53 protein-coding genes, 2 riboswitches and 3 other annotated features (1 of these 58 running past the window's edge) are annotated in these 57,671 nt (G+C 41.4%); of the genes, 45 read left to right on the top strand and 8 right to left on the bottom strand.

Annotated elements, in window-relative coordinates; translation table 11 throughout:
* From R8925_RS09140 to R8925_RS09120, 5 genes are all read left to right on the top strand, one after another.
* Positions 1-386, top strand: the 3' portion of a protein-coding gene (locus R8925_RS09140; protein ID WP_430535583.1) for an MFS transporter. Its footprint begins 784 nt before the window's first position; only the last 386 of its 1,170 coding nucleotides appear in the window; its start codon lies off the left edge, out of view; its stop codon occupies positions 384-386.
* A gap of 82 nt (positions 387-468) precedes the next feature.
* A riboswitch (SAM riboswitch) is annotated at positions 469-574 on the top strand.
* A gap of 100 nt (positions 575-674) precedes the next feature.
* Positions 675-2,957: a 5-methyltetrahydropteroyltriglutamate--homocysteine S-methyltransferase gene (gene metE / locus R8925_RS09135; RefSeq protein ID WP_430535582.1), complete on the top strand. Its 2,283-nt coding sequence runs from the start codon at positions 675-677 to the stop codon at positions 2,955-2,957.
* A 72-nt stretch (positions 2,958-3,029) separates the two neighbouring features.
* On the top strand, positions 3,030-4,157 hold the full coding sequence (locus tag R8925_RS09130) for an aminotransferase class I/II-fold pyridoxal phosphate-dependent enzyme (protein ID WP_430535581.1): 1,128 nt from the start codon (positions 3,030-3,032) through the stop codon (positions 4,155-4,157).
* On the top strand, positions 4,150-5,319 hold the full coding sequence (metC, locus tag R8925_RS09125) for a cystathionine beta-lyase (protein WP_430535580.1): 1,170 nt from the start codon (positions 4,150-4,152) through the stop codon (positions 5,317-5,319). Before R8925_RS09130 ends, metC begins: the two co-directional genes overlap by 8 nt.
* A complete protein-coding gene (locus R8925_RS09120; RefSeq protein ID WP_430535579.1) occupies positions 5,319-7,175 on the top strand; it encodes a bifunctional homocysteine S-methyltransferase/methylenetetrahydrofolate reductase in 1,857 nt (618 codons plus the stop codon). Before metC ends, R8925_RS09120 begins: the two co-directional genes overlap by 1 nt.
* Before the next feature lie 47 nt (positions 7,176-7,222).
* Here the strand turns inward: R8925_RS09120 and R8925_RS09115 are convergent, their stop codons facing one another.
* The gene (locus R8925_RS09115) at positions 7,223-8,167 is read right to left on the bottom strand and encodes a 1,4-dihydroxy-2-naphthoate polyprenyltransferase (RefSeq protein ID WP_430535578.1); all 945 of its coding nucleotides are present in this window, start codon (positions 8,165-8,167) and stop codon (positions 7,223-7,225) included.
* A gap of 118 nt (positions 8,168-8,285) precedes the next feature.
* Here R8925_RS09115 and R8925_RS09110 point away from each other — a divergent pair, with 118 nt between their 5' ends.
* The 5 genes from R8925_RS09110 to R8925_RS09090 are packed head-to-tail and all read left to right on the top strand — an operon-like array spanning position 8,286 to position 14,579.
* Positions 8,286-9,755, top strand: coding sequence for an isochorismate synthase (locus tag R8925_RS09110; RefSeq protein ID WP_430535587.1), 1,470 nt, complete (start codon positions 8,286-8,288; stop codon positions 9,753-9,755).
* Complete coding sequence (menD, locus tag R8925_RS09105; RefSeq protein ID WP_430535577.1) at positions 9,742-11,484, top strand: 2-succinyl-5-enolpyruvyl-6-hydroxy-3-cyclohexene-1-carboxylic-acid synthase; 1,743 nt, start codon at positions 9,742-9,744, stop codon at positions 11,482-11,484. Before R8925_RS09110 ends, menD begins: the two co-directional genes overlap by 14 nt.
* Before the next feature lie 2 nt (positions 11,485-11,486).
* A complete protein-coding gene (gene menH / locus R8925_RS09100; protein ID WP_430535576.1) occupies positions 11,487-12,317 on the top strand; it encodes a 2-succinyl-6-hydroxy-2,4-cyclohexadiene-1-carboxylate synthase in 831 nt (276 codons plus the stop codon).
* Entirely contained in the window at positions 12,317-13,135 is an 819-nt protein-coding gene (gene menB / locus R8925_RS09095) for a 1,4-dihydroxy-2-naphthoyl-CoA synthase (RefSeq protein WP_430535575.1), read from the top strand. The genes menH and menB overlap by 1 nt, the downstream gene beginning before the upstream one ends.
* 16 nt (positions 13,136-13,151) lie before the next feature.
* Positions 13,152-14,579, top strand: coding sequence for an o-succinylbenzoate--CoA ligase (locus R8925_RS09090; protein WP_430535586.1), 1,428 nt, complete (start codon positions 13,152-13,154; stop codon positions 14,577-14,579).
* Positions 14,580-14,605: 26 nt separating this feature from the next.
* Here the strand turns inward: R8925_RS09090 and R8925_RS09085 are convergent, their stop codons facing one another.
* Together R8925_RS09085 and yidD are read right to left on the bottom strand one after the other, a co-directional pair.
* The gene (locus R8925_RS09085) at positions 14,606-15,553 is read right to left on the bottom strand and encodes a metal ABC transporter solute-binding protein, Zn/Mn family (RefSeq protein WP_430535574.1); all 948 of its coding nucleotides are present in this window, start codon (positions 15,551-15,553) and stop codon (positions 14,606-14,608) included.
* 202 nt (positions 15,554-15,755) lie between these two features.
* On the bottom strand, positions 15,756-16,013 hold the full coding sequence (yidD, locus tag R8925_RS09080) for a membrane protein insertion efficiency factor YidD (RefSeq protein ID WP_036073038.1): 258 nt from the start codon (positions 16,011-16,013) through the stop codon (positions 15,756-15,758).
* A 78-nt stretch (positions 16,014-16,091) separates the two neighbouring features.
* Here yidD and ytkD point away from each other — a divergent pair, with 78 nt between their 5' ends.
* Both ytkD and R8925_RS09070 read left to right on the top strand, forming a co-directional pair.
* The gene (ytkD, locus tag R8925_RS09075) at positions 16,092-16,568 is read left to right on the top strand and encodes an RNA deprotection pyrophosphohydrolase (RefSeq protein WP_430535573.1); all 477 of its coding nucleotides are present in this window, start codon (positions 16,092-16,094) and stop codon (positions 16,566-16,568) included.
* A gap of 5 nt (positions 16,569-16,573) precedes the next feature.
* The gene (locus R8925_RS09070; RefSeq protein WP_430535572.1) at positions 16,574-16,816 is read left to right on the top strand and encodes a DUF2584 domain-containing protein; all 243 of its coding nucleotides are present in this window, start codon (positions 16,574-16,576) and stop codon (positions 16,814-16,816) included.
* 54 nt (positions 16,817-16,870) lie between these two features.
* On the opposite strand, the gene R8925_RS09065 is transcribed toward R8925_RS09070, so the two are convergent.
* Complete coding sequence (locus tag R8925_RS09065; RefSeq protein ID WP_430535571.1) at positions 16,871-17,152, bottom strand: hypothetical protein; 282 nt, start codon at positions 17,150-17,152, stop codon at positions 16,871-16,873.
* A 125-nt stretch (positions 17,153-17,277) separates the two neighbouring features.
* Here R8925_RS09065 and R8925_RS09060 point away from each other — a divergent pair, with 125 nt between their 5' ends.
* The 8 genes from R8925_RS09060 (at position 17,278) to R8925_RS09025 (ending at position 27,646) form a co-directional block, all read left to right on the top strand.
* Positions 17,278-17,631, top strand: a complete 354-nt coding sequence (locus R8925_RS09060; protein WP_430535570.1) for a thiol-disulfide oxidoreductase DCC family protein — start codon at positions 17,278-17,280, stop codon at positions 17,629-17,631.
* A 62-nt stretch (positions 17,632-17,693) separates the two neighbouring features.
* A riboswitch (SAM riboswitch) is annotated at positions 17,694-17,798 on the top strand.
* Between the two features lie 187 nt (positions 17,799-17,985).
* The gene (gene metK / locus R8925_RS09055; protein WP_430535569.1) at positions 17,986-19,200 is read left to right on the top strand and encodes a methionine adenosyltransferase; all 1,215 of its coding nucleotides are present in this window, start codon (positions 17,986-17,988) and stop codon (positions 19,198-19,200) included.
* Positions 19,201-19,355: 155 nt separating this feature from the next.
* Positions 19,356-20,135 carry a carbonic anhydrase gene (locus R8925_RS09050; RefSeq protein ID WP_430535568.1) on the top strand — a complete coding sequence of 260 codons (780 nt, stop codon included), beginning with the start codon at positions 19,356-19,358 and terminating at the stop codon, positions 20,133-20,135.
* Between the two features lie 298 nt (positions 20,136-20,433).
* Positions 20,434-22,299, top strand: coding sequence for an asparagine synthase (glutamine-hydrolyzing) (asnB, locus tag R8925_RS09045; RefSeq protein WP_430535567.1), 1,866 nt, complete (start codon positions 20,434-20,436; stop codon positions 22,297-22,299).
* A gap of 725 nt (positions 22,300-23,024) precedes the next feature.
* A complete protein-coding gene (gene tagD / locus R8925_RS09040; RefSeq protein WP_430535566.1) occupies positions 23,025-23,423 on the top strand; it encodes a glycerol-3-phosphate cytidylyltransferase in 399 nt (132 codons plus the stop codon).
* A gap of 81 nt (positions 23,424-23,504) precedes the next feature.
* Positions 23,505-25,841, top strand: a complete 2,337-nt coding sequence (locus R8925_RS09035; RefSeq protein ID WP_430535565.1) for a CDP-glycerol glycerophosphotransferase family protein — start codon at positions 23,505-23,507, stop codon at positions 25,839-25,841.
* Positions 25,842-25,846: 5 nt separating this feature from the next.
* Complete coding sequence (locus tag R8925_RS09030) at positions 25,847-26,854, top strand: XcbB/CpsF family capsular polysaccharide biosynthesis protein (protein ID WP_430535564.1); 1,008 nt, start codon at positions 25,847-25,849, stop codon at positions 26,852-26,854.
* An 18-nt stretch (positions 26,855-26,872) separates the two neighbouring features.
* On the top strand, positions 26,873-27,646 hold the full coding sequence (locus R8925_RS09025; protein WP_430535585.1) for a DUF6270 domain-containing protein: 774 nt from the start codon (positions 26,873-26,875) through the stop codon (positions 27,644-27,646).
* Positions 27,647-27,898: 252 nt separating this feature from the next.
* On the opposite strand, the gene R8925_RS09020 is transcribed toward R8925_RS09025, so the two are convergent.
* The 3 genes from R8925_RS09020 to mnmL form a co-directional block, all read right to left on the bottom strand.
* A complete protein-coding gene (locus tag R8925_RS09020; RefSeq protein ID WP_430535563.1) occupies positions 27,899-28,960 on the bottom strand; it encodes a MupG family TIM beta-alpha barrel fold protein in 1,062 nt (353 codons plus the stop codon).
* Positions 28,961-29,043: 83 nt separating this feature from the next.
* A complete protein-coding gene (gene mnmM / locus R8925_RS09015) occupies positions 29,044-29,631 on the bottom strand; it encodes a tRNA 5-(aminomethyl)-2-thiouridylate-methyltransferase MnmM (protein WP_430535562.1) in 588 nt (195 codons plus the stop codon).
* Positions 29,628-30,590, bottom strand: coding sequence for a tRNA modification radical SAM protein MnmL/YtqA (gene mnmL, locus R8925_RS09010; protein ID WP_430535561.1), 963 nt, complete (start codon positions 30,588-30,590; stop codon positions 29,628-29,630). Before mnmL ends, mnmM begins: the two co-directional genes overlap by 4 nt.
* A 142-nt stretch (positions 30,591-30,732) precedes the next feature.
* On the opposite strand from mnmL, the gene R8925_RS09005 reads away from it, so the two are divergent.
* From R8925_RS09005 to R8925_RS08915, 19 genes are all read left to right on the top strand, one after another.
* Positions 30,733-32,139, top strand: a complete 1,407-nt coding sequence (locus tag R8925_RS09005) for an amino acid permease (RefSeq protein ID WP_430535560.1) — start codon at positions 30,733-30,735, stop codon at positions 32,137-32,139.
* An 80-nt stretch (positions 32,140-32,219) separates the two neighbouring features.
* Positions 32,220-32,852, top strand: coding sequence for a hypothetical protein (locus tag R8925_RS09000; protein ID WP_430535559.1), 633 nt, complete (start codon positions 32,220-32,222; stop codon positions 32,850-32,852).
* A 42-nt stretch (positions 32,853-32,894) separates the two neighbouring features.
* Positions 32,895-33,108 (top strand) — a binding site (T-box leader).
* A gap of 60 nt (positions 33,109-33,168) precedes the next feature.
* Complete coding sequence (gene leuS, locus R8925_RS08995) at positions 33,169-35,583, top strand: leucine--tRNA ligase (RefSeq protein WP_430535558.1); 2,415 nt, start codon at positions 33,169-33,171, stop codon at positions 35,581-35,583.
* 144 nt (positions 35,584-35,727) lie between these two features.
* Entirely contained in the window at positions 35,728-36,375 is a 648-nt protein-coding gene (locus R8925_RS08990; protein WP_430535557.1) for a response regulator transcription factor, read from the top strand.
* Positions 36,368-37,741, top strand: a complete 1,374-nt coding sequence (locus tag R8925_RS08985; protein WP_430535556.1) for a sensor histidine kinase — start codon at positions 36,368-36,370, stop codon at positions 37,739-37,741. Before R8925_RS08990 ends, R8925_RS08985 begins: the two co-directional genes overlap by 8 nt.
* A gap of 17 nt (positions 37,742-37,758) precedes the next feature.
* Positions 37,759-37,893, top strand: coding sequence for a hypothetical protein (locus R8925_RS08980; RefSeq protein WP_430535555.1), 135 nt, complete (start codon positions 37,759-37,761; stop codon positions 37,891-37,893).
* A gap of 4 nt (positions 37,894-37,897) precedes the next feature.
* Complete coding sequence (locus tag R8925_RS08975) at positions 37,898-38,410, top strand: transglycosylase SLT domain-containing protein (RefSeq protein WP_430535554.1); 513 nt, start codon at positions 37,898-37,900, stop codon at positions 38,408-38,410.
* 135 nt (positions 38,411-38,545) lie between these two features.
* Positions 38,546-39,433 carry an N-acetylmuramic acid 6-phosphate etherase gene (gene murQ, locus R8925_RS08970; RefSeq protein ID WP_430535553.1) on the top strand — a complete coding sequence of 296 codons (888 nt, stop codon included), beginning with the start codon at positions 38,546-38,548 and terminating at the stop codon, positions 39,431-39,433.
* Between the two features lie 15 nt (positions 39,434-39,448).
* Entirely contained in the window at positions 39,449-40,912 is a 1,464-nt protein-coding gene (locus R8925_RS08965) for a PTS transporter subunit EIIC (protein ID WP_430535552.1), read from the top strand.
* A gap of 199 nt (positions 40,913-41,111) precedes the next feature.
* Positions 41,112-41,960, top strand: coding sequence for a MurR/RpiR family transcriptional regulator (locus tag R8925_RS08960; protein WP_430535551.1), 849 nt, complete (start codon positions 41,112-41,114; stop codon positions 41,958-41,960).
* 79 nt (positions 41,961-42,039) lie between these two features.
* Positions 42,040-42,282 (top strand) — a binding site (T-box leader).
* Between the two features lie 210 nt (positions 42,283-42,492).
* Positions 42,493-42,711: a binding site (T-box leader), on the top strand.
* 69 nt (positions 42,712-42,780) lie between these two features.
* Positions 42,781-44,148 (top strand): anthranilate synthase component I, encoded by a 1,368-nt coding sequence (gene trpE, locus R8925_RS08955; RefSeq protein WP_430535550.1) that lies wholly within the window; start codon positions 42,781-42,783, stop codon positions 44,146-44,148.
* Entirely contained in the window at positions 44,145-44,756 is a 612-nt protein-coding gene (locus R8925_RS08950) for an anthranilate synthase component II (RefSeq protein ID WP_430535549.1), read from the top strand. The genes trpE and R8925_RS08950 overlap by 4 nt, the downstream gene beginning before the upstream one ends.
* Positions 44,728-45,747, top strand: a complete 1,020-nt coding sequence (trpD, locus tag R8925_RS08945) for an anthranilate phosphoribosyltransferase (protein ID WP_430535584.1) — start codon at positions 44,728-44,730, stop codon at positions 45,745-45,747. The genes R8925_RS08950 and trpD overlap by 29 nt, the downstream gene beginning before the upstream one ends.
* Entirely contained in the window at positions 45,744-46,508 is a 765-nt protein-coding gene (gene trpC, locus R8925_RS08940) for an indole-3-glycerol phosphate synthase TrpC (protein WP_430535548.1), read from the top strand. Before trpD ends, trpC begins: the two co-directional genes overlap by 4 nt.
* Positions 46,505-47,101, top strand: a complete 597-nt coding sequence (locus R8925_RS08935; RefSeq protein ID WP_430535547.1) for a phosphoribosylanthranilate isomerase — start codon at positions 46,505-46,507, stop codon at positions 47,099-47,101. The genes trpC and R8925_RS08935 overlap by 4 nt, the downstream gene beginning before the upstream one ends.
* Positions 47,102-47,103: 2 nt before the next feature.
* On the top strand, positions 47,104-48,306 hold the full coding sequence (gene trpB / locus R8925_RS08930) for a tryptophan synthase subunit beta (protein WP_430535546.1): 1,203 nt from the start codon (positions 47,104-47,106) through the stop codon (positions 48,304-48,306).
* Positions 48,303-49,058, top strand: a complete 756-nt coding sequence (trpA, locus tag R8925_RS08925; RefSeq protein WP_430535545.1) for a tryptophan synthase subunit alpha — start codon at positions 48,303-48,305, stop codon at positions 49,056-49,058. Before trpB ends, trpA begins: the two co-directional genes overlap by 4 nt.
* Before the next feature lie 185 nt (positions 49,059-49,243).
* Positions 49,244-50,866, top strand: coding sequence for a putative polysaccharide biosynthesis protein (locus tag R8925_RS08920; protein WP_430535544.1), 1,623 nt, complete (start codon positions 49,244-49,246; stop codon positions 50,864-50,866).
* Between the two features lie 17 nt (positions 50,867-50,883).
* Positions 50,884-51,084, top strand: coding sequence for a hypothetical protein (locus tag R8925_RS08915; RefSeq protein WP_430535543.1), 201 nt, complete (start codon positions 50,884-50,886; stop codon positions 51,082-51,084).
* A 138-nt stretch (positions 51,085-51,222) separates the two neighbouring features.
* On the opposite strand, the gene R8925_RS08910 is transcribed toward R8925_RS08915, so the two are convergent.
* The gene (locus R8925_RS08910; RefSeq protein WP_430535542.1) at positions 51,223-52,065 is read right to left on the bottom strand and encodes an NAD(P)H-hydrate dehydratase; all 843 of its coding nucleotides are present in this window, start codon (positions 52,063-52,065) and stop codon (positions 51,223-51,225) included.
* A 114-nt stretch (positions 52,066-52,179) separates the two neighbouring features.
* Here R8925_RS08910 and R8925_RS08905 point away from each other — a divergent pair, with 114 nt between their 5' ends.
* The 6 genes from R8925_RS08905 (at position 52,180) to mdrM (ending at position 57,556) form a co-directional block, all read left to right on the top strand.
* On the top strand, positions 52,180-52,587 hold the full coding sequence (locus R8925_RS08905) for an NUDIX hydrolase (RefSeq protein ID WP_430535541.1): 408 nt from the start codon (positions 52,180-52,182) through the stop codon (positions 52,585-52,587).
* Positions 52,588-52,669: 82 nt separating this feature from the next.
* On the top strand, positions 52,670-54,082 hold the full coding sequence (gene pepV / locus R8925_RS08900) for a dipeptidase PepV (protein ID WP_430535540.1): 1,413 nt from the start codon (positions 52,670-52,672) through the stop codon (positions 54,080-54,082).
* Positions 54,083-54,214: 132 nt separating this feature from the next.
* Entirely contained in the window at positions 54,215-55,078 is an 864-nt protein-coding gene (gene dat / locus R8925_RS08895) for a D-amino-acid transaminase (protein ID WP_430535539.1), read from the top strand.
* 68 nt (positions 55,079-55,146) lie between these two features.
* On the top strand, positions 55,147-55,497 hold the full coding sequence (locus tag R8925_RS08890; protein WP_430535538.1) for a nuclear transport factor 2 family protein: 351 nt from the start codon (positions 55,147-55,149) through the stop codon (positions 55,495-55,497).
* A gap of 143 nt (positions 55,498-55,640) precedes the next feature.
* The gene (locus R8925_RS08885) at positions 55,641-56,081 is read left to right on the top strand and encodes a MarR family winged helix-turn-helix transcriptional regulator (protein ID WP_430535537.1); all 441 of its coding nucleotides are present in this window, start codon (positions 55,641-55,643) and stop codon (positions 56,079-56,081) included.
* Positions 56,081-57,556: a multidrug efflux MFS transporter MdrM gene (mdrM, locus tag R8925_RS08880; RefSeq protein ID WP_430535536.1), complete on the top strand. Its 1,476-nt coding sequence runs from the start codon at positions 56,081-56,083 to the stop codon at positions 57,554-57,556. The genes R8925_RS08885 and mdrM overlap by 1 nt, the downstream gene beginning before the upstream one ends.
* Positions 57,557-57,671: the final 115 nt, after the last annotated feature.

Below are 57,671 nucleotides of genomic sequence, written 5' to 3'. Positions count from 1 at the left end.
GGATTTTGAGTGATAGGATTGGTAGGGCTAAGGTTTTACCGATTTTTGTAGGAGTGGGGGCTGCATTATTTTTTGTGACGGCTTTTGTTTCTAATAGTATTTTATTGATTGCGATGTTTTTTGTTATGGGGATTTTTCTTGGGTCGATGTATTCACTTGGATTGTCTTATATGACGGATCTGACGCCGCTTGAGCTGTTACCTGCTGGAAATATTTTAGTAGGGATGAGCTTTAGTTTGGGAAGTATTATTGGCCCTTCTGCGACAGGAATCATGATTGGTTTATTCGGGAACGATGTGTTTTATTTTGTGATTACTGGGCTATTGGTTGTGGCTTTTCTGGCCTTGTTTTTTGGGAATGCTCGAAAAAGTTCGACAATAGTGTGATTTTTTAGTTGACAGGAATTTCATGGGATGGTAATATAAATTCAATACATCAGAACTGGATGTAATTAATTTCATATGATAACTCTTATTGTGAGTGGTAGAGGGACTGGCCCTGTGAAACCCGGCAACCTTTCAGTTTTTGAAAAGGTGCTAAATCCTGCGAAACATCATGTTTCGAAAGATAAGAGAGTGAATACGGATTTGTATTTTTAGATATTCGTAGCCTCTCTGGTCTTTGCTGGAGGGGCTTTTTATATGAAAAAAATAATGAAGGATTGGTGATGCGAAATGGCGAAAGTTCAAAGTTCAAATTTGGGGTATCCGCGTTTAGGTGAGAAACGTGAGTGGAAGAAGGCGCTTGAAAATTATTGGAATGCTAAGATTTCTGAAGAGCAATTACTTTCTGAAACTAAAGAATTGCGTTTACAATCTTTGAAAAAACAACAGGATAAGGGGATTGATTTGATTCCAGTAGGAGATTTTTCTTTCTATGATCACATTTTAGATACGAGTATCACGTTTGGAATTGTGCCAAAACGGTTTGGCTATGAGGCTGGGAAAGTGGATCTTGATACATATTTCGAGGTTGCGCGTGGGAATGATGGTGCCGTGGCTTCGGAAATGACGAAGTGGTTTAATACGAATTATCACTATATTGTGCCTGAGCTTGTGGATGCGAAGCCGCAGTTGACGGAGAATCGGGCATTGTTTTACTATGAGGAAGCGAAAAAAGAACTTGGTATCGATGGAAAACCAGTTATTGTTGGACCGATTACTTATTTGAAATTGGCAAAAGGGAATGCTGATTTTAAAGGGTTATTGAATCAGTTAGTTCCGCTTTATGGTCAAATTTTGAAGGAGTTGCAGGATGCTGGTGCGAAATGGGTGCAGATTGATGAGCCTTACTTGGCCACTAGTTTTGACAAGGAAGAGCTGGCTTTGTTTGAGGAAGTTTATGCTTCGTTTAAGGATGTTGCGCCTGAATTGAAGATTGAATTGCAAACCTATTTTGAAAGTCTTGATTATTTTGAAGAGGTTGTTAAACTGCCTGTGGATGCGATTGGTGTAGATTTTGTTCATGATCACGGGGAGTCGATTGAAGCGCTTGAGAAATTTGGTTTTCCTGAGGATAAAACATTGGCAGCTGGGGTGATTGATGGACGTAATGTATGGCGCGCAGATTTGGATGCGAAGTTAGCATTATTGGAGCGAATTGCAAAAGTTGTATCGAAAGATCGCTTGATTGTACAGCCTTCTAGTTCATTGCTACACGTACCTGTAACAAAAGCGAGTGAGTCTGATTTAGATGACGTGCTACTTGGAGGCTTGTCATTTGCGGATGAGAAGTTGGTAGAGTTAGTAGCGCTTACGGGGGCACTGAACGGGGATGCGGTTGCGACGGAATTTGCAGAGGCGAAAGAAGCATTATCAGCAATTAATGGATCGCATCACCGAAATAATGCGGAGGTTCAGGAAGCGATTCGCAATTTAGAGAATGTAGATGTTAAACGTGAATTACCTTTTGCTCAGCGGATTAAGTTGCAGCATGAGTGGTTACAGTTGCCCTTATTGCCGACAACGACGATTGGTAGTTTCCCGCAGTCGCCTGAGGTCAGGAAGAAACGCTCGGATTGGTTAAAAAATGTGATTACGGATGCGGAGTATGAGAAATTCATTGAGGTGGAGACGGAGCGCTGGATTCGGATTCAAGAGGATTTGGATTTGGATGTGCTCGTACACGGTGAGTTTGAAAGAACGGATATGGTGGAGTATTTTGGTCAGAAGCTAGATGGATTCCAAGCGACAAAATTTGGTTGGGTGCAGTCATATGGTTCGCGTGCGGTGCGTCCGCCATTGGTTTATGGAGATGTTGCGTTTACGGAGGCAATCACGGTGAAGGAAAGTGTTTATGCACAATCATTGACGGATCGTCCTGTGAAGGGAATGTTGACGGCGCCTGTTACGATTATCAACTGGTCGTTTGTGCGTGATGATGTGCCAGATTATGTGGTGGCGAATCAGGTTGGTTTGGCGCTACGTAAAGAGGTGGAGGCACTTGAGGAAGCTGGTATTCGTGTAATTCAAGTGGATGAACCGGCGCTTCGTGAAGGTTTACCACTGAAACGTTCGAGATGGCAGAAGTACTTGGATGATGCGGTATATTCATTCAAGTTAACGACAACTTCGGTTAAGAATGATACACAAATTCATACGCATATGTGTTATGCGGAGTTTGAAGATATAATCGATACGATTAGCGCACTTGATGCAGATGTAATTTCAATTGAGACTTCACGTAGTCACGGTGAAATTATTGAGACTTTTGAGAGAGTTGGATATGATAAGGAAATTGGTCTTGGTGTATATGATATTCATAGCCCGCGTGTTCCGACTACGGGTGAGATTCAGGAAAATATTCATCGAGCTCTAAAAGTGATTGATGCGCGTCAGTTCTGGGTGAATCCGGATTGCGGTCTAAAAACGCGTAAGGAGAAAGAAACGATTGCAGCATTGCAGGACATGGTGCGTGCGACGAAAGAGATTCGTGAAACGTACAAAGTTATAAAATAATAGGAAATGAGGCGCTAGGAACGGCATGATGTTGCTACTCTTAGCGCTTTTAAATTGATGGAGGGGATTGGATTGACAAAACTAAAAAAAGAAACAATTGTAGCACAAATTGGAAATCGAAAAAGCGGGGCGACCGGTGCTGTGAACATGCCTATTTATTTGTCAACTGCATATCGTCATGAAGATCTTGGTGTTTCAACGGGGTATGACTATACGAGAACAGGGAATCCGACGCGAGAGGTTTTGGAGGAAGCGCTAGCGACGTTAGAAAATGGGACAGCTGGTTTTGCGACAAGCTCGGGAATGAGTGCGATTCAGCTGATTTTTACATTGTTTTCGAGTGGCGATCATATTATTTCTTCGCGGGATCTATATGGTGGTACATATCGTTATTTTGAATTGATTGCGAAAAAGTATGGCGTAGATTTTTCTTATTGGGAAACGACGGATATTGATGATTTAGAAAGTTTGATAACGCCTGGAACGAAGGCTGTATTTATCGAAACGCCGACGAATCCTTTGATGGTGGAGACTGATCTTACCGCTGTTGTGGCTTTTGCGAAGAAACATGATCTATTGGTAATTGTAGATAATACATTTTTAACGCCAATTTTGCAGCAACCGCTTGATTTGGACGCAGATATTGTTTTTCATAGTGCAACGAAATATCTCGGCGGGCATAATGATGTGTTGGCAGGTGCAGTGATTGTGAAAAGTGAGGATTTAGCGTTGCAATTGCGTGATTTTCATAATTCTATTGGCGCGGTGCTTTCGCCGTTTGATAGTTGGTTGTTGATGCGCGGACTAAAAACGCTTGTTTTGAGGGTGGAGCAGCATCAGAAAAATGCGCGGAAAGTGGCGGAATTTTTAGATGGTCATGAAGCTGTAACGAAAGTACTCTATCCTGGAAAAGGTGGCATGGTGAGTTTCTTGATTAAGGATGCTACACTTGTTTCACCATTGTTGCGGAGTTTGAAATTATTTACATTTGCGGAGAGTTTAGGTGGTGTGGAGAGTTTGATTACGTATCCAGTGACGCAAACGCATGCAGATGTGCCGCGCAAGCTTCGGGAATCTTATGGTTTAACGGATGAATTGTTACGTATTTCTGTTGGCATTGAGAGCAGTGATGACTTAATTGCTGATTTGGATCAAGCTTTGGCGTTGGTTTTGAAGGAAGAGGTGGGTATAAATGAGTGATGACTTTTCATTTGATACGAAAGTGGTGCATGCAAGTCTTGGAATTGATGAGGCAACTGGTGCACTGAACACGCCGCTTCACTTGTCATCAACGTTTCATCAGCCGGATTTTGATAATTACCACGTGTTTGATTATGCGAGATCTGGGAACCCGACGCGTCAGGCTGTGGAGGAAGCAATTGCTAAACTGGAGAACGGAACGCATGGTTTTGCATTTGCAACTGGCATGGCTGCAATTTCAGCGGCGCTGTTAACTTTGTCGCAGGGGGATCATTTTATTATTTCTGGTGATGTTTATGGCGGGACATTTCGGTTAACGGAGCAGGTTTTACCGCGGTTTGGTATTGCTCATACGTTTGTGGATATGGGTGATTTGGATGCTATTGCTGCGGCTTTTCAGGAAAATACGAAGTTGGTTTATGTGGAGACGCCTTCGAATCCATTAATGCGAGTGACGGATATTGCAGCGGTGGCAAGGCTCGCGAAGCAACATAACTGCTATACATTTGTGGATAATACATTTTTAACGCCAGCTTTGCAACGACCACTTGATTTGGGCGCGGATTTGGTGGTACACAGTGCAACGAAATTTATTGGTGGACATAGTGATATTTTGGCGGGGCTTGTGGTTACTAATAATGAGGAGTTAGCTAAACAGGTCTATTTTATACAAAATTCAACAGGTGGCGTGCTTGGTGTGCAGGATTGTTGGTTGTTGTTACGCGGGCTAAAAACGCTTGCTGTTCGAATGAGCGTGGGTACAGCATCGACGCAGAAACTGGCAGAATTTTTGCAAATGGAAGAACGGGTGGAGGAAGTTTTTTATCCTGGGCTTGTGAGTCATCCGGATTATGCAATTCAACAGCAACAGGCAGATTCTGCGGGGGCAGTCTTGTCGTTTGACCTCGGTAGTGAAGAGGCGGCGCGACAATTTGTGAATCATGTGAAATTGCCAGTATTTTCGGTGAGTCTTGGTGCGGTGGAGAGCATTTTATCGTATCCGGCTCGGATGTCACATGCGGCAATTCCGGAGGCTGAACGGTTAAAACTTGGTATTACGCCAGGATTATTACGTTTTTCGGCGGGGCTTGAGGATGTGGATGACATTATCGCAGACTTCCAGCAGGCGCTTGCTTATACAGTGGAAAGGAGTGCTCGTTGATGAATTTACGCCGCGATTTAAGTGAAAAAGTGTTAATTGCTGATGGTGCAATGGGTACGTTGCTTTATTCTTACGGAGTTGACCGTTCCTTTGAAGAGTTGAATTTATCACATCCAGATGATATCGTTGCAATCCATCGGGCTTATATCGAGGCTGGAGCGGATATTATCCAAACGAACACGTATAGCGCCAATTATATTAAGTTGTCGCGGTATGGGTTGGAAGATGATATAAAAAAAATAAATCAGGCGGCGGTGCGGCATGCGAAAGAGGCGGCGCGCGGTACTGGTGTGTATATTTTTGGTACAATTGGCGGTATAAATGGGGCTAATGATGCGCGAATTGCGGCTCCAAGCCTGGAAGAGATTAAGCGGAGTTTTCGCGAGCAGCTTTATTGTTTGTTGCTAGAAGGTGTTGATGCCATTTTACTTGAGACTTATTATGACTTAGATGAGTTGAAAGCAGTGTTAAAAATTACGCGTGAAACAACAGACTTACCAATTGTAGCTAATGTTTCGATGCATGAACCAGGACTTTTGCAAAATGGGCAAACATTGGCATCGGCGTTGCGGGAGCTGGCGGAGTTGGGAGCGGACGTTGTTGGTGCAAATTGCCGACTTGGTCCATATCATATGTCTAAAGCGCTTGAGACGGTGCCACTTCTTGAGAATGCTTATTTAGCTGCTTATCCGAATGCGAGTTTACCGCAGATGGATGAAGGGAAAGTGGTTTACCAAACGGAAACAGATTATTTTGAGCAGTATGGGGAGATTTTCAGACAAGAAGGAGTGCGTTTGATAGGTGGGTGTTGTGGCACAACGCCGGATCATATTCGTGCGCTACGTCGTGGTTTGAAGTCTCTAGAACCGGTGACGTCCAAAGTAGTACATCCAATTTTGGAATTGGCGGAGTTGGACGTGGCAGAGGATACGGGTGTGCGTCTGACGGATAAGGTGAAGGAACAATATACAGTGTTAGTGGAGCTTGATCCGCCACGGACTTTTGATACGGCGAAGTTTTTCGAAGGGGCGCAGGAGCTTGATGAAGCAGGTGTGGACGCAATTACGATTTCTGATAATTCGCTTGCGACACCAAGGATTAGTAACATGGCATTGGCGGCAATTTTGAAGCATGAGTACGATATTAGACCTCTCATTCATTTGACGACGCGAGATCATAATTTGATTGGGATGCACTCGCATATCATGGGTTTTCATAAGTTGGGAATTCAGGATGTGCTCGCGGTGACGGGGGATCCGAGTAAAGTTGGTGATTTTCCAGGCGCATCATCGGTTTTTGATTTGCGATCGGTGGAGCTTGTGCAACTGATTAAAAAATTCAATGATGGGATTTCATATACTGGAAAGTCGCTGAAGGAGAAGGCGCGATTCCAAGTTGCGGCGGCTTTTAATCCCAATGTGCTGAAGCTGGATAAGGCGGTTCGTTTGATTGAACGCAAGGTAGAATATGGCGCAGATTATATTATCACGCAACCAATTTATGATACGGAAAAAGCGGTTCAATTGAAAGCGGCGCTAGTTGAGGCTGGAATTACGGTTCCTGTGTTTGTTGGTGTAATGCCACTTTTGTCAAGTCGCAATGCTGAGTTTCTGCATAATGAGGTTCCTGGGATTCGCTTAACAGATGAAGTTAGAGAGCGGATGCGGGAAGCGGATAAGGCCGATGCTGGTTGCGAGGAAGGAATGGCGATTGCTAAAGAGATTTTGGATTCGATTTGTGCGCATTTTAACGGCGTTTATATCATCACACCATTTTTGAGATATGATTTGTCGATTGAATTGACGAAATATGTGCAGAGTAAAGAACAAGTAGTTGAAATTAGCTCGCAAAATTAAAAAGTACCAGCAAACCTATTAAAACGGCTTGCTGGTACTTTTTAATTTCAAAAATCAACCATGTTCGCGCTTAGTAAACTAATCAAAAATGCGATAGCTAGTAATAATCCGAAAAATGTTAAGGCCTTACTCGTCGCTTTCATCGCAGGAACCATCGTTATTGGTACGCTTTTTCCAATGAAACGACGAACAGCTTTAATGGCTTCGGGAACGCTGAGTAGGATAATTAGAATCCATGGTGTTGCTTCAACCGTGAAGATTAGTGCAATTTCCCATACGTATGCGAAAATGAAAGCCAACGTGAAAAGGATGAGGGCGCCTTTACGACCCAATAAGATAGCAAGTGTGAGGCGCCCGTTTGCTTTGTCTGGTTCCAAATCACGAATACTGTTGGCTAGAAGAAGATTTCCAACTAGCACCATCACTGGGATGGAAACGTAGACGATAAAGGAACCGATAAACCCGGCTTGAATATAGAAGGAAATGAATGTGATAATACCGCCCATAAAAAAACCTGCCATAATTTCGCCAAAAGGTGTGTAGGCGATTGGATATGGTCCGCCGGTGTACAAATAGCCAACAAGCATCGAAATAATACCGAGTAAGCCAATCCACCAATTATTGACGTCCATGCATAAGTAAACGCCACCTAGAATGGCTAATACATATAGAAAAATGGCTAGGAATAAAATAAAACCTGGTTTCATTCCGTTTCTAACAATTGCGCCACCGTTCCCCACTGTGTGTTCATCGTCTTGCCCTTTTTTGAAGTCATAATATTCATTAAAGAGGTTAGCAGATGTCTGAATGAGGAAACAGGATATTAGCATGACTAAAAAGCGTGTAAAATGAAAACTTTCGTAGCTCATTGCGACCGTGGTTCCTAAAAATACTGGGACAAAGGATGCAACCAGTGTGTGTGGACGCAATAACATCCACCATTTATGGAATCCGGAATGTCTAACAATAGCTGATTTTGTGCCGTGTGCCATTTGTTTCTCTCCTTTTATAAAAGCTTTATACTTGTACAATTTTAGGCAATGTTTGTCTAATAGTCAATGGATATAGCTGATTTCTTTTTTCTTTGGCTTACGGGGCTGATTTTTGAAAGTGTCGAGAGGTGTAAAAACGAATTTCTTTTGTTATAATGGTGTGGTGAGTGAAGGCAATGAAGGAGAGATGAGTAATATGGGTTTAACATTGCCAATAGAGCTGTTTCAGCAGGCAAAGCGAATGGTTTCGCAACAGGAGAATGTGTTATTAAGCTGGGTTTGTGAGCTTCCTGATGGTGCGGCAAAACGTGTTTTTGATCAAGGGAATGGGGCTTTTAAAGGTGAGCGTTTTTTCTGGCAAAATAAAGAGCGGACATTGCGGCTTGCAGGGCTTGGTGCGACTGATCAGTTACATGTGGAGCAGGGACAAGACCGTTTTTTGGCGCTACATACGCGAAAAGAGCAGGTGCTTAGACAAACGGTAACGAATAGTGAGGAAACTGCTTGCGGGGCCGTTTATTTTGGCGGTTTTAGTTTTGATGATCAGCATGATACGTCGCCAGAATGGGAAAGATTTGGGGAAGGATTTTTTTATTTGCCACTTTTTTTGGTGACGGAAAAGGAGGATTGTTGTTATTTATCGGTGAACGTGTGGCTTTCGGAGCATGATGATTATGCGAAGGTTGAGGCTGTGATGGCGCAATGGGATAAGTTGATTTCATCACCGATTATGAGTCATCCAGATGTGGCATGTATCTCAGAAGAACGCTTGGATGAGGATGCTTGGTTGCTTGCGGCAGAGGATGTTGTGGCATTGTTGCAAGAGGTCACTAGCATGCAAAAAGTGGTGCTTGCTCGGCGAATGCGACTGGGGTTTGACGGGTTTATTTCGAGTAGTCGCATTATTGCACATATGGAAGAGCAACAGGCGAATAGTTACTGTTTCTTGCTAGAAAATGGGACGAGTACTTTTTTTGGGGCAACACCAGAGCGGCTGTTATTAGCAGATGTGGATCATTTGGAATCAGCATGTGTGGCGGGTTCGATTGCGCGAGGTGAGACGGCTAGTGAGGATGCGGTGCTTGGTGAGACGCTACTTAGTGATGCAAAAAACTTGGCGGAACACCATTTTGTTGTTGAGATGATTGAGGCTACGCTGGCTCGGTTTTGTAAGGACGTGCAAGTTTCAGCGAGTCCGATATTGCTGAAGAATCGAGATATACAGCATTTGTATATGACGGTCTCAGGACAACGAGATGAGACGAAAATGTTAGATGTTTTGCGAGAGCTTCATCCAACGCCGGCGCTTGGTGGTTGGCCACAGGCGGAAGCGATGACAGTGATTCGTTTGAAAGAAGAGATGACTCGCGGGTTTTACGGTGCACCGATTGGTTGGATTGACCCGCTTGATCGTGGTGAGTTTGCAGTCGCAATTCGTTCGGCACTTGTTACGGATACGAACGCATTATTATATGCTGGTTGTGGCATTGTGGCAGATTCAGTACCAGCAGAGGAACTTGCGGAGACGGCGATTAAATTTCAGCCGATGTTGCGGGTATTAGGAGGTAGAGTTCATGAGCGATCATAGACAGGTGATGACGGAATACTTGGCGGCTTTTGTGGAAGAATTGGTGCAGGCTGGTGTGAAAGAGGCGGTTATTAGCCCAGGTTCGCGCTCAACGCCAATTGCTTTATTGATGGCAGAACATCCGACGTTAAAAATGTATGTGGATGTGGATGAACGTTCAGCAGGATTTTTTGCGCTTGGAATTGCGAAGGCGTCGAAAAGACCGGTAGTGCTTTTATGTACGTCGGGAACGGCTGCCGCGAATTATTTTCCAGCGGTTGCGGAGGCCAATTTATCGCAGGTGCCATTGCTTGTTTTGACGGCGGATCGGCCGCATGAGTTGCGCAATGTTGGTGCGCCGCAAGCGATGGATCAGGTGCGCATGTTCGGATCGCATGTGAAGGATTTTACGGATATGGCTTTACCTGAAAATTCAACGGAGATGTTGCGTTTTGCGAAATGGCACGGCTCAAAAGCAGTGGATATTGCGATGAATGCGCCGCGTGGACCGGTTCATTTGAATTTTCCTTTGCGCGAGCCATTGATGCCAGTTTTGGAGCCATCGCCGTTCGCGGTTACGGAGAAAAAACGTCGCCATGTGCATATTTATTATACGCATGAGGTTTTGGAAGACGCAGTAATTGGACAGATTATTGAGGCTTGTGCTGGGAAAAGAGGCGTTTTTGTAGCAGGACCTTTGGATAAAAAGGCTTTTTCACCGAAATTGGTGGCGCTGGCAAAACAGGTTGGCTGGCCGATTTTGGCGGACCCGTTGTCGCAGTTGCGGAGTTATGGGGCGCTGAGCGATGTAGTGATTGACCAGTATGATGCGATTTTACAGGAAGAAGTGGCGCGTGAGGCGTTGCGCCCAGAGGTTGTCGTTCGATTTGGAGCGATGCCGGTTTCGAAGCCACTGATGAAATGGCTGGAGGCATTGGAGGACGTGATGTTTTATGTTGTTGATCCTGGTGCGGCTTGGAAAGATCCGATTAAAGCAGTGACAAATATGATTCACTGCGATGAGCATTTCTTGGTGGGTGCGTTGACGGACGGCTGGCAGGAGAAAACTACAGCTGACTGGATGGTAATGTGGCAGCGATTGAATGCAAAGGTGAAGACGGTGGTTGCGGCACATATGGAAATACTGGACAGGTTAGATGAGGGCAAGCTTGTATATGAGATGCGTACGTGGATTCCGGAGCGGGCTGGTCTTTTCATTGGGAATAGCATGCCGATTCGTGATGTCGATACGTACTTTGCGCAAACGAACAAGCAGGTTAGGATGCTTGCCAATCGTGGTGCAAATGGGATTGATGGCGTTGTTTCTTCGGCGCTTGGAGCAAGCTTGACGGAACAGCCGATGTATTTACTGATTGGTGATTTGTCGTTTTATCACGATATGAACGGACTTTTGATGGCGAAAAAATATGGATTAAATTTGACGATTATTGTTGTGAATAATAATGGTGGCGGGATATTCTCGTTCTTACCACAAGCGTCTGAGCCGAAGTATTTTGAGACGTTGTTTGGGACCGGTGCTGATCTTGATTTCCGATATACGGCGGCACTTTATGAAGGTGATTTTCATGAGGCGACGGATTGGGATGAGTTCCATGATGCATTGGATAAGGCTCATTTCCATAAAGGGTTGGATATTATTGAAGTCAAGACGAATCGGTATGAAAACGTGGATGCGCATCAGGAGTTATGGGATGCGATTAAAACAGCGGTTCGCTCGGAGTTGGCATAAAGATGCGGATTCGTGGCGTAGACTATCATGTTGTGGAAACGAAAGCAAAATCTAATACAAGAAGGGAAACCTTGTTACTACTTCATGGCTTTACGGGATCGCATGCGACATATGATACGATTTTGCCGATTTTGGCGCAGGATTGGCATTGTGTGACGGTAGATTTGTTAGGGCATAGTAAGACGGATGCGCCGGAAGGCTTGGAGCGATATCGGTTGGAGGAGCAAGCGGCGGATTTGATAGCTATCTTGGATCAGCTTAGGGTGCAACGAGCTTCTGTTCTTGGATATTCGATGGGAGGGCGCTTGGCACTTGGGCTTGCAACACTATATCCTGAGAGAATTGGTGCGCTTATGTTGCAAAGTGCTTCGCCTGGCTTGGTATCTCGGCAAGAACGCGAGGCACGAATTTTGAAAGATATGGCGCTTGCTGATAAAATTAAAACGCAAGGTGTGGCAAGTTTTGTCGCAGAATGGGAGCGATTACCGCTTTTTGCAACGCAGCTAGAGTTATCGCAAAATGTACAGGAAAAAGTGCGCAAAGAACGGATGAACCAACGAATGATAGGCTTGGTTGGAAGTCTTGGTGGCATGGGAACGGGTGCGCAGCCTTCTTTTTGGGGAGAATTGCCAAACGTGCGCATACCGACTTTACTTTTGGCTGGGCAAGAGGATCAGAAATTTTGCGGGATTGCGCTGGCGATGAAAAAGGCGCTTCCTGATGCAAAATATATTACGTTTTCAAATGCGGGGCATACGATACATGTCGAGCAACCAGAAGCTTTTGGTTACGCGGTCCGCAACTGGTTACGAATTAGAGGAGGAATAAAATAATGGGTTTTGAGTGGAAGAAAGAGAAGGATTATACGGAGATTAAGTATGAAACATACGAAGGAATAGCGAAAATTACGATTGATCGCCCGCATGTGCACAATGCCTTCACGCCAAAAACAGTGATTGAAATGATTGATGCTTTTACGATTGCACGTGATGATTCGAAAGTTGGCGTGATTATCTTGACAGGTGAAGGCGGCAAAGCGTTTTGTTCTGGTGGGGATCAGAAGGTGCGTGGAAATGGTGGTTATGTTGGTGATGATAACATTCCTCGTTTGAATGTGCTTGATTTGCAACGTTTGATTCGCGTGATTCCGAAACCAGTTATTGCAATGGTTGCTGGTTGGTCGATTGGCGGTGGGAATGTGTTGCAACTCGTGTGTGACTTGACGATTGCGGCGGATAATGCAAAATTTGGTCAAACAGGACCGAATGTTGGTAGTTTTGATGCTGGCTATGGTTCAGGCTATTTGGCGCGTGTAATTGGTCATAAGAAAGCGAAGGAAGTTTGGTTCATGTGCCGCCAATATACGGCGGATGAAGCACTTGAGATGGGCTGGATTAATACGGTTGTGCCATTGGCCGATTTGGAAACAGAGACGGTTGCTTGGGCGAAGGAAATGTTGAAGAAAAGTCCTACAGCGCTTCGTTTTATTAAGGCGGCATTTAATGCGGATACGGATGGCTTGGCTGGTATTCAGCAGCTTGCTGGTGATGCTACACTTCTTTATTACACAACGGATGAGGCGAAAGAAGGACGTGATGCGTTCAAAGAAAAACGTGACCCTGACTTTGATCAATTCCCAAAATTCCCTTGATGGTTGGTGGAAAATGATGGAACTAACCAATTGGTTGGAAAAACGAGTGTGGCTTTCTCCTGAGAGGACTGCGCTCGTTTTTCAGGATAGAAAGGAAACATTTTTAGAAATTTATGATGCGGCGTGCGAGTTGGCGGGGAAATTGGCATCATTCGGTGTTCGGGATGGAATGAGTGTCGCTTTGCTCGGCCGAAATGATCGTGATACTTTTTTGATGATTCATGCGTTGCAACAATTAGGTGCGCAGACGGTGTTATTGAATAATCGTCTGACGGCGACAGAAGTTTTGTTTCAAATGCGAGATGCACATGTGGAATGGTGCTTTTATGCGGATGTGTTTCGTGACAAGGTTGGGGATATCGCGAGTGCTTCTTTTAAGGATGTGATGGAGGCGCGGGTTTCGGAAGTATCGCTCGTTTCTCATTTTGCAATGGAGCGTGTTGCTTCCGTTATGTATACGTCCGGAACAACTGGCCAGCCCAAGGGCGTGATGCAGACGTTCGGAAATCATTGGTGGAGTGCAACAGGCTCGATGTTGAATCTTGGTTTACAGGCAAATGATAGTTGGCTATGCGTGGTACCAATTTTCCATATTAGTGGTTTGTCGATTTTAATGCGCTCAGTGATTTACGGGATTCCAGTTTATTTGGAGGAGCATTTTGATGCGACACGTGTGGATCAGTTTTTGCGAAGTGGTGAGGTGACGTTGATTTCGGTGGTAACAACGATGGCACAACGTTTACTTGATGTTTTTACGACGAGATATCATTCAGATTTTAGATGTATGTTGCTTGGAGGAGGGCCGGCGAGTAGGGAAATGCTCGAGGCTTGCTTTTTAAATGGGATTCCATTGGTGCAATCGTTTGGCATGACAGAAACGGCTTCACAAATTGTGACATTGCCGCCCGAAGAAGCTTTTTTGAAAATTGGTTCTGCGGGGAAACCGTTATTTCCAGCAGAAGTTAGAATTGGTGAGCGGGATGAAATTTTGCTAAAAGGTCCTTCCATCATGTTGGGTTATTTACACAATAAAGCAGCGACGGACAATGCATTTGATGAAGATGGTTGGTTTCGGACGGGGGATGTCGGTTATTTAGATGACAATGGTTTTTTATTTGTTTTGGATAGGCGTTCTGATTTGATTATTTCTGGTGGTGAAAATATTTATCCGACAGAAGTCGAACATGTTTTGTTGGAATATCCTGCAATCAAAGAAGTCGCAGTAGTGGCTAAGTCTGACGAACACTGGGGCGAGGTACCGATAGCTTTTATTGTAGCAAATAACAGGATTGATACAGCAGATTTATTTGAATTTTGCCAGGAAAAACTAGCTAAATATAAAGTGCCACGACAATTTCATTTCTTAGAGGCGTTACCTAAAACGGCATCACAAAAAATTCAACGCCATCGTTTAAGAGAAATCGCGAAAAAACCGAGCAAATAGGCTATGCTCGGTTTTTTTCATCTATATTAATAATTTAATGCTTTACCTAATGCCGCTAAATTATCTTTCATAATCGACATATAATCACGTTTAGCATCGATATCTTTCTGTGTTAAAGTCTCCAAATTATGCAGTTTCATTGTTTTTGTGTTCGTTTCTTTTTGAATGACATCAGCAATTTTGGAATTTGTATTTTGTTCCAATAAAATGTATGGAATCTTATCTTTTTTAATTGTATTCACAATTGATGTTAGCTTTTTCTGAGAAGGCTCATCGCTTGTTGAAATGCCAGCAATCGGAATTTGTGTCAAACCGTATTCATTTTCCCAATAGCCATAAGCAGCATGTGCTGTCACGAATTCCTTATGTTTTGCGTTTGTTGCTGTTGTTTTATAATCATCATTCAACGCTTTTAACTGTGACACAACACTTTCATAGTTTTTTTCAAAAATATTTTTTTGAGCAGGAAGTTCTTTGCTCAGATTATCGCGCACAATGCCTGCCATCGTCACCATATAGTTCGGATCAAGCCAAACATGCGGGTTGACATCACCGTGATCATGATCATCTTCGTCGTCCACATGATCATGTTCTTCTTCATGCGCAACGGTCGGTAGCTTTAAGCCGTCTGTGGTCTCGACAAATTTCACGTTCTCACTTTTGAGCGATTGTTTCGCCTTATCAACAAAGCCTTCCATACCTAGGCCAATATAGAAAAACAAATCACTGTCAGCAATATTCATCATGTCTTTTTGTGAGGGATCAAAGCTGTGGGCATCTGAACCAGCAGGGTATATCGAATGAGCATCGACGTACTTGCCACCAATCTGTGCTGCTAAGTATTGTAGTGGATAAACAGTTGTGTAAACCGTTAACTTGTCCGAATGCTTAGTCTTTGCGTCACTATTACCACAACCGACCATAAAAATAGAAACAAGCAACAGGGTACTAAGTAAAATTGCTATTTTCTTCATGAAAATGGGACCTCCTAAATCGAAATGATTCTTATTTGATGTGTAAAAAATAATAAATCGTAGTGATTACGATTTAACATCAGAAATTTATAATAACCCATATAGTAAGAAAAGGCAAGGATTTTGTTAATAAAGGAGCGGTGAAAAAATAAACTTTGAAAAAGCTACGAAATATCGACGCGCCGAATCCTTGCACTGGACTCTATTTTTCACTATAATGATGGTGATGATGGTCTTTGTGATCGCATTTTGTAGGTACTAAATCCACACCACCTTTATGGAAGGGATGGCATTTAGAAATTCGCTTAATCGTTAACCAACCGCCTTTTAAAGCACCGTGCTCCGTTATAGCCTCCATACCATATTGCGAACAAGTGGGATAAAATCTACACGTTCCAGGTTTAAGTGGTGAAATATATTTGCGATAAAGACGAATACCGCCTAACATTATTTTCTTCATTTTGCAACTCACCTTCACCTTTAGAATTTTTAACACTTTTATCGTACCACAAATCTGGGAAAAAGAAAGGGAATAAGCATGTATACGTATCAAGATTTGCTTGGGAATGATGTATCTATTTCATTTGATGTACTAGAAGAAGCAGATGACGTACTCGTAATTGCAAAATTTCACGATGCTTGGCTGTTTACAACGCATAAAGCCCGCGGTATTGAATTTCCTGGCGGTAAAGGCGAGTCAGGAGAGTCAAACGAGGAAACTGCAAGACGCGAAACAATGGAAGAAACCGGTGCGAAACTAGATAGCTTACATATTGTAGCGCAATATGAAGTAAAGACCGCAGAAAGAACTTTTAGCAAACGAGTTTACTTAGCGAATGTCACCGATTTTGTGAACCAAGTCGATTATATGGAAACATTTGGTCCGACCTTGATAGCTGGGGATTTAGCGAATATCGTTCAGCAAAAACAGTTCAGTTTTTTTATGCAGGATGAAGGGATGCAAGTCGTGATTCAAGAAGCGATGCGCCAACTAAAAATGAATAATTGGAGGTAATAAGCATGGGAATGCCATTAGAAGTCAATACAATGATTGTAACAAAGGGAAAGGAAAAGCGGGTTTCAGATAATTTTTTCGAGTTGGAAAAGGCTGGATACCGGATTTATCCGATTGATGTTCCAGTAGAAGTTCGGACGACAAAAGAAAGTGAGACAAACGGTATTGCTGTGCCCCTAAAACTAATTTGGGAGGACAATAAGACGATTATTACATACGAGCTAATATCCTTGAATTCCAGTAATTAAACGACAAAAAAGTTGAGCCTAAGCGGTGCAAGGCTCAACTTTTTTAATAGTTACTTAGGCATTTGTTTTATTTGACATCCGACGAATCCAAGCGACAATGCTAATAATCAAGGAGAAAATATACTCTCCAAGTGTAGCGATAAAAATAGCAATCGCAATCTCAGCCTGTGCAACCCCGCCACTGTAAAAACTAATAAAGAATATAACTGCGCTTGCAATCAAGCCTATTGTTGCTAAAAAGTACTTGAACCAGCGCCATTTTAAAATAAATTCAAAAATGCACACAGCGATAATAAAAATCGCAAAAATAATCAAAGTTAACGTTGAAAATATCATAGTTTCTTCTCCTTTGGTGAACCAAGCATTCATACAATGTGGGAAATCCCAATGTATAAAGTTCATTTTAACATAGTTTAGGGAGAATGGTAAACAGGAAACATAATCTAAGGAGCTGAAATAGGATGAAGGATATTGTTCTATACGATCAAAACTGCCGATTCTGTAAGGCGACAAAACGACTCTTTGAAAAGCTGGATTGGATGCATGTCATTGAATGGAAACCGCTTCAAGAATCAGAGAACACTGGGTTTACGCAAGAGGAACTAATGCGCGAAATTCATCTCATTACCCCGAATGGTGATGCGAAAAAAGGTTTTTTTGCGATTCGTAGGATGCTATTGCGTTTTCCACTAACCGGCTTGATTGGACTCATCATGTATTTACCATTTCTAAAACCAGCAGGCCGTTTTGGATATAGTGTTGTTGCAGACAATAGAACATGTGATATTCGAAAAAAGAAGCAGGAGCAAACATGAAAAATTTTTGTGCGTGACAATAAAGCTGAAATATGTTACAATAACGTGAAAACTAAATTAAACTCTTATCCAGAGCGGTAGAGGGACTGGCCCTTTGAAACCCGGCAACCTACAAATATTGTAAGGTGCTAACCTGTGGCAGGAAGTGAATTCCTGATCGATGAGAGCGAAGGTATTGTAAATAATAACCTTCTCTCTATTCCGCGTGCAATTGGCAAATAGGGAGAAGGTTTTTTGTTGACATGGCATGAGTCATGTCATATAAAGCGTGAACGAGACTAGAAGGAAACAGACGATAAGTTCGCATTTTTGCAAACCACTTCGCGATGGAGAAGAAAAAGGAGGAAATAAAGAATGGCAAGAAACCGTCATTTATTTACGTCAGAATCTGTTTCTGATGGACATCCAGATAAAATTGCAGATCAAATATCAGATGCAATTTTGGATGCAATATTAACGAAAGATGCTGATGCTCGTGTTGCTTGTGAAACGACTGTAACGACTGGGCTAGTACTTGTAGCAGGAGAAATAACAACATCGACTTACGTGGACATTCCAAAAATTGTGCGTGATACAATTAAGGAAATAGGGTACACACGTGCAAAATATGGTTTTGATGCAGAAACATGTGCTGTTTTAACGGCAATCGATGAGCAGTCACCAGATATCGCGCAAGGTGTTGATGTCGCTTTAGAATCACGCGATGGTTCGGAAGACGCAGCGATTGATGCTATTGGAGCGGGGGACCAAGGCTTAATGTTCGGCTTTGCAACAGATGAGACAGAGGAATTAATGCCACTTCCAATCTCGCTAGCACATGCACTTTCACGTAAAATTGCGGAATTACGGAAGAATAATATACTCACTTACCTACGCCCAGATGCTAAAACACAAGTAACCGTGGAATATGATGATAATAACCAACCAATTCGTATCGATACGATAGTTATTTCTACACAGCATCATCCAGATATTTCACAGGAACAAATTGCATCAGATTTGCATAAACTAGTCATTGAAGAAGTCATTGATTCGCGACTTCTCGATGCAGAAACGAAGTACTTCATTAATCCAACAGGTCGCTTCGTCATCGGTGGACCTCAAGGAGATGCAGGTTTAACAGGTCGCAAAATCATTGTAGACACATATGGTGGTTATGCTCGTCACGGTGGAGGTGCATTTTCAGGTAAAGACCCAACAAAAGTAGACCGTTCAGGAGCGTATGCTGCCCGCTACGTTGCTAAAAATATCGTTGCAGCTGGTCTTGCTAAAAAGGTAGAGGTACAGTTGGCCTATGCTATCGGAGTTGCTCATCCAGTATCGATTTCTATAGACACATATGGAACGAGTCAATACAGTGAGCAAGATCTAATTGATGCTGTAAATAAATTCTTTGATTTACGTCCAGCCGGAATCATCAAGATGCTTGACTTACGTCGCCCGATTTATCGTCAAACAGCGGCATTCGGCCATTTTGGAAGATTGGATTTAGATTTACCATGGGAAAAAATAGATAAAGCACCACATATGAAAGAATTTCTATTAGAAACTGCAAATATAAATTCATAAACAGAAGCCTAGCTTTGGAGCCAATCCAGCTAGGTTTTTTACATATTTGATGCTTTCTTGTATAAAAAGGCCTATTTTTGTCACAAAAACTACACACACTTATGAATCATTATATAATATAATAATTAAGTTACTTAATGAAAGGGGTTTTCAACATGAAAACAAAACTATTAGCAGCTTCAGCAATCGCGGCATCACTTATCCTCGTAGCAGGTTGTGGTAATAGCGATGCGAGCAACGATACTAAAAAAGAAGAAAAAACAGCAAAAACAGAATCAGCAGCAAAACATGAAGATCATCTAGACTATCATGATCAAAAAGCGTGGCAATTTGAAGCGGGAGATACACAATCCCCAATCAATATTGAAACAGCAAAAACAGAACCAATGAAAGATGCAGGTACAATCGAATTAAATTATAATCAAAAAGTAACAGATGAAGTAGATAATGGCCATAGCATCCAAGTCGATGATGGTGGGCAAGCAACAATTAACGGTCGTAAATTTGAATTGAACCAATTTCATTTCCACGCAGAAAGTGAGCATACAGTTGATGGTAAACATTATCCAATCGAAGCTCACTTTGTAAATGAACATCAAGATAGTCGTTTAGCAGTTATTGGAGTTTTCTTTAAAGAAGGAAAAGCAAATCCGGCATTCCAAAGCATTTTAAACAATGTTAAAAAAGGGGAAAAAACAACAGTTAGCGAACCGATTGATGTAGCAGCTTTACTACCAACAAACAAATCATACTATCACTACCTAGGATCACTGACAACACCACCACTTTCAGAAAACGTGGAATGGTACGTCATGTCAACTCCGGTAGAAGTTTCCAAAGAACAAATTGAAGAATTTAACAAATACTACGACGGCAACAACCGTAAAATTCAACCGTTGCACGATCGTCCAGTATTAAAACACACAGACAACTAAAAAGGCACAGTGGGCCGCACAATACTCATCTCCGTCGTTAAAAGCTGTGTTCCGATGCTCACGTACAAATCGTACGCTCCGCTTCGGTACTCGCTTTTGCCTAGGATCTGAGCATTGTGCGGCCCGCTGTAGTTTGGCGGCTATTCATTTTCAATAAAAGGTCTGGAAAGTTCATGTTACATGATTTTTCTAGGTCTTTTTTTGCTGGATGCTGTTCAAACAAACCCAATTTATGATATGATAGACGTTGTTGAAAAAATGGACATAACTAGTTTAAAAATAGAGGAGAAATGTGACGATGTGTGGATTTATTGGATGCGTACATGACCGCATTGCTGAAATTACTGGCGAAGAGAAGGAAACGTTTAAGCAAATGAACGACATGATTACCCACCGTGGCCCTGATGATGAGGGTTATTTTACGGATGAGCATGTTCAGTTTGGCTTCCGTCGCCTCAGCATTATTGATGTGGAGAACGGTCATCAACCGCTGACGTATGAGAATGAGCGGTATTGGATAATTTTTAATGGTGAGATTTATAATTATGTGGAACTGCGTGAGAACTTGGTAAAAGAAGGTATGACATTTGATACGAGCAGTGATACAGAAGTTATTATTGCTACATATGCCAAATATAAAGAGAAGACAGCGGAACAATTGCGCGGTATGTTTGGCTTTGTTATTTGGGATAAGCAAGAACAAAGAATTTACGGCGCGCGCGATCCATTCGGTATTAAGCCGTTTTTCTATGCAGAAGAAGATGGTAAGTTGTATATGGGCTCTGAGAAAAAATCGATTTTGCATGCAATGAAATCGACAAAGCTAGATGAAGTATCATTGCAAAATTATATGACATTCCAGTTTGTCCCAGAGCCGGATTCGCTGACGCAAGGCATTAAACGTTTAGAACCAGGCCATTACTTTACGAAAAATATTGGGGAGTCCATGCAGATTAGCCAATATTGGAAAGCGAAATTCCAGCCAGTAGCCAAATCCGAAGATACATTTATTAAAGAAATTCGTGATGTGATGTATGATTCTGTGAAAATGCACATGCGTAGTGACGTGCCAGTTGGTTCGTTCTTGTCTGGTGGAATTGATTCCTCGATCATCGCGGCCATTGCGAAAGAATACCATCCTGCAATTAAAACATTCTCTGTTGGTTTTGAACGCGATGGCTTTAGTGAAGTCGATGTTGCCAAGGAAACTGCTGAGAAGCTAGGTGTGGAGAATATCAGCTACATCATTACACCGCAAGAATACATGGACGAATTGCCGAAAATTGTTTGGCATATGGATGATCCATTGGCTGACCCTGCTGCTATTCCATTGTATTTCCTATCACGTGAAGCACGAAAACACGTAACGGTTGCTCTATCAGGGGAGGGAGCAGATGAACTTTTCGGAGGCTATAATATTTATAATGAACCAAATTCGCTTTCGATGTTCAACAAAATGCCAGGCGCTTTGAAGTCAATGTTACGAGGCGTAGCTAATGTGATGCCTGAAGGAATGCGTGGTAAGAGTTTCTTAGAACGCGGAACAACACCGATGGAAGAACGTTATATCGGTAACGCAAAAATGTTTACAGAAGCTGAGAAAAAGATTTTATTACCAAAATATCAAACAGGTCATGACTACACAGAAATTACTAATCCACTATACGCAGAAACAGTAGGTTACAATCCTGTTGAACGGATGCAATACATTGATATTCATACGTGGATGCGTGGTGACATTTTACTAAAAGCTGACCGTATGACAATGGCAAATTCACTAGAAGTTCGTGTACCGTTTTTGGATAAAGAAGTTTTCCGAGTTGCTCAAGACATTCCTGCCTCGCTTAAGACAACGAATGGCACAACGAAATATGTCTTACGCAAAGCGGCAGAGGCTTTCGTACCAGATCATGTGCTGAATCGCCGAAAACTAGGATTTCCTGTACCGATTCGCCATTGGTTAAAAGATGAGATGAATCAGTGGGTGAAAGATACTATCCGCGATTCACAAACCGAGCACCTAATCAATAAAAAATACGTGCTACAATTACTAGAGGATCATTGTGCTGGGAAACAAGACTATAGCCGTAAAATTTGGACGGTCGTTATTTTCATGATTTGGTATGATGTGTATATAGAGAATAAGTATGATTTCGGTAAATGATGTAATGCTAATGAAAGCACCAAGCCTTTTCAGGTGAGGTGTTTTTTGCTATTTTGGTGCAAAAGTATTCTTTTTTTAAGAAAAATCATGTGAAAAAAAGCTAATAATCCATTTATAACGTACCTTTGTGAACATATGGTGAATCTTTTTAGGAAAGCTTGAATACCTAGGATTACGGTTGTATAATCAATAAGGGAATAGAAACCGTTACATTTTTAATATAAACAGATTAATAATTACTATTTTCAGAATAAATAATAGAATGTTCTGTTTTTTTTAAATGTAAGGAATAATTTGTTAAAAAAAGAGTAGTTTATTTTAAAATTAATAATTTTAATTTTAAAGGCGCATCAATGCTAAAAAAGTGAACGAATCTGTTTCGCAAAAATGGCATAGGTTACACAAAAACAATCAAAATATGTATAAAAAGTGAAATGTTTTGGAATCTATTGTATATACGAAGTTTCGTATGTATAATGATGAAAGTACATCGTTGCGATTAATAAAAAAGTGGAATACAGGCGTATGGTTTTTTAGATTAAGAAGGATAAATCATAGATCGTTTAACTTATTCGATTGCACTATTTAGAATTTTACAAAAGTTAAAATTGAATCTTTCGGGAATGATGCTTCCTCTTGATAGCTAATTACTTTTTTATTTCATACGGTTTTCAGTGTTAGGAGACATAAATTTTTTACCACAAGTAGGAGAGGGAGTCATTACGATGAAAAAAGTTATCACATACGGGACATTTGATTTGTTGCATTGGGGACATATTCGATTACTAGAACGTGCCAAAGGATTAGGGGATCACTTGACGGTAGTTCTATCTACAGATGAATTTAATCAATTAAAAGATAAGAAAGCATTTCATAATTATGAGCAACGCAAGTATCTGTTGGAGGCTATCAAACATGTTGATCAAGTGATTCCAGAGATTACTTGGGATCAAAAAGTGACAGATATAGGGAACAATCAAATTGATATTTTTGTAATGGGCGATGATTGGAAAGGGAAGTTTGATTTTTTGAGTGATTATTGTGAGGTCTGTTATTTGGAGCGGACAAAAGATATCTCGACAACTTATATCAAGCAGCAACTTGCAGGCAGTGTTCAAACGTAATGCCACGGTGTTCCTCTTCTTAAAAAAGCAGATTGTGCTTTTGTGAAGAGAGATTTTTTTTGAAATTGAGGAGTCAGCGAGATGAAGGTTGCTATTATAGGATTTAATGTTTTTTCGCCAGGGGGTACGAGTCGTAGTAATCTGAACTTGACCAAGGAGTTTAATCAAGAAGGAATTGCGGTAGTATTGTATAATGCACGTCCTTTTTCGCCAACAGATATTTTAAGTCTTCGTCACCAGGAAGGGTTAAGCTCACAGGTTAGTTTCCAGTCGCTATTAGATTTAGGGAAAGATACTACGATTGATATGTATATTATCACACGGGAAACGTTCTTCCCCTTGGCGCAAATCATTAAGTTTTATTGTCCTAATGCGATGACAATAGGGGAAATACATGCACCATTAAGCATCCTTCCTGAAGATTTGGCTGCAAATTTACACGCAATTGATTATGTGAGGGTAGCTACAGAGTCTATTAAAAGAGAATTCCAAATGACTTATCAATATGATGCAATACTTGTTCATCATGTTAGTACACATCATGTCACATTACCAGAAAATGATAGTCAAAAGCCAACGAGTAATCTATATGTGCTTTCTCGTTTTGAAGATGATGTAAAGGATATTTCTTATGCGATTCGGTTGTTAGACTATCTTGTTCACTATCATAAAGCAACGCACATTAAGTTATATATTGAAGGATATGGGCCTTCTGAAATGTTATATCGAAATTTAATTAATAACTATTCATTGCATGCCAATGTGTTTTTTAATCAAGGAACACCAGTGGACTACATTTATTTTTCAACGTCGCGCTATGAAACGTTTGGTTATTCCATCTTAGAAGCGCTAGCAGAAGGGAAACGGGCAATTTTATTCCCAGGAGAAGATAGAGTATTACGAGAAGTCTATGGGAATCCTAGTAATATTCAATGGATTTCAAAAGATGTACAAATAGATGCAACACGCGTGCTGAATTTTCTTGCTTCTGTAAAGAAAATCAACTATAGGCAGGCACTCCCAGTTATTGCGACGCCAAGAAATTATGTATCTCTCTATGTGGAGTGTTACGGCGTGTTTAAATCGCAAAAACCGAGAAAATTGGTGTTGGTTAAAAGTGTGGAAGAAATCTGGTCAGATGTGATGGCAAGTCAGGTAGACCAGCTTCCAATCATCTATCGCATGTATGGCTACTTAAAAGATAAGCCATTTATTGGGAAGGTTTTGACAAGTCATTCCGTGAAAACGAGGCTGTACAATTTACTTGATCGAATAAATGCTCGAAAAGAAAGGCAACAACAAATGACAGTAATAAATGAAAATATGTATTTTATTGAATCATTTCATGGAAAATCCTTTTCTGGTGATCCAAAATATATTGCACTTTGGATTAAAAAAAATATACCGAATGCTAAGGTGTTTGTTAGCTCTGTCAACCAGTTGGTAGATATGGAAATTCGACACTTTGGCTTTGAGGCAGTTCGTCTAGGTAGCGCAATTTATCAACAAAAATTTCATATGTGTAAGTACATCATTGTAAATGGAAATCCATTGGACAAGGTTGGAAAAGCGCCAAATCAAGTTATTATTCAGACATGGCATGGTCTTCCTTTGAAAAAAATGGTGGCTGATTTAGAGGATCCAAAGCATCGTCAACAAGAGCTTAGCGCCTTTTTACCACGTATGAAAAAATGGGATTACTTGTTGACATCTTCGTCATTTAACACGATGCTGTTTCGTTCGGCGTTTGCTTTGGATGAAAACCCACAATTAAATATATTGGAGATGGGGGCGCCGCGGAATGCTTATTTGATAGAAAATAGCAGTAAGCATGGTGAAAAATCCCGTATTCATTTGAAATACTTTAATCGACCGTTAGATATGAATAAGAAATATATTCTTTTTTGTCCAACTTGGAGAAAGCAGGAAAGGGAAGAAGTGACGGCAATCGATTTAAAAGCCTTGATTGAGAGTTTGCCGCCTGGATACGAAATTATTGTGAAGTTGCATCCACTTGAGACGTCGCTTCGTCGATTGTATAAATCACTAGACCCTCGAATTCACTGTTTCTTTAATGAACTTGTGGATATTCAGGAATTGTTTTTACTAGTGGATGTTCTGATTTCAGACTATTCTTCGGCAATTTTTGATTTTGCGCATTTGAATAAGAAAATCATTATTTTACAAGAGGATTCGGAAAATTATCAGAAAAAAGTTGGTTGGTATTTTGATATGAAGGAAACTTGTTTGTTGGAAGGCAAGTCTTATACAACACAGAGTATGGCCGAAGCAATTTTGGAAGACGATCCGAATGTTTTTCAGTATTGTCACGCCATCCAGAAAAAATTGCTGAATTTAGATAATGTTTTTATGAACGATAAATTAATGCACGTTTTATTTTCAAAAGGGAGGCCATGAGATAAATGACAACAAATAAAGATATGGAATTTACAGATATTTATAGTTTTAAATGTGAGTACGATAAGATGAAGGTCATTGTGAAGACTTTTTCCAGCAAAAATATTTTGGAGTTAGCACGGGAGACACACCCCATTTTAGAGATGTATAAAGAGATTTTGGCACATGATTATATTCTATACATGCACTCAGGTCAGTCTTCGTATTTTATTCGACGCCAAGATGTACACACAATCTGGCAACGAAAAGATTTGATTCAGCATGGAGATTTATTTTATTCATTGAATCAAATACCTGCTGAAAAGGAGAATAAATTGGCACCAAAGCGTTTAGTTGTTATTTTTTCTCCAATGCCAGCCAAAGAACATTATCATAGCGCGAACATAGCGCATCGTTGTTTCACAACTTCTTTTGCTAGTATGCAGAAACATTTAGTAAAGAATACAATTATTATGCGAATCATGGATTTGAATCTATCTTATGGCAGTCATTACATTAATACATTTAATTATATGGAAATGGAGTCGGATATTCAGAGTGCCATTCGATTTGTGATGGATTCGAACCATATTGCAAAAGATGATGTCGTTTTATATGGCGGTTCAAAAGGTGGAACAGGCGCTTTGTATCATAGTTTGCTTGGTGATTACAATTCTGTTACAGTGGATCCAATCATCAGCATTGAGCAATATAATCAAGAAAACGATTTACATTTTTTACGAGATTTTCGTAAGCGAAGTATTTTAAATGACTTAGCAAAACTAGCAAATCAAGAGACGACTAAAAAACGAATTATTTTTGGCTACCCGCTTATTTCATTTAACTACAATTTATATTCGCAGATTCCCTCAAAATCCGTTGAAATTCATAATGTGTTTGATTCATCGGTTCATAAACATGCGGATATTTCAAAGAATACCATTATTGAACAAATTACGTGTATTAACGAGCTTTTACTTTCTTCAGGGAATCTGCATCAAATTGTAGAGCAAATCAGCGCATTAACGGAATAATAGAAGGGAACGAGTACGATTATACCTAAAAAAATCGCCATTGTAGGCTCCTGTTTAATCAGAGATAATTTTAATACAATGTTTAATCCCGATTATAAGGATTTTTTTGAATGTGTGCTACATCAGCATCAATGCAGCATCTTAAGTATCATGTCACCATCTTTTCCTGTAGTGGAAGATGAAGAGGTGGCAAAAATGAATGCATTTACTAGTTGGCACTATAGAACCGAACATACGAAAGAGTTTTTGAGTTTAGTTCAAGTGAGGCAGCCTGAATATCTACTTTTAGATATGTATGCAGATATTTATTTAGGCGTTGTAGAAGTTATAGAGGGGTATTTCACATACAATCCTAAATTTAAAGATGTTTCTCCGATGAAAGAGGCAGAAGTGGTATGGAGATTAACTTCACATTTTGAGCCTTATTTTAAAGTCTGGATGCAGCATATAGATGCGTTTTTTCAATTTCTACACGAAAAAATACCTCAATGTAGACTTATTTTGGTGAAGGCTCGATTTGTGGATCAATTTGCGGATGGGGGCTCGTTAAATGAATGGCGAGCTGAGCGAAAATACCCAACGGTAGATGTGGAACGATTAAATGGTATTTGGGATATGTTGGATGCGTACATGGAGAACCGTTTTGATATTCAAGTGTTAGACATGACTCAGAAGGACTACAAGCTTGATAGGGAGCATCCATGGGGTGGCTTTTATGTGCATTATACAAAAGATTTTTATCATGATTTTTTACAGAAATTGACAGGGTTTACGCATGGCGATGACATATAATGACGATGAAAAAAGCAGCTGTTTGGCTTGCTTTTTTTGTTTATACTCAGCTAGTAGTATCTTAATGGCATTTTTTATGATTTCTAAGACAAAGAACGTCACGTGAGTAACTTGGCTATTTTAGTTTGTTTTATCTGCTATGCGATTTAATGGCCCCTTTTGGTAACATTGCGTGTAGATACCTGGGGAAACATTAAAATATATAACTAAAGAATGGTTTGTTTATTTTTAACCAGAGAAGCAGATATATCTTTAGTTAATAGCTCTTAATCGAAGTACTTGTCCAGGCTTTATGAACGGGAGTATAGCAATGGAGTCTGGGGTTAGTTGTCCGATAGTATTTGACTTTGGTTCATTAGGTAAATCGCAAGTAGCAATTGTAATTTCGCCTTGGTAACGCCCAAATAATTGGTTATCGATGAGGATGCTACCGATTGGACGAGTATTTGTAGGTATAGGCGCAATATCGATTTTTCCTAAAGCTGGGCGTGATTTCTCTAGGCGAATGAGATCGCGCGCTGGGTCCATGCGGTTGTTGTCTGGTTTTAAAAGGTGCTGTTGAATACGAGAGTCTAAGCCATTTGACAGCTCACAATCAAGTAGGATTGTTTGTTCTTTTGCAAAAGCCGCGAATTGTTCCGTTGTTTTTGTTTGTAATGATGGATCACCAATATAAACATGGTCAATACCAAGTGTTTCTAATTCGAGTGCTGCAGCAAATGGATGTGTGTGTCGATGTTTTTCCAATGTTGGTAACCCTTCAAATAATGGTTGGCGTTTTTCCTTGTCACCTGGGACGAAAGCGGCGATTTTTAGACCGTAGCTGTGTAGAAATCCATTTGTTTGCTTGAAAAAAGGAATGTCAAGGCCTGTATGTGGTTTTGGATAATAGTTGTGGAATGCTTCTACTTGTGAGATATCAATGCCAGCCTGTAAAAGCGATTTTAAAAACGATTCGTCAATCGTGCTAGCATTAAGATAGACTTTGATTTTCGTAGCGAGTTTTGCGATTTCGTCTATAGTTAAGCCGTAATCCACGCGTAAGCCTGTGACGCCAAGTTCAGTCAGCTGCTCTGCATTGCCGATATTGAGACCGATTTGTGCTAAAGATTCAGCGGAAATATCAAGAATTAGTTGCATATTATCTTTTTTTGCAGCAGCGCCAAGCCTTGTTAGTAGTTGGTGATAATTTGCGGGATTTTCTTCTGGGATATGTAGCGAACTAAAAATAAGGGAAAAACCGTTTTTAGATGCCTGCTGGATTGTTGCTTCAAAATCATTGTCTTTTGATAGATAAATGGAGATACCGAACATGGAGAATCACCGTGCTTTCTTATTGTTTTAGTCTTATTATATATTTAGTGAAATTTTATTTCAAACAAAAACCAGCTCCCATATCATTTCTGGGAAACTGGTTTTATTTTGCGTTTTTCAATAGCGATGACGAAAGGTGGATTGTTGCGTTGATTGATGAAACGATATTCTAACACATGAAACTGTTCTTGCGGAAGGGACTCGGTATAATTTAGTACCGCTGATTTTTCTGTCTGCCCCTCAGGATGGCCATGGTAAATAACTAGAATCGTAATGCCACCAACTTCAAGTAGGGATAGTGCAGCATCGATTGCTTGTATGGTTGATTCAGCCAGTGTTGTAATGGTTTTATTGCCACCAGGTAAATAACCAAGGTTGAAAATAGCGGCTTTGATTGTTTGCTCAGAGAGAAGCTCAGTCATTTTTGCGTGACTCTCATGTAAGAGTGTGACCTGATTGTTCAATTGCTTTTCTGTGAGCAACTGTGTGGTTGCATCGATAGCTTCTTGCTGGATATCAAAGCCGAATACACGACCGTTCACGCCAACTAAATCCGCTAAGAAAGCTGTGTCATGACCGTTTCCAATTGTAGCATCAACGACTGTATCGCCAGGTAAAATGATTCGGTTGAGTAGGTCGTGGCTAAAAGGAAGAATGCCTTTTAAATTCATGCGCTATCCCCGACTTTCAAAGATTTGTAAAACTTTCCTTGCCAGCTATCACGTCTAACAAGCTCGGCATCAATCGAATTGAGAACTTCCCACTTGTTCAAACTCCAAATCGGGCCAATTAAATCTTCAATGGCACCATCACCCGTAATGCGATGGATGACCATCTCTGGGGGCAGGATTTCCAACTGATCACAAACAAGGCTGACATAATCGTCTTTTGTTAAAAATTTCAGATCACCGTTTTTGTATTGCTGAACCATTGGTGTTCCTTTTAGCAAGTGTAATAAATGGATTTTAATACCTGCAACGCCACTTTCCACAACTTTTTGTACAGTTTGCATCATCATTTCCGGTGTTTCGCGCGGGAGCCCATTGATAATATGCGTACAAACACGAATACCACGAGCGTGTAGTTTTTCAACGCCTTCCACGTAACAATCGTAATCATGCGCCCGGTTTATCAGCACGCCAGTCTCGTTATGAGCGCTTTGTAGGCCAAGTTCGACCCATAGGTAAATTCGGTCATTTAATTCGGCTAGATAGTCCACAACGTCATCAGGAAGGCAATCAGGGCGTGTTGCAATGGAAAGCCCCACAACACCAGGCTCATTTAGCACTGACTCGTATTTTTTGCGTAATTCAGCAACAGGGGCATGCGTATTCGTAAACGCTTGGAAATAGGCCATATACTTACCATCTTTCCATTTCGTATGCATCCGTTCCTTAATTGCATGAAACTGGGTTTGTAAATCGTCGACTCGGTCTCCAGCGAAATCTCCAGATCCCGCCACACTACAAAAAGTACAACCGCCATGCGCCACCGTACCATCACGATTCGGGCAATCGAAGCCGCCATCTAATGCTACTTTAAAAACTTTATAACCAAAATGTTCACGCAAACAGTAATTCCATGTGTGGTACCGTTTATTATCATTCGTATATGGAAATGGATTCATCATTTGTCAAACTCCTTCAAATTGGAATTAATCATCTCCTCTATTTTATCATATTTTCAAGGGGTTGCGGAGAGGTTGTCATGTGTGATATCATATAAAAATACTTTAACTTGGTAATGTGTTAAAACGACTTGGAGGAAGAAACATGAACAAAACAAACAAGAAAATGGGTTATCTCGTATTGACATCGTTAGTAGTAGGGAACATGATTGGATCAGGAATCTTCATGTTACCGCGTCAAATGGCTTCAGTAGCAAGCCCGCTCGGTATTATGCTGGCATGGGTTTTAACAGGGGCAGGTGTTTTAATGATTGCACTTGTATTCGGGAATTTAGCTGTGCGGCGACCAGACTTAACAAGTGGTGCGCAAAGCCACGCGTATGAATTATTCGGTAGTCCAAAATTAAAAAGACTTGCCGGTTTCATTGCTGTCTGGAGTTACTGGGTCGCTAACTGGGCTGGGAATGTGTCTATTATCACCTCTTTTGCCGGTTACTTATCTGTGTTTTTCCCAATACTTAACAGCAAAGAAATTGTTTTGACAATAGGTTCCTATCAGTTAGGGCTCGGCCAATTGCTCACGTTTATCACCTGCTCGCTACTTTTATGGGGTGTTTGCCTGATTATTATTCAAGGTGTTAGTGGTGCTGGCAGGATTAATTTCATCGCTACTGCTGCAAAAATCATTGGCTTTTTCTTGTTCATCGTTGTTGGTTTATTCGCCTTCCAATCCTCAGTAATGGGTGAGTGGTATCATCCAGTTGTTGATACGAGTGGACTAGAGCATGGTTTGTTATCACAGGTGAACAGTGCGGCGATTGTGACTTTATGGGCCTTCATTGGTATCGAGTCAGCGATGATGTTTGCTGGACGCGCCAAATCTGGAAAAACTGTGCGCGCTGCAACGATTTCGGGTCTGGTAATCTCTGTTTGTCTCTACACAACGATCACAATCTTAGCATTAGGTCTCATCCCGAAATCCAAATTGCTCCATTCTGCAAGTCCATTGGCAGACGCCCTAAATGTTGTCACAGGAAGTGGAGGCTCAGCAGTTATGGCATTGCTTGCGCTAGTTTGCCTTTTCGGCTCGGCAATTGGTTGGATTATGATGAGCTCCGAAGCACCGTATCAAGCTGCTAAAAATGGGCTCTTCCTTCCATTTTTAGCAAAAACAAATAAAAACGGTACACCAGTTCTTGTCCTTATTTTGACATGTTCTGCATCCCAACTATTCATCTTTTCAACGCTCTCAGGAAATATCGCAGCAGCCTACGATTTTGTGGTTAAAGTATCAACGCTTGCATTTCTTGTCCAATATTTCATCTCGCCGTTATTCCAGCTGAAATTAACGCTGACCGGCGCAACATATGAATCAAACTCGCTAGGAAAACGTTGCTTCGATGGCTTTATTGCAGCACTTGCGTTAACATATGCCTGTTGGATTATCAAAAGCGGGACAGAAGATTGGCGTGTGTTCGTGCTTAGTATCGGCCTATTTCTCCTAGGGTTCCTATTATATCCACTAATGAAATATAAGTCGCTGACAAAATAACAATCGTTGCTTTATCCGCGTTTTTATGCTATTTTTAAGACATATTTAGGTGAGATTGGGAAAGCGAAAGAAGTGGGGAAATGATAATTGTATATCTCGTGTTGGCGATTATTTGTTTGATGGTCATCACAGCCTTTTATGGGAAAATAAACATTCGAAAACATTGGATTGGTATCGCAGCTCTTGTGCTGTTAGTCGCAATGATGGCGATTTTTTTCAGACAAACGTTTTTTGTAACGGGCAGTCCGTATCATGAAATCCATAAACAAGTTGCTTCAACAGATCTTTCGGCGGAATCGGTAAAAGGTATTAAAATCAATCAAGTGCTGTCTCCAGAGATGGAGAAAAATGATTTTAAATCGAAACCAGTATCCGATAAAAGCTTACAAAAAGAGATTAAAGTGCTCGTTCCGAAGAAAAAAGAGAAGGCAACTTATTGGATATCTATCGAAAACGCGGATAAAAATCGGGCGATACATATCGAGTATGCAAGCGATAAATTAACAACTAGTCGCGGTATCAAGTTTGGTGATTCTGTCGACAAGGTAACAAGTACGTATGGTTCGGCCTATCGTGATTTATCAAAGTCTGATCGCTACGAACAAGAGCTTGTGTATGAAGATAAAGATAATAATATCGAATTACGCTTTGGTTTTTGGGATGATAAAGTCGAAATGATTTGGCTGACATCACTAGATAAAGCGCCAATATAAAGGGTTGTCAAAGTACGGTGAATAGGCTACAATAGAGCTATTGATGAAGTAGTAGAAGAGGAGTAGTAGTGCAAATCTTGGCGTTTAGAGAGGTGACGGTCGGTGCGAGTCACACGCAAAAAGATGCATGAACTTGCCTCGGCACGCATAGATGTGGTGAAAGCCACCGTATTCTTCCGCGTTAAGGAATTGTTGAGTTGAGTGGAAACACTAATTTGGGTGGTACCGCGGGGGTTTTTGTGCCCTCGTCCCATGGCATTTTTTTGCTGTGGGATTTTTTGTTTTGTAGTAAGTATTAGAGAGGGAGTTATTAATCATGACATTTAATCACAAAGAAATGGAGCCAAAATGGCAAAAAAAATGGGAAGATGAGAAAATTTTCAAAACGACGGAGGACGCGGATAAGTCGAATTTTTATGCACTTGATATGTTTCCTTATCCATCTGGCTCAGGCCTCCATGTTGGACATCCAGAAGGATATACGGCAACGGATATTATTTCACGCATGAAGCGAATGCAAGGGTTTAATGTACTTCATCCGATTGGTTGGGATGCGTTTGGGTTGCCAGCAGAGCAGTACGCGATTGATACTGGGAATGACCCTGCTGCATTTACGGCGCACAATATAGCGAATTTTACTCGTCAAATTAAGTCGCTTGGTTTTTCTTATGATTGGGATCGAGAAATTAATACGACTGATCCGAATTACTATAAATGGACGCAATGGATTTTCACGAAACTGTACGAGAAAGGATTGGCATATGAGGCGGGAGTCGCGGTAAACTGGTGTCCAGCGCTTGGTACGGTACTTGCGAATGAGGAAGTTATCGACGGTAAAAGTGAGCGTGGCGGATATCCTGTTTTCCGCAAACCGATGCGTCAATGGATGCTTAAAATTACGGCATACGCGGATCGTTTACTAGATGATTTAGATTTGGTTGATTGGCCGGAGAATATTAAAGATATGCAACGTAACTGGATTGGGCGTTCGGAAGGGGCAGAAGTTGCGTTTCAAGTGAAGGGTAGCGATGCAAACTTTACAGTGTTTACGACGCGTCCTGATACGCTTTTTGGAGCAACGTATGCTGTTCTAGCGCCGGAGCATGACTTGGTTGATAAAATTGTGACGGCGAATCAAAAAGAGGCGGTAACGGCGTATCAAAAACAAGTTGAGCTAAAAAGTGAGTTGGAGCGCACGGACCTTGCTAAGGACAAGACGGGTGTTTTTACGGGAGCGTTTGCGATTAATCCGGTGAATGGCGAAGAAATGCCGATTTGGATTGCTGATTACGTCTTGATTCAATACGGAACTGGTGCGATTATGGCAGTTCCAGCACATGATGAGCGTGATTACGCGTTTGCAAAACAATTCCAATTGACTATAAAACCCGTTCTTGCAGGTGGAAATGTGGAAGAAGAGGCTTATACAGGTGACGGCGATCATATCAATTCGGAGTTTCTCGACGGTCTAAATAAAGATGATGCTATTGCAAAAATGATCGATTGGCTTGAAGAAAACAAAGCCGGCACGCGTAAAATTAGTTTCCGTCTGCGTGATTGGTTATTTAGTCGTCAGCGCTATTGGGGTGAACCGATTCCTGTGATTCATTGGGAAGATGGCGAAACAACAACGATTCCAGAACAAGAATTGCCACTACTTCTTCCAAAGGCAACAGAGATTAAGCCATCAGGAACGGGTGAATCGCCGCTTGCTAATTTGACAGATTGGGTAAATGTGGTCGATGAGAATGGGCGTAAAGGGCTACGCGAAACGAATACGATGCCACAATGGGCTGGCTCTAGTTGGTACTTCTTGCGCTATATTGATCCTACAAATAATGAGGTTTTAGCTGATAAAGAAAAACTTGAAAAATGGCTTCCAGTAGACGTTTATATTGGTGGCGCTGAGCACGCCGTTTTGCATTTGCTCTACGCACGATTCTGGCATAAATTCTTGTACGATATTGGTGTAGTACCAACGAAAGAACCATTTCAAAAGCTGTTTAATCAAGGCATGATTTTAGGTGATAATAATGAGAAGATGAGTAAATCTCGCGGCAATGTTGTTAATCCAGACGATGTGGTGGAGCAATATGGTGCTGACACGCTACGCCTTTATGAAATGTTTATGGGGCCGCTTGAAGCATCGATTCCATGGAACGCAAATGGTTTAGAAGGAGCGCGCAAGTTCCTAGACCGCGTTTGGCGTTTGTTTATTGAGGAAGCGACTGGTGAAATAAATGCTAAAATTACACCAGATGCTAATCTTAATCTTGAAAAATCTTATCATCAAATGGTGAAACTGGTCACAGAGCATTACGAAAATATGCGTTTCAATACTGGTATTTCGCAATTGATGATCTTTATCAATGATGCTTACAAAGCGACAACGATTCCGAAAAACTATGTAGAAGGCTTCGTTCAACTACTTTCACCGATTGCGCCACATTTAGCAGAGGAACTATGGAGCCGTCTCGGTCATGCTGAAACGATTGCTTACGAGTCATGGCCAACATTTGATGCTTCAAAATTGGTAGAAGATGAAGTGGAAATCGTGTTGCAAGTTAATGGCAAAGTGAGAGCAAAAGTCACAGTAGCTAAAGACTTAAGCCGCGAAGAGCTAGAGCAAATCGCTCGAGCTAACGACAAAATTAACGAAGAGATTACTGGAAAAACTGTCCGCAAAGTCATCGCGGTACCAGGTAAATTAGTAAACATTGTAGCGAATTAAACGATATATATAGTCCTCTTAACTGAAAATCTGGTTAGGAGGACTTTTTTGTTTTTAAAGAAATTCTAAAGGTTTGTTTTTTGTCAATTTCGTGTCATAAATGTATGGTATGATGGAAAAAACGAACTACTAGGATGATGAACAATGAATGTATTAATTGCAGATGATCAAAAAGATATGTTGAAAATTTTGTGTGCTTATTTTGAAAAAGAGGGCTTTACTGTTTTTCAAGCGGAAAACGGTGAGGAAGCTTTAGAGATATTTTATCGTGAAAAGTTAGATTTAGCAGTATTAGATTGGATGATGCCAGGTATGAATGGCGTGGAAGTATGCAAGGAAATGAAGGCATCAGGTTCAGTGAGAGTGATGATGCTGACGGCAAAAAGCGAGGGTGAAGACGAATGTTACGCACTAGAAGCTGGAGCAGATGATTACGTGAAGAAACCATTTTTTCCGAAAGCATTACTCGTCCGCGCGAAGAATTTAACTGGCTTTCAGAACTGTTTTGAGGTGGCAGATATCACGATCGATACATATGCCAAGAAATTATTTAAAGCAGGTGCGGATATTAATGCCACGAAAAAGGAATATGAATTGATGCGTGTTTTGCATCAAAATAAAGGCGCGATTTTGAATCGGAATCAGCTGTTAGACATTGTTTGGGGCATTGATTACGAAGGTGAAGAGCGCACAGTAGATACGCATATTAGACGACTTCGCGAAAAGATTGGTGATGGTCTGATAAAAACACATCGAGGGATGGGCTACAGTATTGAGGCTGGAAATGAGTAAACTTGGCAGAAAACTAACATGGCGTATTTCAGCAGTCGTGATTGGTGTTTTTGCGCTATCCATGCTCGTGAATCAATTTTTTCTACCTAAATATTATCATTATGAGATGAAACAGAAAGTGACGCAAGCAATGAAAGAGGTCGATCGGTGGGATAAGCTACAGATCGAGAATGACTTAGGAATACTGGAAGCGAAATATGACGTGACAATTGTTTCAGAGCGAATGAGTAATAATGTGGATGATCTTAATGAAATGCTGCGATTGGACCTAGCTCAGAAACGTATTGCGCTAAATCGTTTTTGGATAACTGGCGAGACGCTGGAGGAACTAAAAAAAGGCGCAATTATTACTAAGCTTTACGACCAAGGGAAGCAAAAATCAAGTTTTCTAGTGAGTCTGAATGAGAAGGACGGCTTGCTAATTATGGCGGGAGTTTCGATTGCATATTATGATGAAACGGCAAAAGTCATTAATGAATTTAATTTGATGCTGATGTTGTTCGGATCCATCTTAGTTGTTGCCCTAACTGGCTTTTTATCCCGAAAAATCACGAAGCCATTGGAAGAATTAAAAATTGTGGCGAATCAGATTTCGAAATTGGAATTTGAGAAAGTGACGGTGGAAACAAAGGATGAATTAGAGGATTTGGCGATGAGTATTAACGTGATGAGTGATGATTTAAAGAAAGCCCATCATGCCTTACTTCGTAGAAATAAAGATTTGAAATATTTTATGGCTGATTTAACGCACGAATTGAAAACACCGCTCGCTCTAATCAAAGCCTACAGTATGGGTATTCAGGATGGTTTGGACGATGGAACTTACATGGCAACAATTGTGAAGCAAACCAACCATATTTCGGCGATTATTGAAGAATTATTGCGCTTCTCAAAAATGGAAGTTGACCCACTTCGTTTGGAAAAAATCCAAGTTCGGAAGCTATTCGATGAGCTACTCGCAAATTATCAAGAGACGACGGAAATGGAGATTCGTATAAAATCAGAAATCAGCCCAGAAATGAGTATTTTGGCGGATAAAGCTAAACTAGAGATGGTGTTCAATAATTTAATTACGAATGCAGTAAAATACGCGACAACGAGACAAATCAAAATCGAATGGGCAGAGCGGGATAATCAAATTTATTTTGCAATTAAAAATGAAACGACGATTGTAAGCCAAGAAACGTTAGGTCATATTTGGAAGCCATTCTATGTAAGAGAAGCCTCACGAAATAAGAATTATTCAGGAACTGGGCTAGGGCTTGCAATTGTGCAAACGGTGATGGAGCAACATGAATTTAAATATGGTGCCATGATTGATGAAGGTTGGATTACATTCTATCTTATTTTTGATCGATCGGACTAAGTGAGAGGAGGACAAGCATGAAGACAAAAAATATTATAGCAAGTGTCGTGCTTGTTTTCGTTCTCGTAATCTTGCTTATTTTACAAATATGGCAGACCGACCAAACGACACAGATACAAACAGTAACTAAAATACAGATAATGAGAGGTTAAGGCGATGAAAAGAGAGACATTTATTTTTATATTGGGCGTACTAGCGGCATGTGCATTGGTATTTCATTTCTATGATCAGCATCAGCAACGTGTTGCCATGATGGATATGATTAAAGAAACAGCAAAAAAACATGATATACCAGCTTGGATTCCACTCTCGATTGCTGAAACAGAAAGCAGTTTTGATCCTAAAACGGTTGGTGATGCTGGAACTTCTTACGGTTTATTCCAGCTTCATCGCGGTGGTTTGGCTCCAGAAGAAATGACGGATGATGAATTATTGAAACCCGAAGAGAACATCGAAATCGCGATTACAAACATGACAAGAGCTTATGATCGCGCTCAGGTGAAAGGCCTTGAGGGAATTCAGATGCTAACCTATATTGCCAATACTTCTGGCTGGCCAACCCAACGTGGAACAGACTGGACGGACCAGAATACGAATTATAATAAAAAACTCGCAAAAAATTTCAAGAAACATGTTAAAGTAACAGAGATAGCAGCAGTAGTAGAGTAACAACGAAAAGCGTCTTAGCGTATCGGTTAAGGCGTTTTCTACGCTTATTTTTGAAATTTTATTTCATTATTTTAAAATAATTATTGAAATTTAATTCCGTATGCGTTACAATAAACACATGAAAGAGGTGTTCTTATGTTAGAGAATTTATCCACGGAAAAAAGAAATGAAAAAACGACATCTTTAGATACGCTTACGGTGAAAGAAGCATTGCAGATTATGAATGAAGAAGATGCAAAAGTTCCAGTGGCCATTGCGTCAAATTTGGTATCGATTGAAACCGTTATCAATGGTGTGATTGAGAGCTTTAAAAAAGGTGGACGTCTGATTTACCTAGGGGCTGGAACAAGTGGCCGGCTCGGTGTTCTTGATGCCGCGGAATGTGTGCCGACATTTGGAGTACCCGCAACAATGGTTGTAGGTTTAATTGCAGGTGGTGAGAAAGCGTTTTTACAAGCAGTTGAAGGTGCGGAAGATTCGGCGCTTTTTGGTAAGGAAGATTTACAGAGTATTTCTTTGACGGCGAATGATTTTGTCTTAGGAATCGCTGCGAGTGGGCGTACGCCTTATGTGATTGGTGCACTTGATTATGCCAAGGAAGTCGGCGCGAAAACAGGCGCTTTATCTTGTAACACGAACGCCGCGATTTCAGCTCATGCGGATACGGCGATTGAAGTAGATTGTGGTCCAGAAATTTTGACAGGATCAACACGTTTGAAAGCAGGAACGGCACAAAAATTAGTGTTAAATATGATTTCGACGGTTTCGATGATTGGAATCGGGAAAGTATATAAGAACTTGATGGTTGACGTGATGCCGACGAATGAAAAATTGGTAGAACGCTCAAAGCGCATCATCATGGAAGCAACAGAATGTGATTATGAAACAGCAGAGCAACATTTTGAATTAGCAGGACAACATGTAAAAACAGCAATTGTCATGATTTTAACGAATTCAGACCTTGCGACAGCCACGGAGAAATTAGCATCAGCGGATGGTTTTATCAGACGCACATTAGACTAAAGGGAGGCAATAGAAATGAGTAAAGAACAAGATTTAGGCCAAAAGATTTTTGAAGAAGTCGGCGGTATCGGAAACGTTTCTAAAATCGCGCATTGTATGACTCGCGTGCGCTTAGGTATTAAAGATACAGATAAAGTCAACGTAGAAGGATTAAAAAAAGCACCAGGTGTTCTTGGTGTTGTAGAAGATGATACGCTCCAAATCATCGTTGGACCTGGTTTCGTGAATAAAGTGGCAGGTGCAATGTGTGAAATGGCGGGTGTGAAAATGGGAGAAACATTGCCGGAGAATTTAGATAAAAATTTGACACAAGCAACTGCTAAGACTGGTAAAGAATTAGTAGAAGAAAAGGCAGCTGCAACAAAAGCTGAACTGAAAAAGAAACAAAATAATACATCTGGATTCAAACGTTTATTGAAATCTATTGCGAATATCTTTGTGCCGCTAATTCCAGGCTTTGTTGGTGCCGGTTTAATCGCGGGTATTGCAGCAATTATGTTTAATAATATTCAAGCAGGTAACCTAGATGCTGGGACATGGATGCAATATGTTACAGTTTTAAACGCTATTAAAAATGGTATTTTTTCTTTCCTTGTTATCTATGTTGGTATTAATACGGCACAAGAATTCGGTGGAACGCCAGTACTTGGTGGAGCCGTCGGTGGTGTGACGTTACTTATGGGTGTAACACCAGAATTGCCAATAAAGAATATTTTCAATGGTAGTGATATGGTTGCTGGACAAGGCGGTATTATCGGCGTACTTTTGGCTGTTTACCTGCTTTGTGTCTTGGAGAAATTTTTGCGTAAGTTTATTCCAAACTCGCTAGACATTATTTTAACACCAATGCTAGCTTTGTTAATTATTGGTTTGTTCACGATTTTCATCATTATGCCATTTGCTGGCGTTATTTCAACAAGTTTAGTAGGAAGCATCAACTGGATTATCGCAAAAGGTGGATTGTTCGCTGGATTCGTTCTAGGGACGCTATTCCTGCCAATGGTAATGCTTGGGTTGCACCAAGTTTTGACTCCGATTCATGTTGAAATGATTGCCCAAGATGGTTATACAATCTTACTGCCAATGCTTGCTATGGCAGGCGGGGGACAAGTCGGCGCGTCAATTGCAATCTGGATGCGTTGTCGTAAAAATAAGCCTTTAGTTACGATGATTAAAGGTGGTTTGCCAGTAGGTATTCTAGGTATTGGTGAACCGTTAATCTACGGTGTTACTGTTCCGCTTGGTCGTCCATTTATCACAGCATGTCTTGGCGGCGGTATCGGGGGAGCAATTATCGGCTTCTTCGGTAATGTTGGTGCTATCGCAATCGGTCCATCTGGTGTAGCGCTAATCCCGCTTATCGCTAATAACACATGGTTTGAATATGTTATCGGCTTACTAGCAGCATATCTTGGCGGTTTCATCTTAACATATCTATGGGGTGTTCCAAAAGATGCAATGGAAGCAGTAGAAGAATAATACAAAGTTATAGCCTAAGCCAAGTAAAGCTGGTGAGAAACGCTTGATTTGTGTAAAGTAACATTTTCGTCTTACTCAACAAATGGGTAAGGCGATTTTTATCTTGTGCGGAGTTCTATCCAACTTCTTTGTGAGATAGACCAGCTCCATGCTATAATAAATATATGGAATTTATTCGAAGGAGGCGGCAACGAACATAATGGGAAGCGTAATTAATCGAATTCAAGGTATTCTGGAAGAACTGCCGAAATCAGAGGCAAAAGTGGGGCGCGCGATATTAGCTGATCCTAGCAAAATTGTAAAAATGTCGATTCATGAATTAGCTGAAAATTCTGGTGCAAGTGGCGCTGCGGTGATTCGTTTTTGTCATTCGATGGGGTTAGAAGGTTTTCCCGAGTTAAAAATGAAGTTGTCTGTTGAACTTGTAAAACCAGAGAAGACTGGCTACTATGACATTGAACCGAACGAAGAGTTTGAAGAAATTACACGAAAACTAGTTTCAAATACAGTGCAAACACTAAATGATACAGTGGGGCAATTGGAAAAAGAGAAAATAATGCAGGCATGCGAGATGTTATATAAAGCTGATACGATTTATGCATACGGCGTCGGTGCATCGTGGCTGATTGCTGAGGACATTGCACAAAAGTGGATGCGTGCTGGGAAACATGCGATTGCGATTGCCGATCCCCACATTTTAGCTATGGCTTTTGCTGCAGGATCTAAAAATGCGGTTTTCTTTGCGATTTCGAATAGCGGTGAAACGAGCGAAGTGCTGCAATTGGCCGATGAGGCGTTGAATAATGGTCTAGAATTACTTAGTTTGACACGTTTCGGACAAAATAAATTGAAACAGCGAGCGGCGATTTCGCTTGAGACATCACGCGCACCGGAAACAGAGCTTAGAAGTGCTGCAACGAGTTCAAGACAAGCACAGTTTTTGGTGATTGACATTTTATTCTATTTCTACGCTTCGCATCACTATGAGGAGATGATTGAGCAGATTAGAACATCACGAGAAGCAACGAATCGTTTTAGGGAATCGTGAGTCTATTACTACATAGAAAGCAAGCACAGAAAAAGACTTGACTTTGTATCTGATATCCGCTAATATAGGATTTATATTAATGAATGCATGGATGAAGAGTAAGTAGCATGATGGATGTTTAAAGAGAGCTGATGGTTGGTGTGAATCAGTAGCAGAAATAATGTGAATGGACTTCGGAGCAACTAAACTGAACGGGAATTTCCTCAGTAGGAGTTAGCGATTAGGCCTTATCGTTACACAAGGCACCCCATAGTTCATGTGGGACTAAGTGAATCGTTTTTTCGATTAATAAAGGTGGCACCACGGGTCTCCCGTCCTTATCTAATTTTATTAGATATGGATTGGGGGGCCCTATTTGTTGTTGTGGTTCTTACGAAGCGTAGTACGCTGAGTTAGAACCTCAATATGCATGAGAGCGAAGCGAGCATGTAATCCATCAGTTCTTACGTGGCAAACTCGGAATAAAGCAATACACAAATAAGTAATCGGCAAACAAGTGGATTACAACAAACCAATAGAAAATCAAATATATGATAAAACATCAAGCAAGAAGAGTAAGCAAAATCAATTTTCCCAGAGAGTCAGTGGTCGGTGTGAACTGATAGAATTATTTTGCCGAAGTGGTCCTTGCGCGTGTGGCTTTGAACAATGCAAGTAGGAGCTACCGGGTTCTCCCGTTACAGAGATGGGGTTTAAATTCTAAATCCCGATGAGATAAAATATGAGGTGGTACCGCGTTTTCGCCCTCTAAGGAAAGCAGTTTTTTAGCTGTAATCTTTAGGGGGCTTTTTTGTATTCTGGCTATTTGGAGGAATGAGAGATGAAATTAACGAGAAAAATGAATGCTGATACGATTACGGCGATTCTGGCATATGAGCGATTGGGTGGAAAGAATAAAGCGTTATTAGAGGGCGCAGCAAGAGACGCAGATGCTGGGAGATATTCCATTATTGCGATGGATCCAGTGCATGAGATAAAGGTTCATGGACAACAGTTCGTGTTTGACGGTGTGGAGAGCGTAGTGGCTGATCCTTTAGCAGAACTTGATAAAATGATTCGCAAAGCATCGAGAACAGAGGAAGGGCTTCCCTTTGAGGCTGGTGCGATTGGATATGTTGGGTATGATGTCATTGCTTTATATGAAGATTTGGGCGAGGTACCTATGGAGACACGCGAGGGGCTGGCAGATATTCATTTTATGTTATATGAATCGTTTTTGATTATGGATCATCAGGCAGAGGAAATAACGCTGGTTCAAGATAATTGTTACTCAAATCGGGCAGAAAGTGAGATGCAAGTGGCGCTTAATCGAATGCATGAGCAGTTGATGACGGCGGGGACACGTGAGTCGCGGAATGTTGTAGTGAAGCCTATGGATTATTCGAGTAATGTCACAAAAGCGGAATACATGATGCAAGTTGAAAAAGCGAAAAGGTATATAAAAGAAGGTGACTTTTTCCAAATTGTGTTGTCGCAGCGCTTGGAGGCTCCTTTTTTGGGTGATGCGTTTGATTATTATCGAAAATTACGATTGTTGAATCCTTCGCCGTATTTATTTTTTGTAGATTTTGGTGAGACAAAGTTGATTGGATCATCACCAGAAAGTTTGGTGAGCGTGACTGGTGATGTGGTAATAACGAATCCTATTGCTGGGACGCGAAAACGTGGGGCGACGAAGCAAGAAGATGAGCGTTTAGCAGATGAATTGTTACACGATGAGAAGGAACTTGCGGAGCATCGGATGTTGGTGGATTTGGGACGGAATGACATTGGAAAGGTTGCGGTGACGGGGAGCGTTGCTGTTCCGGTTTACTTGACAATTGAGCGATATCGCTTTTTAATGCATTTAGTTTCAGTTGTGGAAGGGACGCTAAAGCCAGAGCTGACTGCAATGGACGCACTGAAATCGGTTTTGCCAGCTGGGACGGTGAGTGGCGCTCCGAAGATTCGAGCGATGGAGCGTATCTATGAATGGGAAAATGTAAAGCGCGGTCCTTATGCGGGAGCAGTTGGCTACTTAACGCATCAAGGAGATTGTGATTTTGCTCTGGCAATTCGGACTATGGTAATGCATCAAGGAACGGCTTACGTGCAGGCTGGTGCTGGGATTGTGTATGATTCGGATCCAGAGAGTGAATATTTAGAAACGTTGCAAAAAGCAAAGGCGTTACTGGAGGTTGGAAAATGATTTTATTGGTCGATAATTATGATTCGTTTACGTATAATTTGGAACAGTATTTGGCAGAATTTGCTGGTGAAATTATGATTCGTCGGAATGATGCAACCGATTTGATGGAGATGGCGGAAGTTGCTTCAGGAATTGTGTTGTCGCCGGGCCCTGGGAAACCGAGTGAGGCTGGACTTTTAGAAGAGGTTGTACGACGATTTGCGAAGGTGAAGCCAATGTTAGGTATTTGCTTGGGACATCAGGCAATTGGCGAGGTATTTGGCGGGACGGTGAGTCAGGCTAACGCAATTAGGCACGGGAAGGTTTCGATGATGCATCAGACGGCGGGTGCAATTTTTGCTGGGCTGGATGTGACGTTAGAAATCATGAGATACCACTCACTAATTGTGGAGAAGGTTGCATTTCCTGAAGAATTAGAGATTTTAGCGAAATCATTAGATGACGATGAAATTATGGCAATACAGCTACGTGGGTTCCCGGTTTATGGATTGCAGTTTCATCCAGAGTCGATTGGAACATTGGACGGCAAACGGATGATGGCGAATTTTGTGGCGATTGTAGAGAAGGAGAGTGAACGTGATGGAAGCGTATTTGCAAAAAGTGTATGACCAGCAGAATTTGATGCGAGGGGAGATGGAAGAGGTGGCTACGGCCATTTTTGCGGGTAAATTGAGTCAGGCGCAAATCGCGGCTTTCTTGATGGCTCTAAAAATTAAAGGCGAAACAATTGAAGAGATGCAGGCGATTGCAGAAACGATGCAAGATGTGGCGATTCAATTACCGATTGCTTCTACAAATACGATGGATAATTGTGGTACTGGCGGAGATAAATCGCTAAGTTTTAATGTGAGTACAACCTCAGCTTTTGTTTTGGCAGCAGCTGGAATAAAAGTGGCGAAACATGGTAATCGTAGTATTTCGAGCAAGTCGGGAAGTGCGGATGTTTGTCAGGAGCTAGGCATTGATATTTCGCTTGGCACAGAGGATATGGTATATTTACTGGAGAATGTTGGCATTGCCTTCTTATTCGCACCACATGTGCATCCGAATATGAAATATGTGATGGAAGTTCGCCGAGAGTTGAATACACCAACGATTTTCAATTTGATTGGACCGCTTACGAATCCGGTGAAGTTGGAAACGCAATTGATGGGAATTTATCGTCGTGATTTATTGGAGCAAACGGCGCAAGTGCTTGGGAAATTAGGTAGAAAGCGCGCGATTGTAGTGAACGGTGGTGGTTACATGGATGAGGCTTCACTTGCAGGTGAGAATCACTATGCGTTACTAGAAAATGGTGACGTGTCACTGCATACTTTTTTGCCGGAGGATGTCGGTTTAGAAAGACGTGATTTAGCGGCGATTCGAGGTGGCGATGCGAAACGGAATGCGGAAATTTTGCTGTCAGTTTTAAAAGCAGAGCCGAGTGCGTTTTATGATACGGTGATTTTGAATGCGGGCCTTGGCTTGTTGGCACATGGGAAAGTGAGAACGTTGGAATTAGGAATTGAAATGGCACGAGACTTATTGGATAGCGGCGCGGCTTATGCCAAATTAACACAATTATTAGCTTGTCAGAAGGAGCGATTAGTAGGATGACATTTTTAGAAGAGATTTTAGCAAAAAAAGCACAAGAAGTGGCGGAAATGCAGTTAGAAAACGCTGAATTACCGCGTGAAAAACCATATTTTTATGATTTTCTAAAAGAGAATAATACAGTAGTCCAGTTAATTGCAGAAGTAAAGCGGGCGTCTCCATCGAAAGGGGCAATTAATTTAGACGTTGATCCAGTTGCCCAAGCGAAAAGTTATGAAGCTGCTGGTGCCGGTGCGATTTCGGTGTTGACAGATCAGCAATTTTTTAAAGGTGATATTGAGGATTTGCGAGCTGTAGCGCAAGCAGTTGAAATTCCTGTTTTATGTAAGGACTTTATCATCAGTGAAAAGCAATTAATTCGTGCAAAAAATGCAGGTGCATCCATTGTGTTGCTTATTGTCGCAGCCTTATCAGAGCAAGTGCTGACGACATTGTTTAAGCAAGCATCCGCACTCGATTTAGAGGTGCTTGTAGAAGTGCATAATGAGGCGGAACTTAAGATTGCTGAGCGACTGGGTGCAAAACTGATTGGCGTGAATAACCGTGACTTACATAGTTTTGTGGTGGACATCGCGGTGAGTGAACGTGTGGCAAGAGAATTCTCGCGCTCGGATGCGTTTTATATTAGCGAAAGTGGTATTCGTGAGCCTGAGGACGTGGCGCGAGTGGCGAAATCTTTCAGTGTTGTTCTTGTCGGTGAGGCATTGATGCGGACCAATCTAGTGGAGCAAGCAGCAAGTGCGTTGAAGGTGAGCAGACTATGACACAGGTCAAATTTTGTGGATTAAAATCGCGATCTGATATCGAGACTGCTATAGCGTACGGAGCCGAAATGATTGGTTTTGTCTTTGCCCCGAGCAAACGCCAAGTAAAACCAGATGAGGCACGACTGTTAGCTGAAAATGTCCCGAGTCATGTCAAAAAAGTAGGTGTTTTTGTCAATGAAACCCCTGCGGAAATCAACAGAATTGCAGCGCTAGTACCATTAGATATCGTGCAGTGTCATGGACAGGAGACAGCGGCTGATTTAGCCAAAATTAATTATCCAACAATTAAGGCGTTTCAAGTAAAGAATGGGAAGGTCAATGGCGACATAGCAATGTATCCGAACAGCTTGATTTTGCTTGATGCCCCAATTGCGGGACACGGCGAAACGTTTGACTGGCAGGCGGTTGTGAAGCAATATTTGCCTAAGGAGCGGCTAATGATTGCGGGTGGTTTGGATGTGACGAATGTGGCCACGGCTATCGAGCAATTCCGACCGTTTGCTGTGGACGTATCTTCCGGTGTCGAAACGGGTGGGGCGAAAGATCCTGAAAAAATAATAAAATTCATTCAAAAAGCAAAGGAGTTCTGAAAATGAGTTATAATGTACCGAATAAAGCCGGCTTCTATGGGAATTACGGTGGAAAATTTGTTCCAGAAACATTGATGAAAGCTGTCACAGAGTTAGAGGAAGCTTATGAAATTTCAAAAACAGATGAGGCATTTCAAAAAGAATTGAGCTATTATTTACGCGATTATGTTGGGCGCGAATCCCCACTTTATTTTGCGGAACAATTAACGGCGCATGCAGGTGGCGCTAAAATTTACTTAAAGCGAGAAGATTTGAATCATACTGGCGCGCATAAAATCAATAATTGCATTGGGCAAGCTCTGTTGACGCGTCAAATGGGGAAAAAGAAAGTAGTAGCGGAAACTGGCGCTGGGCAACATGGCGTGGCGACAGCAACTGTAGCCGCTTTGTTTAACCTCGACTGCACGATTTTTATGGGAGAAGAAGATATTCGTCGCCAGCAGTTGAATGTTTTCCGTATGGAGTTGCTTGGTGCGGAAGTAGTTAGCGTTTCAGGCGGAAATGGCACGTTAAAAGACGCCGTGAATGAGGCATTGCGCTATTGGGTGGCTAATGTGGAAGATACGCATTATATAATGGGCTCGGTTTTAGGCCCCCACCCATTTCCGCAAATTGTTCGTGATTTCCAAAGCGTGATTGGCTTAGAGGCGCGTGCACAGCATTTAGAAAAGGAAAATCGCTTGCCAGATGCAATAGTAGCATGTATCGGCGGTGGCAGTAACTCGATGGGGCTATTTTATCCATTTGTAAATGATGTGTCGGTCAAAATGTATGGCGTTGAGGCGGCTGGTTCTGGCCTAGACACCGCGTTTCATGCTGCATCACTTTCCAAAGGCGAGGTTGGTGTTTTGCACGGTGCAATGATGCACATTTTACAAGATGATGCAGGTCAAATTCAGGAAGCTTATTCCATTTCGGCGGGTCTAGATTATCCAGGCATTGGTCCGGAGCACAGTTTTTTACGAGATGAAGGGCGTGCCACATATGCTTCTGTAACCGATGACGAGGCTGTAGAAGCTTTCCAATTACTTTGCCGCACCGAAGGGATCATTCCGGCGTTAGAAAGCTCACATGCCATCTCTTTCGCAGTAGAGCTAGCTGGCAAAATGAACCCAGAAGAAAGCATCGTCGTTTGCTTGTCTGGTCGCGGTGATAAAGATGTGGATCAAATACGTGCCCGTTTGAAAGGAGAAGGTGACAAATGAAATTACAAAACGCGATTGAACAAGCTAATTTAGCCGTAGTTCCGTATATGATGGCGGGGGATGGCGGACTTGACCAGTTAGAAAAACAAATGCAACTTCTAAGCGATGCAGGAGCAACAGCAATCGAGCTCGGCATTCCCTTCTCTGATCCAGTAGCGGATGGCCCAGTGATTCAAAAAGCTGGTGCGCGTGCATTGGCGGATAAAATAAGCCTTGAGCAGATTCTAGAGGTTCTGACAACGAGTAAAATCGAGATTCCGCTAGTTGTGATGAGTTATTTTAATCCGATTTATCACCTTGGTGTAGAAAAATTCATTGAACTTGCCAAGAAAACACCGATTAAAGGATTGATTATTCCTGATTTACCGTATGAGCACCGTGATTTGATCTTGCCACATTTGGAAAATACAGATATAGCCCTGATTCCGTTAATTTCGCTGACAAGCCCTAAAGAACGGATGAAAATGATTGCGAAACAAGCACAAGGCTTCATTTACGCCGTGACAGTAAACGGAACGACTGGTGAGCGCGCGGTATTTGGTGATAAGATTGATGAAAATTTGACATACTTAAAAACAATTAGTCCAGTACCAGTTTTGGCAGGCTTTGGAATTTCTAATTTGGAGCATGTCGCAAGATTTTCAGCTGTTTGTGATGGCGTGATTGTAGGTAGTAAAGTCGTGCAACTAATGCATGAAGGGAAACATGAAGAACTTAGTAAATTTATTAATGAAGCAAGCAAAACTAGATAGTAATAGAAAAAAAGCGGATATTTTTCCGTTTTTTTTTTATTTATTTTCAACTAATCATTGCAAGGTTGTGCAAGAAGGAGTAAACTAAAATTTAGTTGAGTTTTAAACAAATCAGCATTTCATGAAAAAGCGAGTGTTATTCATCGGCTCAAGAAAAGAGCACTTCACAATAAAGGACGAGGTCTATGTCTTCATCAAAACTACTTCGAGGAACTTTCATTTTAACGTTAGGAACGTTTATTTCTAAATTCTTAGGTCTGTTTTATGTCATTCCGTTTTATTGGATTATGGGTGGCGCTGGACCGATGACTTTGTATAATTTCGGGTATGTCCCGTATCAAATTTTTCTAGGAATCGCAACGGCGGGTGTTCCGCTTGCGGTGGCAAAATATGTCGCGAAATATAATGCAATCGGTGAGTATGAAATTGGGCGGCGTTTATTCCGAACGGGCGTTTATTTAATGCTTGCAACGGGTGTTGTTAGCTTCGTTGTGATGTATGCTTTGGCACCCGTACTTGCAGGGCTACAATCGATTGAGGGTAGCGGCTATACAGTGGAGGATGTGACTGGCGTTATTCGTGCGGTCAGCTTCGCGCTTATCGTTATTCCTGTTATGAGTCTGATTCGTGGTTTTTTTCAAGGCTATCAATCAATGGGGCCTTCTGCGGTTTCTCAAGTCATTGAGCAAATTGTTCGCATTGCCTTCTTACTTGTTGGTTCTGCAACGGTTCTATACATCTTACAAGGTACAGTTGTTAGTGCAATTAGTATTGCAACGTTTGCGGCATTTATCGGAGCTTTGGCGAGCCTTGTTTGTTTGCTTTGGTACTTCTTCAAGCGAAAAAAAGGACTCGATGCATTGCTACGAACCAGTAAAGGCGAAGTTACGGTCTCATTGCCATCGATGTATAAAGATATTTTCATTACTGCGATTCCATTCGTTGTTGTCGGTATCGCGAGTTCGTTGTATCAACAAATTGATCAGTTCACGTTTGGCCGGATCTTAACATGGATTGGCTATAGCGGGCATGAAGCTGAGAATTTACTAGGTATCGTTAACTTTAGTGCGCAAAAACTAGTCATCATTCCTGTCAGCTTGGCGACTGCGTTTTCGATGACGATTGTACCACTTGTGACAGCTGCCTATGCGCGCGGCGAACAAGAAAATGTGAAAAAGCAATTAAATGATGTTTTTCAAGTATTACTTTTCATCACATTACCAGCTTGTATCGGGATGTCCTTGCTTGCAGAACCGCTCTACACGGTGTTTTATGAGCATGATCCGGCGGGAATTCAAATCTTAGCATTCTATGCGCCAGTAGCGATTCTACTGTCTCTATTCAGCGTAACAGCAGCCATTTTACAAGGGATTGACGAACAACGATTCACTATTTTGAGTTTACTCATCGGTTTATTGACGAAATCAATTTTCCAAATGCCGCTGATGATGTGGATGGGTGCGCGTGGTTCTGTTGCTGCGACTGGACTTGGCTATACTGTTTCCGTGATTTTTGCGATGATTATTATCAGGAAATATGCGAACTATAATTTCAGCGTTATCCTAAGAAGAACGGTTTTGATGCTGATTCTTAACTTAGTAATGGCGATCGCTGTATTGCTTGCATACCAAGGTTTCACGATGTTTATTAACCCAGAGTCAAAATTTGGTTCAATGCTTCTACTCATCCTATGCGGTGGAGTGGGCGCGCTAGTTTATGGTTATCTCAGCTTAAGATTACGACTATTTGATAAAGTATTTGGCCCAAGAGCCGCAACAATTCGCCGGAAACTAAGAATAAAAGCATAAAAGGGAGGCACAACAGCATGGAAAAACGAACAAGAAAAAGGTCAAAAGAAGCAAGGCGGGCTCGCGTTTGTGTATTACTCGGCGCTCTTTGCGTCCTTGCGGGGCTCACGGCGATTTATCTGAACTATATAACTTGGCTTGCAATGCCATTTATCATTTTAGGCGCCTTATTATTTGGAATGACAATTGGACTAAAACTACCAAGAACAAAAGAATAAAATCGAAGCTTGCAGATTATGAATAGACTCTGCAGGCTTTTTAAGTAAGAAAATGCTACACCTGATAAGCTTTAAAATAACCAAAAAACCTACAAACCGTCCACATTGGATAAGTTTGTAGGCTTTACTTGATTTTTATTAATAGGGATTATCATCTGTTTCGCTAAATTTTTTCAAATAATAGGGAATCTGTTCGGCGACTTCGGTTGGTAAGACAACATACTTCTTTTTCGCAAGCGTTTCTCCAATATAACTATGCAAAAATACAGCTGTGAGGACGGCATGTTTTGACTTTTCTAATTGGCCGAGTAATCCTGCAACCATACCAGCAAGTGTGTCGCCCATGCCACCTGTTGCCATTGCAGGCGTTCCGTATATATTCTGCCAAATATCATCCTCGATATAAACACGTGTACGATGATCTTTCAAAACAACAATTGCATCCAAATCAGTCGCGAAATCTTGGTTCTTCATATCATCCAAATCTTCGGTATCCGTATGCGTTAATCTTTCCCACTCTTTACGATGTGGCGTGAAAATAAGCGTTGTCTCTGGTTTTTTGAAATTTTGTGAGGCGTATAAAGTGATTGCATCACCATCCATCACAATCCTTTGATTTGCACGGGTATGTTCACAAACAAGTGATAAAAGTTGTTGCGCCGTTTCACCTAAACCAAGTCCAGGTCCTATTAAAATTGTATCAAATTGTGGCAGTACTTCTAACAAGTACTCTGTGTCATTAAAATCAAGGCACATTGCCTCAGGAAGTCTTGCATGAAGTGCCGAACGGTTTACAGGATGCGTTGCGACTGTTACAAGGCCAGCACCGCTATAAATTGTTCCTTGTGCTGCCATAATAATCGCGCCACCGAGTCGTTCATTTCCACCGATTAATAGAGCACGACCATAATCCCCTTTATTCGACTCATCTTCCCGTTGTTTAATCCAAGCGCAGATTACCTTCGGCGTGATTTTTTTCATTTCCTAACTTCCTTTCTCCTATTTTTAGTTACGTCATCTTTAGTAGTTATTATAAACCTACTTGCCAAATTGTCCAATATAGTATAACCTATCCAGAAAAGGAGTGAAAGTGAAATGAAACCAATTTTTCCAGCAGTAAAAGCAGTGATTATACATAATGGCCAATTTTTAGTTTTGAAGAAAGCTGGTATCAAAGAGGATGTCTGGGAACTTCCAGGGGGACGGATGAACTTCGGAGAGACAAAAGGAGAAGCGCTATTTCGGGAAGTACAAGAGGAAACAGGTTTACAAGTACAGCCGTTTATTCTCTATGATACGTGGGAATTTTTCCAACCAGAGTATCAAATTACAGGTGTTATTTATTTGTGTGAAAAACCAGAAGGCGACGTACGGCTTTCGAGTGAACATCAAGCATATGACTGGTTTCCGCTAGAAGCGAGTAGCTTAGAACGAATGGATGTTGTGTTTGCATCACGGATGGTGCGCTGGGATTTTGAAGCGATCCAAGGATTTATGTCTTAATTCGCCTCAAAATGCTTTCATACGAGTGCAAAAGGGTATACAATGGAAGAGATAAATTAACTGTTGAAGGGATTGTTATAATATGAGTACGATCAATTGGCAAGAGGAAGTAGAGAAGCGCCGCGATGATTTCAAACGTGACTTATTTGCGATTTTGAGCATTCCAAGTGTGCGCGATGATTCCAAAGCAACGGAGGAGGCACCGTTTGGCCCAGATGTGAAAAAAGCATTGGATTTTGCTTTAGAGTTGGCGGCAAAAGACGGTTTCACAACGAAAGAAGTTGGTAATGTTGCTGGTCATGCGGAGTTTGGTCAAGGTGAAGAACTCGTTGCAGCATTGGGGCACGTGGATGTAGTACCGGTTGGCGACGATTGGTCACATGATCCGTTTGACCCGATTTTGAAAGATGGCAAAGTATTCGCGCGAGGCTCAGCGGATGACAAAGGCCCAGCGATGGCTGCTTACTACGCGATGAAAATCATTAAAGAACTGGATTTACCGCTGTCTCGCCGCGTTCGAATGATTTACGGATCGGATGAAGAAAGTGGCATGTCATGCGTGGAGCGCTATTTTGAAACGGAAGAGCAACCAACAATGGGTTTTGTTCCCGATGCAGAATTCCCGATTATTCACGCTGAAAAAGGAATTTCAGAGCTTGATATTTCTTTCAAAGATGGAGAAAAAGATGGAGACGCTGATTTCCGTCTCATTAGTTTTGAATCAGGTGCTCGTTACAATATGGTTCCGGACCATGCGAAAGCTGTTTTAGAAAACGTGAAGGATTTTGATGTTCTTTCTAAAAAATTCGAAGCTTATCAAAAAGAAACAAAACTAGCTGGTGAATTAGTGGAATCAGGAAACAAGGTGACACTTTCTCTAGTTGGTAAAGCGGCACACGCAATGGAGCCGAATAACGGTATTAATGCGGGACTTCATTTAGTGGCATTCCTTGGTAAATTTACGCAAACAGGTGCGGCAAGCGATTTCGTTACATTTGGTAAAGATTACTTGTATGGGGATTCCCGTGCGATGAAGCTGGGCATTCGCTATGAAGATGACGAGAGTGGCGAGTTGACAATGAATGTCGGTGTCATCCGTTACAGCGTTGAAGAAGGTGGGCGCTATGGCCTGAACTTCCGCTATCCAGTAACAGCGAATATGGAACAACTGAAACTGAAAATGGAAACCGTTGTTAATGAGTATAACGGTCAATATACGCATTATGAGGATTCTAAACCATTATTCGTGCCAAAAGACCACCCATTAATTCAAACATTACAAGAAGTATATACAAACCAGACTGGCGAAGAAGCAACATTACTAGCTATTGGTGGTGGAACATATGCACGTCACATGGAAACCGGTGTTGCTTTTGGAGCGCTATTCCCAGGTCGTGAAGACACGATGCATCAAAAAGATGAGTTCGCGTATTTCGATGATTTAATCAAAACAATTGCGATTTATGCCGAAGCCCTTTACAAACTGGCGAAGTAAAGTATATAATTGAAAAAAATTAAGATTCAGACTGATGAAGCAGAGGAACAAAACGCTGATTTTGCCTTCTGCTCTGGTCTTGATTGGAATTTTTAGATAGTTGCAAAAACATTCGCGAAGGAGTGCTGATTGATGAAAGTATTAGTGAAAGACCAATTAATAGAACGTGACGAAGCAAAAGTTGATGTTGAAGATAGAGGTTACCAGTTCGGGGATGGGGTTTACGAGGTTATTCGTATGTACAACGGACAGTTTTTTACATATGATGAGCATATTGAGCGTTTATATGCAAGCGCCGCTAAGATTGATCTTGATATCCCATACAGCAAGCCAGAATTGCGCAAGCTCGTAGATGGTTTGATGAAGGCGAATAATATTGGGACTGGTAATGTGTATCTTCAAATCACGCGTGGAGAGCAGTCGCCGCGTAATCACGTTATTCCGAGCACGCCACCAGAAGCTGTACTTACTGCATCAGCGAGTGAAGTGCCGCGTGATAAGACGCTGTTTGAGAATGGGCGTAAAGCAATTCTAGAAGAGGACGTTCGCTGGTTGCGATGCGATATTAAGAGCCTTAATTTATTAGGTAATTCGATTGCCAAAAATAAAGCGCATCAAGCTGGTGCATTTGAAGCTATCCTGCATCGTGGAGAGAACGTGACGGAAGGTTCAGCAGCAAATGCCTATATTGTTAAAGATGGTAAACTGATTACGCATGCTTCTAATAACTTGATTTTAGAAGGTATTACACGTCAAGTTATTTTGCGAGTAGCTCGTGAAAATGGAATTCCAGTTGTTGAATCTGGCTTTACGCTGACGGATTTGGCTGCAGCAGATGAAGTATTTATTTCCAGCACAACGATTGAAGTGACGCCGATTATCGAAATTGATGGCAAGCTTGTCGGTGACGGCAAACGTGGTCCTGTGACGAAGACGTTGCATGATGCTTTCACTAAAGAAATTTTGAAACAGTGTGGCGAGTTAGCGGTAGATTAAATAATAAGGAAACCGAATGGGTTCATGATGATATGAATTCATTCGGTTTCTTAGATTGGAGCAGAAAAATGGATGAAACATTAAAAACGCGATTGCAAAATTTGGAGGAGCAGCTATTGACGTCAAGGGTTCGATTATCACGACAAGCATTACGTGAAATTTTAGCGGAAGAATTTTTTGAAATTGGCAGCTCTGGCCGTATTCTGTATAGAGATGAACCGATTAGTGAGGATGGTATTGGGGAGGTACAGATGGAGCTGAGTGACTTTAGTATTCAGGAGTTATCAGAAGACATTGTTTTGGCAACATATCGTATCTTCAACGTAACTGAGAATCAATACTCCCTTCGAAGTTCTATCTGGAAGTATACGGATAATAGGTGGCGACTCGTGTTTCATCAAGGGACGAAATGTATATAAAAAATAAATACTAACTATACGCTTATTGTGTTCGCTTTCAAGAAAAAAGAGGCTTGACATCAGCATAAATCGGCGTATAATAAGCTTTGTTAATAGTTCGCATACGAATCTTTCGTTTGTGAACATTAAGGGAGGAACATAATTTGGATGAAAAGTTAATACGTGAAGTCGTTCTTTCGTTTCGAACAATGCAACGGAAAATTCACCATTATTTGCAAGAAGAGGCGACTAAGCGTGATATTACAACGGTACAATTGTTTGCGCTAGGGACGTTGAAAAGGGAGCCGCATTTAACGCTTGGGGAATTGGCTGAGCGCGTGCAAGTTAATAAAAGCACAATGAGCGGTATTGTAGATCGGTTAGTCAAGGCCAATTTTTTAACACGAGGGCGTGATGAAGGAAATCGTCGGGCACTTAATTTACAGTTAACCTCAGAGGGGCTTGCCAAAGTAGATGATACGTACGATGTTTTTTTTGACCGACTAGAAGCGGTTTTAGAAATTGATTCAGAGGAACTAAGAGCAATGCTTATGACACACGAAAAAATGATTGCGTTACTAGAACGAAAAGGAGAAGCAGAATAATGAATATGAAAGCAGCAAGTGAGGGAATTAAAACAAACGGTATCTTAATTGTGATGCTGATGGGAGCTTTTGTCACTATATTGAACCAAACGCTGATGAATGTGGCGCTACCAAGTATCATGACCGATTTCAATATTACGGCGAGCCAAGGCCAATGGTTAACGACAGGATTTATGCTGGTCAATGGTGTTATGATTCCAATGACAGCGTTTTTGATTGAGCGGTTTACAACGAGGCAACTATATTTATTTGCGATGATTACATTTGCCATCGGTACGACAATTTCTGGTTTTGCCGGGGATTATACAGTACTTATTATTGGACGAATGGTGCAAGCGGTTGGGGCTGGTATTGTAATGCCACTCTTAACAGTCGTTGTATTGAATCTTTTCCCGATGGAACGGCGTGGCCGAGCGATGGGGCTGATTGGGCTGGCAATGAACTTTGCGCCAGCGATTGGACCAACTTTATCAGGTTGGATTGTACAAGAATATGATTGGCGGAATCTTTTTTATATTATTATTCCTTTCGCAATTCTTGATGTGATTGTAGCCTTTTTCCTATTAAAAAATGTTGGGAAGCGGACTTTTCCAAAATTGGATTTTCTCGGTGTTATTATGTCGACGGTTGGCTTTGGTAGCTTGCTATTAGGATTCAGTAACGCGGGAGATCATGATTTTCTATCCGCGAAGGTGCTAGGCTTTGTTGTATTAGGATTTATCGTTTTAGCAGTATTTATTTGGTATCAAGGACGCGCAAAAACCCCTTTGCTGAATTTCAATGTTTTTAAACATAGAACGTTTACTTTAACAACAACAATTAGTTTCTTTGTCATGATGGGATTATATGGTGGTATGCTGTTATTTCCGATTTTCTTGCAAAGTGTGCGGCATTTTACACCACTAGAATCTGGACTTGTGCTCTTGCCAGGAGCAGTGATGACGGCTGCTCTTTCGCCAGTTACGGGTATTATGTTTGACCGCTTTGGCGCGAAATATTTATCTTTGATTGGGCTCATTATTATGGCTGTAACAACATTTTTATTCACGAACTTGGATGAAAGTACGACATTGACATACATTGTTGTTGTACAAACGATTCGGGCGAGTGGCATGGCGATGGTGATGATGCCACTGCAAACTGCGGCACTCAACTCTTTACCGCTTTCGATGGCAGCTCATGGATCGGCGATGTTTAATACAGTTCGGCAAATTGCGGGCTCACTAGGAACAGCGCTACTTATCACAACGATGTCAAAAAGCGCGAAAAACTTCGGTCAAAATTTGACTGCGGCAGATATTGCGGGGAAAACAAAAGAACAAATCGCGAATCATGTGCTGATTCACGGTATTGAGACGGCATTTTTGGTTTCCTCGATTCTTTCAGTAATTGCGGTGATTTTAGCTATGTTTATTAAGAAGAAAAAGCAGTCATTAGCGCCTATTGTGAATAAAACAGAAGTTATCGAACATTGATATGAATCTCTGAACTTGACGAAAAGTAAAGTTCAGAGATTTTTGTGCGCCCAGCATGCGCAAATGCTAGGTGGTGAAAGTCCACTACAGGCTTGGCAGTAGGAACTGTTAGCTC

Source organism: Listeria rocourtiae subsp. hofi (genome assembly GCF_963575615.1).
GTDB lineage: Bacteria > Bacillota > Bacilli > Lactobacillales > Listeriaceae > Listeria_A > Listeria_A hofi.
Note: the sequence above shows the minus strand (reverse complement) of the source record. Positions and strands in the feature narration are given on the sequence as shown.

What these genes read in the sequence shown, in the direction of transcription:
- metE (WP_430535582.1), top strand. Translation starts at nt 675, where the DNA reads ATGGCGAAAGTTCAAAGTTCAAATTTGGGGTATCCGCGTTTAGGTGAG.
- metC (WP_430535580.1), top strand. Translation starts at nt 4,150, where the DNA reads ATGAGTGATGACTTTTCATTTGATACGAAAGTGGTGCATGCAAGTCTT.
- R8925_RS09120 (WP_430535579.1), top strand. Translation starts at nt 5,319, where the DNA reads ATGAATTTACGCCGCGATTTAAGTGAAAAAGTGTTAATTGCTGATGGT.
- R8925_RS09115 (WP_430535578.1), bottom strand. Translation starts at nt 8,167, where the DNA reads ATGGCACACGGCACAAAATCAGCTATTGTTAGACATTCCGGATTCCAT.
- menD (WP_430535577.1), top strand. Translation starts at nt 9,742, where the DNA reads ATGAGCGATCATAGACAGGTGATGACGGAATACTTGGCGGCTTTTGTG.
- menH (WP_430535576.1), top strand. Translation starts at nt 11,487, where the DNA reads ATGCGGATTCGTGGCGTAGACTATCATGTTGTGGAAACGAAAGCAAAA.
- menB (WP_430535575.1), top strand. Translation starts at nt 12,317, where the DNA reads ATGGGTTTTGAGTGGAAGAAAGAGAAGGATTATACGGAGATTAAGTAT.
- R8925_RS09090 (WP_430535586.1), top strand. Translation starts at nt 13,152, where the DNA reads ATGGAACTAACCAATTGGTTGGAAAAACGAGTGTGGCTTTCTCCTGAG.
- R8925_RS09085 (WP_430535574.1), bottom strand. Translation starts at nt 15,553, where the DNA reads ATGAAGAAAATAGCAATTTTACTTAGTACCCTGTTGCTTGTTTCTATT.
- yidD (WP_036073038.1), bottom strand. Translation starts at nt 16,013, where the DNA reads ATGAAGAAAATAATGTTAGGCGGTATTCGTCTTTATCGCAAATATATT.
- ytkD (WP_430535573.1), top strand. Translation starts at nt 16,092, where the DNA reads ATGTATACGTATCAAGATTTGCTTGGGAATGATGTATCTATTTCATTT.
- R8925_RS09070 (WP_430535572.1), top strand. Translation starts at nt 16,574, where the DNA reads ATGGGAATGCCATTAGAAGTCAATACAATGATTGTAACAAAGGGAAAG.
- R8925_RS09065 (WP_430535571.1), bottom strand. Translation starts at nt 17,152, where the DNA reads ATGATATTTTCAACGTTAACTTTGATTATTTTTGCGATTTTTATTATC.
- R8925_RS09060 (WP_430535570.1), top strand. Translation starts at nt 17,278, where the DNA reads ATGAAGGATATTGTTCTATACGATCAAAACTGCCGATTCTGTAAGGCG.
- metK (WP_430535569.1), top strand. Translation starts at nt 17,986, where the DNA reads ATGGCAAGAAACCGTCATTTATTTACGTCAGAATCTGTTTCTGATGGA.
- R8925_RS09050 (WP_430535568.1), top strand. Translation starts at nt 19,356, where the DNA reads ATGAAAACAAAACTATTAGCAGCTTCAGCAATCGCGGCATCACTTATC.
- asnB (WP_430535567.1), top strand. Translation starts at nt 20,434, where the DNA reads ATGTGTGGATTTATTGGATGCGTACATGACCGCATTGCTGAAATTACT.
- tagD (WP_430535566.1), top strand. Translation starts at nt 23,025, where the DNA reads ATGAAAAAAGTTATCACATACGGGACATTTGATTTGTTGCATTGGGGA.
- R8925_RS09035 (WP_430535565.1), top strand. Translation starts at nt 23,505, where the DNA reads ATGAAGGTTGCTATTATAGGATTTAATGTTTTTTCGCCAGGGGGTACG.
- R8925_RS09030 (WP_430535564.1), top strand. Translation starts at nt 25,847, where the DNA reads ATGACAACAAATAAAGATATGGAATTTACAGATATTTATAGTTTTAAA.
- R8925_RS09020 (WP_430535563.1), bottom strand. Translation starts at nt 28,960, where the DNA reads ATGTTCGGTATCTCCATTTATCTATCAAAAGACAATGATTTTGAAGCA.
- mnmM (WP_430535562.1), bottom strand. Translation starts at nt 29,631, where the DNA reads ATGAATTTAAAAGGCATTCTTCCTTTTAGCCACGACCTACTCAACCGA.
- mnmL (WP_430535561.1), bottom strand. Translation starts at nt 30,590, where the DNA reads ATGATGAATCCATTTCCATATACGAATGATAATAAACGGTACCACACA.
- R8925_RS09005 (WP_430535560.1), top strand. Translation starts at nt 30,733, where the DNA reads ATGAACAAAACAAACAAGAAAATGGGTTATCTCGTATTGACATCGTTA.
- R8925_RS09000 (WP_430535559.1), top strand. Translation starts at nt 32,220, where the DNA reads ATGATAATTGTATATCTCGTGTTGGCGATTATTTGTTTGATGGTCATC.
- leuS (WP_430535558.1), top strand. Translation starts at nt 33,169, where the DNA reads ATGACATTTAATCACAAAGAAATGGAGCCAAAATGGCAAAAAAAATGG.
- R8925_RS08990 (WP_430535557.1), top strand. Translation starts at nt 35,728, where the DNA reads ATGAATGTATTAATTGCAGATGATCAAAAAGATATGTTGAAAATTTTG.
- R8925_RS08985 (WP_430535556.1), top strand. Translation starts at nt 36,368, where the DNA reads ATGAGTAAACTTGGCAGAAAACTAACATGGCGTATTTCAGCAGTCGTG.
- R8925_RS08980 (WP_430535555.1), top strand. Translation starts at nt 37,759, where the DNA reads ATGAAGACAAAAAATATTATAGCAAGTGTCGTGCTTGTTTTCGTTCTC.
- R8925_RS08975 (WP_430535554.1), top strand. Translation starts at nt 37,898, where the DNA reads ATGAAAAGAGAGACATTTATTTTTATATTGGGCGTACTAGCGGCATGT.
- murQ (WP_430535553.1), top strand. Translation starts at nt 38,546, where the DNA reads ATGTTAGAGAATTTATCCACGGAAAAAAGAAATGAAAAAACGACATCT.
- R8925_RS08965 (WP_430535552.1), top strand. Translation starts at nt 39,449, where the DNA reads ATGAGTAAAGAACAAGATTTAGGCCAAAAGATTTTTGAAGAAGTCGGC.
- R8925_RS08960 (WP_430535551.1), top strand. Translation starts at nt 41,112, where the DNA reads ATGGGAAGCGTAATTAATCGAATTCAAGGTATTCTGGAAGAACTGCCG.
- trpE (WP_430535550.1), top strand. Translation starts at nt 42,781, where the DNA reads ATGAAATTAACGAGAAAAATGAATGCTGATACGATTACGGCGATTCTG.
- R8925_RS08950 (WP_430535549.1), top strand. Translation starts at nt 44,145, where the DNA reads ATGATTTTATTGGTCGATAATTATGATTCGTTTACGTATAATTTGGAA.
- trpD (WP_430535584.1), top strand. Translation starts at nt 44,728, where the DNA reads ATGGAAGCGTATTTGCAAAAAGTGTATGACCAGCAGAATTTGATGCGA.
- trpC (WP_430535548.1), top strand. Translation starts at nt 45,744, where the DNA reads ATGACATTTTTAGAAGAGATTTTAGCAAAAAAAGCACAAGAAGTGGCG.
- R8925_RS08935 (WP_430535547.1), top strand. Translation starts at nt 46,505, where the DNA reads ATGACACAGGTCAAATTTTGTGGATTAAAATCGCGATCTGATATCGAG.
- trpB (WP_430535546.1), top strand. Translation starts at nt 47,104, where the DNA reads ATGAGTTATAATGTACCGAATAAAGCCGGCTTCTATGGGAATTACGGT.
- trpA (WP_430535545.1), top strand. Translation starts at nt 48,303, where the DNA reads ATGAAATTACAAAACGCGATTGAACAAGCTAATTTAGCCGTAGTTCCG.
- R8925_RS08920 (WP_430535544.1), top strand. Translation starts at nt 49,244, where the DNA reads ATGTCTTCATCAAAACTACTTCGAGGAACTTTCATTTTAACGTTAGGA.
- R8925_RS08915 (WP_430535543.1), top strand. Translation starts at nt 50,884, where the DNA reads ATGGAAAAACGAACAAGAAAAAGGTCAAAAGAAGCAAGGCGGGCTCGC.
- R8925_RS08910 (WP_430535542.1), bottom strand. Translation starts at nt 52,065, where the DNA reads ATGAAAAAAATCACGCCGAAGGTAATCTGCGCTTGGATTAAACAACGG.
- R8925_RS08905 (WP_430535541.1), top strand. Translation starts at nt 52,180, where the DNA reads ATGAAACCAATTTTTCCAGCAGTAAAAGCAGTGATTATACATAATGGC.
- pepV (WP_430535540.1), top strand. Translation starts at nt 52,670, where the DNA reads ATGAGTACGATCAATTGGCAAGAGGAAGTAGAGAAGCGCCGCGATGAT.
- dat (WP_430535539.1), top strand. Translation starts at nt 54,215, where the DNA reads ATGAAAGTATTAGTGAAAGACCAATTAATAGAACGTGACGAAGCAAAA.
- R8925_RS08890 (WP_430535538.1), top strand. Translation starts at nt 55,147, where the DNA reads ATGGATGAAACATTAAAAACGCGATTGCAAAATTTGGAGGAGCAGCTA.
- mdrM (WP_430535536.1), top strand. Translation starts at nt 56,081, where the DNA reads ATGAATATGAAAGCAGCAAGTGAGGGAATTAAAACAAACGGTATCTTA.